Source organism: Alistipes montrealensis (assembly GCF_018362775.1).
Taxonomy (GTDB): Bacteria; Bacteroidota; Bacteroidia; order Bacteroidales; family Rikenellaceae; genus Alistipes; species Alistipes montrealensis.
On sequence record NZ_JAGYXY010000001.1, the window covers coordinates 749,728 to 807,398 of the forward strand.

The window sequence follows — 57,671 nt, forward strand, 5'->3', positions numbered from 1 at the left end:
CCCGCATCGACATCCGCTGGGGCGACTACGGCCAGATATGCTGCATGCGGCGGCTCTACGAAGCGACCCGCAGCGGCGACTACCGCTATATCGTCCTGCTGTCGGGCGACACCCTGCCGCTGTATGATATGACGTATATCCGGGAATTCCTGGCCGCAAGCTACGCCCGAAACACGGAGTTCGTGGCCATGCAACCCGACCTGAACCTCGAAGAGTTCTACGGGAAGGTCCGCACGGCGCACTACGTTCCCGTCCTGCGCTGGGGCGGAAAACGGAGCCTGCGCGAAAAACTCAGGATCAAATACGCCAAGCATTTCCGCCCGGCGCGCAACCCGCTCTTCGGAAAGGTCCCGCCCCTGGAAAAAGGGTGTAACTGGATCACGATCACCGACCGCCTGCGCGACTACGCGCTCGAATACGCCCGGACACATCCCGATTACAACCGGTTCTTCCGCTACACGTCGTGCGGCGACGAAATCTATTTCCATACGATCCTGGGCAGTTCGCCGCTGGCCGGGAACAACACCCGCCAGTCGCTGATGTTCGCCGACTGGAACGTACCCATCGGCCCGAAAGTCCTCGACAATACGGACATCGACCGATTGGCCGCACTGCACATAACACCGGGGGGGGGAAGGACGCAGCCCTACCTCTTCGCGCGCAAAATCGCCGACGACATCGACCTCGTCAGATTCCGGAAAGCAGTCCTCGGCGAATGAGTACCCGCCGGTGAAAACACACCTGCATGACGGCCCGAATCGGGCCGTCATGTTCATTTTGCACAGACGAGGAAGGCCCAGATGTTGTCCGCATCGGAAAAAACACTATCTTTGCCGAACATAAAACCCGCTCAGACAGGCAGCATCCCGGCAAAACAAACTGCGTCCGGTTCTGCACCCGGCCTGCGCTATCTCTGCGGCAACCGGATTCCCAGCCATGAAAAAAACAGTCAAAATCGCAGGCATCGTCCTGTTTTCACTCATCGGATTGCTCGTAATTCTCTTTCTGCTGGCCCGTTTCGCCTTCCGCGAAAAAGCCGTCGATTACCTGACCGGCCTGCAAAAACAACAGCGCACGGAGTTACTGCGCAAAGCCGGTCCCTACGCTGCCGAGCCGGACGCCGACTACCGTTTCACGTATATACAAGATACTGTCCGGGCCCGGGAAATCCGCGACTATTTCCGCCTCGACACACTGGTCGACCCGACGGCCACGACCTGGGACAACACCCTCGCGCTGGCAACCTTCGTCGCCGAAAATATCCCTCACGCCAACCAAGAAATCTACCCCGAGGTATGCAACGCCACCCGTTTGTGGGAGTATACCCGCACGGTGGAACCGGCCTTCAACTGCCGCCTGCACTCGATCCTGCTCCACGAACTCCTGCTCGCTTCAGGTATCACGAACCGCTTCGTCACCTGCCTTCCGGCCGATTCGCTCGACTCGGACTGCCATGTGGTGAACATCGCCTGGCTGCCCGAGCGGCAGAAATGGGCCATGATCGACTCCGACATGCAGTCCTACGTCACCTCGCCCGAGGGTGAAGTGCTCTCGCTCGAAGAGATGCGGCAGCGCACCATCGACGAAAAACCGATGGTCGTCCACCGGCTCCTCGGGACCCGCGACGCTGAAAACTACCTCTCTTACTGGGCCAAGAACCTCTACTGGTTCGTCTGCTGGGAAGAGACCGGATACGATAAGGAGGTCGAATACGAAGGCCGCGCCATCAAACTGCTGCCCGCGGGATTCGACGGATTCAAGAGTGCCGATGCCGTCCGGACCTCCGACGCAGCCCGTTTCTGGGCCGCGCCCGACACCGATACTACATTATAACTCATAACGTCACCATGCAGGAATACACTTCGCAACAACACCAGATTCTACGTCCCGCCGAGCAGATTTACGCCGTCATCAGCCGCTTCGACAACCTCACGCCGGCCGTTGCCGAGCGCGTCGAGGAGTGGCAGGCCACCGAAGACACCTGTTCGTTCAAAGCCAAAGGCTTCACCGTCCGCCTCCGCATGGAGGAACGCGTCGAGCCGCGCCATGTCAAGATCGTGGGCGACGACGGAGGAGTACCCGTGGACTTCGCCTTCTGGATTCAACTCCACAAGGTTTCGGATACCGACACCCGCATGCGGCTGGTGCTGCATATCGAGTTGAACATGATGATGAAAATGATGATCGGCAGCAAATTGCAAGGCGCCATCGACCAGATTGCCGAGGGCATCGCCAAGGCGATGAACGCCGCTCCGCAGGTTTAGAAGGGCAAATATCCCGGACCAGCCTGTTGTATTCATACAAAACAGAGCGACATTTTCGGCTGAGAATCATCCGCCGCAAGGCCCGCGCCGCAGGTTTTTGCACGGCGTAGCGCGCACCTTGAAATTCACCGCGACAGCGGCCTAAAATAACCGATACGGCATGAAACCGACCGACTACATCGCTTCGCTGCTCAAACCGTCCCGCAGCCCGGAAGAGGAATCTGCGGCATACAACTTCGACCAGGTCAGCAGTTACTTCTACAACAGCCCGACCCGGGACGACGCCTTCCAGACCATCGACGCCGAAACGACCGCGGACCTCGACCTGAACGCCGTGTTCGAGAAAATCGACCGCACGACCTCCAAAGTCGGCCAGCAATATCTCTACGCCCGGCTGCGAACGCTCCGGGGCGAGGAAGATGCACGGGATTTCGACCGCCGGACGGAGATTTTCGAGCAGGACGACGCGTTGACGCAGCGGTGCGAGAAACACCTCTCGCGCCTCTCGAACGAAGACGCCTACGATTTCCAGCGGCTGATTTTCGAGACCCCGGCCAAAGTCCGCCGCATCGGGTTGGTCTACACGCTGACCGCCGTCGCCATAGTCTCGCTGCTGCTCGCTCCCTTCTACCCGCTGCTGTTACTGCTTTTCATCGCGGTTTACGCCGTCAACGTGGTGATTCACTACGGCAACAAAATCAACATCACCCGCTACGCCTTTGCGGTCCGGCAACTCGCCGCCGCCCTGAAAACAGCCCGCTATCTCGCGTCGGAGCAGGTTCCCGGCTCGGACGAGGCCACACAGCCGATCCGCCAGGTCGCCGAAGTCGAACAGCGCAGCCGCATCGTCGGCACACAGGGTGATGGAGGCAACGACTTCGCGGCCATCGTCTGGCTGGTGATAGAACTGGTGAAGATCGCCTTTAACATCGAAGTCATCCTTTTCCACCGCTTCATCGGCAGCATCACGGCCCACCGCGACGCCATCCACGACCTGTTCCGGTTTATCGGCGAGACCGATGCGGCCATTTCAGTCATGCGCCTGCGCCGCGAAGCGCCGACCTGCCGCCCGGCATTCGTCGAAGGCAAATACCTCGAAGCCGTACAGGTCGTTCACCCGCTCATCGCCGACTGCGTGCCCAACACCCTGACGCTCGACGGCACGGGGCTGCTGCTCACCGGGTCGAACATGTCAGGCAAAACCACCTTCGTCCGCACGGTGATGCTCAACGCCCTGCTCGGGGAGACGATCTGCACCTGCTTCGCCGAGGGTTTCACAATCCCTTACATGCGGCTCTACTCCTCGATCCGCATCTCCGATGACATTTCGGAAGGCACGAGTTACTACCTGCAGGAGGTGCTCACCGTCAAGCGCCTGCTCGAAGCCGCGGAGCAACCGGCGCCGTGCCTTTTCGTACTCGACGAACTGTTCAAGGGGACGAACAGCACCGAACGCATCGCGGCCGGCAAAGCCGTACTCGCACACCTCAACCGGGGGCCGCACATCGTACTGGCGGCCACGCACGACATCGAACTGGCGGAACTGCTGCGCGGCGACGGCTACGAGCTGCACCATTTCCGCGAGGAGGTGGCCGACGGGCAACTGGTCTTCGACTACCAACTGCACACCGGGCCGCTCACCACACGCAACGCCATCCGCATCCTGGAGTTGTACGACTACCCGCCCGGACTGATCGCCGAGGCCTACGACACACAGGAAAAACTCCTCGGCAGGAGCAATATGCCTATCTGACAGACAAAGGGTTGCCCCCGCCTCATCCAGGACCTAAGGCGCGCAGAACCCGGTTTCGCCCCGGGTCAGATCCGCGGCTTCTGCAACATGCGGATCACCAGCGAGGCGGCGTAGATCAGCAGCGCGTACATCACTGCAATAAACGACACTTTAAACCCGCCTGCCAGCAGCGACGGAGAGATATCCCCGGCTATCTGGATGACCCCGAAAGCCTGGAACATACCGAGAATCTGGTAGAAAATACCGCTCACCAACGCCAGCAGGCCGAGTTCTTTGACCCATGCCGGGGCTTTCCACGCCGCGAAGAGCATGCAGATCAATTCGACGGTCAGGATCGACATCCCCCATGTTCCGCCCTGAAGAAACAAATCGAACATAACACAAAAGTTTTAAGTCATTGCGGGATTATTCCCGTATTGCAAAGATACGCCGCAAAGCCGCCGTACGGCGAAAAAACAGGCCGTCGAATCCCGCTGTCACCCGGTCGAATCCCTCCGATCGGCCCCGGAAGCATTTTTTACGGGGCCGGGCAATGACACCGAGGGCAGAATTTACCTATATTTGTAGAAACGGATTCTTCGGATGAAACAGTTTCTGCCCATCGCCTGGTGGCTCGCGGCCACACTCGTCATCGCCCTCGTACTCACCGGGCTGGGGTATCTTTTCGCCGATGCCCTGCTGCTCGGCGTATTGTTCCTGCCCGGCATGCTCGCGGCCCGCTACTTCGTGCCGCAACTGTCGTTCGAAAAACGCGGACAGGGAATCCTCAACGCCGTCTACCTCGCACTGGCGATCCTCGGCATCGAATACCTCTCGCTCATACTGGGCCATGCGCTGGTGCTCGGGGCCGGCGAGGGCGAAATGCCGGGGCTGCTGCTTAACCCGCCCTTTATCCTGCTGATACTGACAGCATTCATCGCCCCGGAAATGGTTCTCGAAAACTACCTCGAACGCTGTCAGCCTTACGCCCCTTCGATCAGTTTCGTCTCCGACCGCCGGAAAATCACACTCGACCCTGCCGAAATCCTTTACATCGAATCAAACGACGACGAGGTATGGATTCATACCGCCACCGGCGACGCCTACCGGACCAAAACCCGTATTTCGCAATGGGAAGCGCAGCTGGACAGCCGCTTCCTGCGCATCCACCGCTCTTTTATCGTCAACACGGCGCGCCTCGGCAACTGCCGCCCGGCACACGTGGAGATCGGCGGGACGACGATCGAAATCTCGCGCAAATACCGGGAAGCCGTACGCCGCCGGCTCAAAACCGCCGCGGAGGCGTAGCCCGCAGCACGAAATTTGCCATACGGGAAATATAGCCAACACATGCGGCATTCCGGCCATTGCCCGGCAGTCGCAAAACGGCGATCTTTATACCATAAAATATTGCCCCGGGCAACCGGAGCCATCAAATACGGGAAGCTATGAAAAAGTATGATGCCATCATCATCGGCTTCGGCAAAGGAGGCAAGACCCTCGCCGCCGAACTGGCCGGACACGACTGGAGCGTCGCCATGGTCGAACGCTCGGATAAAATGTACGGGGGAACCTGCATCAACGTCGGCTGCATACCGACCAAGGCGCTGATCCACAGCGCCGGGCTCGCAGCCGCAGGTCATCCGCTCACCTTCGAACAGCGCCGGGCCTACTACAAGGAGGCCGTCGCCGCAAAGACCGCGCTCGTCGGCCTGCTCCGCGACAAAAACTTCCACAAACTGGCCGACGATCCCCATATCGACGTTTACACGGGCGAAGGGCGGTTCCTCTCGCCGGAAACCGTAGAGGTGAAGAGCGCCGACGGAAGCGTGCAGATCGGCGCAAAACGAATCGTCATCAACACCGGAGCCGAAACGGTGCTTCCGCCCATTGCCGGAATCACCGGAAGCAAACGCGTCCACACCAGTACGTCGATCCTGGAACTCGACGAACTGCCCCACCGGCTGGTCATCGTCGGCGGCGGGTATATCGGGCTGGAATTCGCGTCGATGTACGCCTCCTTCGGCTCGGAGGTCACGGTGCTCGAAGGGTTCCCGGAGCTGATTCCGCGCGAGGACCGCGACATCGCGCAGGCCGTCCGCGAGGTGCTGGAGAAGAAGGGCGTCTCGTTCCGGATGAACGTCAAGGTGGAGTCCTTCCGCGACACGGCGGAAGGCGTCAGCGTCGCTGTTTCGCAGGACGGCGCAGCGTCCCTGATCGAAGCCGACGCCGTGCTGCTGGCCACGGGCCGCAAACCCGCCACCGCAGGGCTGAACCTCGAAGCGGCCGGAGTCAAAACCAACGACCGCGGAGCGATCGTCGTGGACGAACACCTGCACACCACGGCCCCGAATATCTACGCCATCGGCGACGTGACGGGCGGGCTGCAATTCACCTACGTTTCGCTCGACGACTACCGGATCATCCGGGACGAACTGTTCGGCGACGGAGCGCGCACCACGGCTAACCGCGGCCCGATCCCCTATTCGGTCTTCATCGAACCGCCGCTCTCGCACGTCGGCATGCACGAAGAGGAGGCCCGCAAGGCAGGCCGCAATATCCGGGTCCGGAAAATCGCCGTCGCCGCATTCCCCCGGGCCCGCATCCTGGGCTCGGCCGAAGGGGTCCTCAAAGCGGTGATCGACGCCGACAACGACCTGATCCTGGGCTGCACGCTTTTCGGGGCCGAATCGAGCGAAGTCATCAATACCGTAGCGCTGGCCATGAAACAAGGCGTCACGGCACACGAGTTGAGCAACTCCGTCTACACGCATCCGAGCATGAGCGAATCGCTCAACGACCTGTTCGCCTAAAAGGCCGAAACAGCAAACAAAGCGTTTCAAAAAACGACAGCCGGCGATGCGGTATTACCGCATCGCCGGCCTATTTAAAAAAAGGGGTATCTATTCCGCCGCCCGGAGCTTATCCAGCACTTTCCGCACCGTCGGGTAGCAGTCGGCCGCCCGTTTTGCAGCCTCCTCCGGCGTACACCAGGCCACGGCGTCGATCCCTTCCTCGGTCTGGGGCGTCAGTCCGGCGCACCTCGGCGTATGCAGTTCGTACCAATGGGTCCGCTTCAACTCCCAGCGCCCGGTTTTCGGGAAATAATAGGCGTGCAGCGTTTCGCACAGCGGACGCACGACTTCGGCCGCTACGCCCGTCTCCTCCTCGACTTCACGAGCAGCGCACTCCTCGATGCGTTCGCCGCACTCCAGATGGCCTTTCGGCAGGTCCCAGCGCCCGTTGCGGTGGATCATCAGCCATTCGCCGCAGTCGTTCACCACCACGCCGCCCGCAGCCTCCACCGCCGCAAACTCCCTGGCAAAGGCCGCAAAAGCCGCGTCGGGATCGTCCGTAACGACGGCTACGGAGTTGTTCGATTCGAGAAAATTCAGTATCTTGGCGCGTGATATGCCGCCGCCGGCCGCCGTCGCAACGACGTACCAGGCCCCGCCGGGGGCTTCGGCAGTGAACATCACGGCCTTATCGGCAAAAAAGACGGTACGGTTCATGTTCGAAAGATTTGATGGCAAAGATACAAAAAAAGGCAGATGGGCGCAAACCCAATTTGTGTGCGGTTTGCAAAATCTTCCCGACAAATAAAAGTGTCGTAACGACACCAAATATACATAAGAAACCTCAAAAAATGAAAAAAATTCTCCTGATGATGGCTATTGCAGCTGTGGGACTGGGCGGATGCAACAAACGCCCCGAACCCCTGAAGATCGACAATGCGCTGACGGCCGAAGAGATCGCCGCCGGGCGTCTCACCCCCGAGGTGATGTGGAAGATGAGCCGCGCGGGCGGCTCGTCGATCTCGCCCGACGGCACGACGCTTCTCTACCAGCAGACCGACTACAACATGGCCGAAAACCGCGGCGTGACCACAATCTGGGTCGAGGACCTGGCCTCGAAGGCCGTAACGCGCCTGACGGACAACACGTCGAACAACGTCTCCCCGAAATGGAGCGCCGACGGCAGCCGGATTTACTTCCTCTCGGACCGCTCCGGCTCGATGCAGGTCTGGGAGATGACCGCCGCAGGCGCGAATGCCAAACAGCTCTCCGACCTGGATAAGGATATCGAAGGCTTCGGCGTCAGCCCCAAAGGCGACAAAGCGTGGTACGTGCAGCGCATACAGGTCGCCGACCGCCGGTCGTCGGACGTTTACAAGGACATGGACAAGTCGAAAGCCCGTATCTACGACGACCTGATGGCCCGCCACTGGGACTATTGGGACGAGGGCGAATACATGCACATCTTCGTCGGGGATTTCGGTTCCGAAGGGATAAAGTCCGGCGTGGACATCATCGGCGCTGAAGCTGCATGGGACGCTCCGCTGGCCCCCTATTTCGACATGGCCGAGATCGCCTGGAGCAACGCCGGCGACAAGCTGGCCTACACCTGCAAGCCGCTGACAGGAACCGCCTACGCCGTATCGACCGACTCGGACATCTTCGTCTACGACCTGGCGACGGGCGAAACCAAAAACATCTGTAAACCCCTGACCGGCAATTCCGCTGCGGAAGGAGAGGCCTGCCTCGACCTGGCCGAAATGGTCGGCTACGATAAATACCCCGTCTGGTCGCCCGACGATCGCAAGATCGCCTTCCTCTCGCAGCGCCGTGCGGGCAACGAGTCGGACAAAGCCCGCCTGTTCGTCTACGACTGCACGACTGCCGATATGCAGGATCTGACCGCCGACTTCGACTACAACGCCATGAACGTCGTGTGGAGCGGCAACGACCGCCTCTATTTCATCGCCCCGATCGAGGCTACGCATCAGATCTGCCGCGTCGCACCGTCGGTCGGCGAAGTGGAGGTCCTCACCAAGGGCGACCACGACATCAACGCCTTCACGATGGCCGGGGAGACGATCGCCGCCGAGTTGTGCACGATCTCGATGGCTACGGAATTTTTCGACGTAAATCCCGCCGACGGCACACTGACGCAGATTTCAGCCATCAACAAACCCGTCTACGACCACATCAAAATGGGCGAGGTGCAGAAACGCTGGGTGACGACCACCGACGGCAAACAAATGCTGACGTGGGTGATTCTTCCTCCCGACTTCGACCCTGCGAAGAAATACCCCACCCTGCTCTACTGCCAGGGCGGTCCGCAGAGCGTCGTATCGCAATTCTGGAGCTACCGCTGGAACTTCCAGCTGATGGCCGCGCAAGGTTACATCGTCGTAGCGCCCAACCGCCGCGGCCTGCCCTCGTTCGGACAGGAGTGGCTCGACCAGATTTCGGGCGACTACTCAGGCCAGAACATCCAGGATTACCTCGCAGCCATCGACGACGTAGCCAAAGAGCCCTGGGCCGACGAAACCCGCATGGGCTGCGTGGGCGCTTCCTACGGCGGCTACTCGGTCTACTTCCTCGCCGGATGCCACGAGAAGCGCTTCAAGGCTTTCATCGCCCACTGCGGTATCTTCGATTTCGACTCGATGTACGGTGAAACCGAGGAATTGTTCTTCGTCAACAACGACTACGGAGGCCCCTACTGGGACACGAAAAACGCCACGGCACAACGTTCCTATGCCAACTCGCCGCATAAGTTCGTCTCGAAGTGGGATACGCCGATCCTGATCTTCACCGGCGAAAAGGACTTCCGCATCCCCTACACCCAGTCGCTCGAAGCCTTCACGGCCGCCCGCGTGCTGGGCATCCCGGCGCGGCTCGTAGCGTTTGAAAACGAGGCGCACCAGGTCTTCAAACCCCAGAATGCGCTGGTCTGGAACCGAGAATTCTTCGGCTGGCTCGACAAGTACGTAAAATAGCAGCCGATCCGACCTGAAAAAGGCCGTCTGAGAATTCAGACGGCCCTTTTTCGCTATTTGCATACACAAATACGCTCTTTATTACAGCATTTCAGCCCTGTCGTTGTTTTTTAAATCGGTCTGTTCGTTGAAAAGATCGGCCTGTTCGTTGAATTTATTTTCATCTGACCCATCACCTCCCTACATTTGCTTTCGACGCAATTAACAGATTTTGACTATGAAGAAAGTAACCACCAACCGAGAGGGAGGGGGCCTGCGGTATGTCGCACCCCTGATTGAACAAATCGACGTACGGGTAGAAAAAGGATTTGCCGGAAGCGGCGATCCCGAAAACGGAGGAGGGGGAGTAACGGAACTCTCGTCCTACGACGACTCCTACAACTATTAAACGGCGGAACCATGAAAAAAATCTTCCGCACGTTGCCGGTTATCGCTGTCATGACAGCGGTGGCCGCCTGTTCCGACGGTATCGAGGAACAGAATCCCGACAGCCCCGAAACGGGCGACAAAATCCGCATCGAATTTACCGCCGAGAACCCGGATACCAGCAGCAGTTCGGCCCCCGCAGCCGAAACACGCACCAGCATCCACATCGGCGACGGAACGTTCGTCTCCCGCTGGGACGACGGGAATGAGATGACCCTGCTCTATGGAAATACACCCGCCAAGGCCACTTACAGCAGTGCAACCAAAAAATTCTCAACCGAAATCACACCCGGGTCGCAAAACTTCCATGCCTTCTCGCCCCACATCGAAAGTTCCTACTCGGGCAGTGACTTCAAGATTCCCTTCGGGAACCTACGCACGCAGGACGGCAATAACTTCAACCACCGGTACGATCCGCTGGTCACCACGGCGACCCGGACCATCGACCCGGCGACCGAAGAACTGAATTTCACCCTCAAGCGACTGACCTCGATCCTGAAATTCGAAATCTCCGGAGGAAGCGACCAGGTAAAAGCGCTGCTGCTGACGGCCGATGAGAACCATCCCATCGCTTCGGCCCGGTTCAACAGCTCGACCGACGGCACAGGCAGTCTCGACACGAGCACCCAGGACGAAATTCCGGTAACGTCGAACGTGATTGCCATGACTTTCGACGAAGGTACGGCCCCGGCGCTGAACAACCTGCACGCCTATTTCAACCTGCCGGAAGGCCAATACGAAAGTCTGAAACTGGACATCATCACGGCAAATGACCAAATCGGGAGCATCGACCTCTCCGGCCTGCCCGAATTCGCGGCCGGCGAGCTCTATCGCCTGAAACGAACCACTGTCCCGACTTTCACGGAGATCGAAAAGCCCTCCTTCGACTGGCCCGGACAGGATATGGACATACCGCACGAAATCCTCGACGAAAACGGCGACATGGAACTCGATTACCCCGCGGTAATCACGATCAACGCCCCGGCGGGTATTGCGGAGTTGTACGTGGACGTAGTTTCCCCGGCCCTGAATGCCATGGAAATCGGACGCCTCGACCTGTTCAACGAAACCCAACTGCCCATCGGCATCAATTATTCCAACCTGGGGCTGCATTGCACGACCCAGATCCAGTACAAAAAATCCACGCTGTTCGACATTACCCGGCTCGTTCCCATGATTCCCATGCTGAAGGACGGACTGGGCGACCTGATCTACGGCGATCACGCCTTCAACGTCACGGTCGTCGACCTGGCAGGCAATACGGAGACCCAATCCCTGGTTTTCAGGTGCAACAAGGTGGAGTGTTCGGCAAGCGACCTGTGGGCCAATACGGCGACGCTGTCGATCCATGCCATCGATCCGGAGGCACAGTCGGTCTCGCTGAATTACAAGGTAAAAGGCACATCCGACTGGCATGAATTGACCGCTACGGCCGTCGACGCCGCCAACGGAAAATGGGAAGCCGCTATCACGGCGGACAACGTCTGGAGCCAGGGCACGAACGACAGCGGACACACGATATACATTCCGAATTCCAACGCCGGAGTCTTCGCACAAAAGACCTACGAATACGAACTTTTCGTCGACGGCGCTTTGGAAGAAACGGGAACGTTCAAACCGGAACAATCCGACGGAGACGTGATCGAGGGTTTCACATCGGGCAGTACCTGTTTCACGAAAGACAGTTCGAAAGCTACCTTCTGGGGCAGCGGTAACAATACCTTCGCCGCAACTCTCTGTACTTTTTCCTCTCCGTATGCCTACATGCAGGGACGGAAGAATTCGCTGATCGGAATTCTGGCCCCGGGCAACCTATTTACGGGCAGGTTCCAATTCGCATTGCTTCAACAGACCGGCACGGTCGAATTCGGGCAGAAATACACCTACACCTCCCGTCCGACAGGACTGAAACTGACCTACAAAGCGGCATTCGATGTTACGGGAAGCGGATTCTACAAAAAGTGGGAGGATTCCTACCATTCCTCGATTACCTCGGGGCAGGACCAGGCAAGCATTATCGTATGTATTATCAACTGGAGTGCCCGGCACAATGTAGCCTCCGGGAACAAAGCGGCCCCGACGGGCGTATGGAATCCCGAATCCCTGTATGGATTGAGCGAAGCGGAAAAAAGCGGTCTGATCGCCTACGGTGTGGCCTACCCCGACGCGAATGCCAACTCCGACACGCTGCTGAACATTCCGCTCAATTACTACGACAAGGACGCTGCCGCTCCGGACGGAAACTACACTATCATCATCTCTTGTGCAACCAGCCGCTATGGCGATTACCTGAACGGCACAGAGAATGATTTATATGTCAAGGATATCGAGTGGATATACTAACAGCCCGATAACCGCCCGGAGCAAAGCTCCGGACAATCCTGCAAACCTCCCTGTCTCCGGCAGGGAGGTTTGTCGTTTCCACACGCCGAAACAGGGTGTACGAGAAGATAAAAAGCAACCTGTTCATGATGAAAATCATGGCGTTCGTTGAATTTATTTCCGGGAAACGGAATGCGTGCCTATTTTTGCACACATTCAGATAAAAGACTCTACTCTATGCGAATAAATTTCCGGACAATTCTGCTCGCGCTGCCTCTGGCCTTCGCGTCATGCTCCGATTTTTCGGATGCAGACCCCCGGCCCGCGACCGGAACCATCAGCGTATCGGTAGGCTCCGGCCCGAAGATCGACATCGAATCCGAAGACAAAACCCGCACCGAACTCGGCGAAGACGGCGTATCGGTCAAATGGTCGTCGGACGACCAGATCGCCCTCTGGGCTGTCAACTCCCGGTCAGAGACTACACTCGACAAGCAGGTTTTCAAACTCTACCACTATAACGCCGCCTACAACACGGCCAGGTTCACAGGCAACATCGCACCGATGCCCGAGGACACTTATACGTATTATGCCGTATCGCCCGCTCCGGCCGAAAGTAACGGCACGGAGGCTACCTACCTGATCCCCGCCGTACAGAACGGTGCGTTCAACGGCGACTGGGATGTGATGGTCGCCGAACCTGTCACAGCCCCGGCCCTGGAAAAGGACGACACCGGCAATACGGTGCAATTCCAGTTCCGCCACAAGGTCCACGTGCTGAAAATCCGCATTCCGAAGAACGACCTCGGCGAAAAAGTCTCGGAAATCACCCTGGCCTTCCCGCAGCCCGTCACTGGACGCATGACCGTAGACGCGGCCAAACCCGATGCCGCACCGACCCTTACCAGCGGCAGCAGCACGCTGACGCTGCGTTTCGACGAGCCCAAGGATGCGGGCGACGTGGTCTTCGCCGTCATCGCGCCGACCGAACTCTCCGCCGATCAAGCAGTAACCGTCACCGCCATCTGCGAGGTCGGGGAATCCGAACCGCGCGACATCGCGGGCAAGAACTTCGCTGCGGGCCACACCACCCCGATCGCCTACAACATTCCCGCCATCGGCCTCCTTTATACGCGCCTCACGTTCTCGCTGCCTGCGGACAAAGGCACGGCGACGCTGGGCGAAGAAGTTAAAAAAATCACCCTCACGGCTCCCGAAGGTTCGCTGTTCGACAACGGTTCGAATGTCCGCGAATTTACGCCGGACGCCGACGGCAGTTACACGATGGTCCTCAAACCGTCGTGGACCGACAACCTTTCGGATAAAACCGTTACGGTGCAGTACGAATCTGAAAGCGCTGTCGTATCGGGAACATTACAGATCGGCACGATCAAACCCGAGGAGGCCAACGAGACACCCGCTTTCGCCGTACCCTATCTGCTGGCGGAGAATTTCAGCAAGGCAGCCTCGTTTACGGGCGGCAGTTCCACATCCGGTTCGGCGGCGGGCGACGACTTATCCAATCAAGGCCTTCCCGAATGGGTCGGAGGCCAGCGGCTGAAAATAGAGGCCGGGAAATCCGCAAACCTCAGAATGTACAATAACATCGGCGGTCCCTACCACTCACGCATCGACACACCTCCCTTTGCCTCCATCAAAGAGGGCAAGACGCCCCGGATCAAGGTAACTTTCAACTGCGACTGGAAGAAAAACAAAAGCAAGGAGATGAAAATAACCGTAGGCCTTTCGACCGAAACGAATCTCAACTCCCCGATAAACAACAGTACAAGCATCACACTGACAGACAACAGATCGGCGTCGGCCGACAACATTCCGACTTCACACGAAACGACGATCTCCTCGTTCGGCAGAACAAGCCGTATCGCCTGGAAAACAAACGGGTCGAATACTGCGCTCGGATTCGCTTACGAAGATGTCTACCTCGACAATATCAAAGTATCCATCGTCAACGAATAACCGCCATGAAAAAACTGCTTTATATCCTTGCATCGGCGGCCATCGCAGCCGGAGGATGCTCCCAAGAGAAAGACACGACGCCCCGGGGCGACGGCGGTACGATCCGCATCGCCTGCGAGGCCGACCTCACGATCGATTCGTCGACGGCCTCTGCCCAGGGGATGACCCGTGCGGCGGCAACACCCGCCGGAGAGGACTTTGCCCTGCGCATCACGGGGGCCGATTTCGACCGCTCGTGGGCAACAGTTGCGGCCTACAACGCCGAAGAGACGGCCTACACGTTCGTCGAAGGCAGCTACACGGTTTCGATCACCTACGGCGATCCCGAAGCCGAAGGTCTGGACAAGGCCTATTACGCAGGTTCGGTCGACGTTGTAGTCCAGCCCCGCCGCGTCTGCGACGCAAAGATCACGGCGAAGGTCTGCAATTCACAGGCTTTGGTGCGCGCCACCGAGGCTTTCAAAAAGTACTACAACAACGCCGAGTTCACCCTGACGACCGGATCGGGCGGCGAATTCACATTCCGCCCCTGCGACGGGGAAGAGGAGGAGTCCGTCTGGGTGAAGGCCGGGACGACGCTCACCGTGAAAGGTACGGCCCGGGGCCAGAGCCAGGACGGCACGTCGGACGGTCCGCTCTACACCTTCACGCCCGAACCGCTCGAAGCGACCCGCCCAGCCACGCGCCACATCTTCACCCTCGACGCCAAGAAAGCCGGCAGTGCGACGCTGACCATCACCCTGGGCGAAGGATACACCGAAACGCAGGAGCTCGACCTCGAACTGAACGAGGGGGCCATCGAATAACGCAAATAAAAATACCGAGATATGAAAACTTTTTCCAAGATTCTGACCGCATTCGCAGCGACGGCGCTGCTCGCGACAGGCTGTGTGAACGAAGATCCCGCCTACAAGAAAAACGACCCGGGAACGACACCCCCGGACCCGAACGCAAAAGGCTACCTGGCACTGGCCGACATGAGTATGCGCGTGGTGATCGACTCAGATACCGAGACCAAGCCCGGCGACACGTCGGACGAAACGGCGAAGCCTCAGACACGTGCGGACGAAGTGCAGCCCGATGTCGACGCCTATATCGTCGAGATCCTCGACGCATCCAAGAAGTCGGTGCTTAAGGAGAAATACGGCGACCTGATGGCCTCGATCAACGAGACGGGCCGCCTGGAACTGGCCGTGGGCAGCTACACGATGGAGGTCCGTTCGGAAGAGGCCGCCTCGATGCAGGCCGCCGCCTGGGAGCACCCCGTTTATTTCGGTTCGCAGGAATTTGCGATCGAAAAGAACAAAACCACCCCCATCGACGAGATCGTCTGCACGCTGAACAACATCAAGGTAACGCTGATGTGCTCGAAAGACCTCGCCGACAAACTCACCGACGCCACCAAGTCGACCGTCACGCTGGGCGAGACGGCGATGACCTTCGAAAAGTCCGAGACCCGCGCGGCCTATTTCCTGCCGCAGGCCGAGAGCAACACGCTCAAACTGCACCTCGAAGGCGCTTTCGCCGATGATCCCGACACCCCCGTGCGCATCAACAAAACGATCTCCGATGTCAAAGCCGGGCAATGGCGCAAACTTTCGATCGTGATCACCTACTCGGACAAGGGCGACATCAAGCTGGATATCACGGTCGACGGCTTCGTAGCGGACGACGAAATCCCGGTCGGCGACCCCGACAACGACGAAGAACCCGCCTTCCCCATCGCCCCGACCCTCGAATGCCCCGGATACGACCTCACGAAACCCTTCCGGCTCATGGCTTCGATGTTCGACGCCGAAGGCAACTATACCCAGCCGTTCGTGTTCGACCTCACCTCGTCCAACGGCATCGAATCGTTCGTGCTGACAATCTCCTCGGACAATGCCCAGTTGACCGGGATGGTAGCCTCCATCGGAGGCCCCGCATTCGACCTCTGCGCGATCGGCTCGTCGGATCCCGCCTACACGCTTCTATCGGGCCTCGGTTTCCCGCTGGGCGACGACCTGAAAGGCGCAAAGGCGAAGAGTTTCGACATCGCAGGCGCCATGAAACAACTCTACCCCGGTTTCGAGGGTACGCATACCTTTGCCTTCGCGATGACCGACGCCAAGGGCCTTACCTCCTCGGCATCGCTGACACTTATCGTCGATCCGGAGCATGAAAACAACGCCCCGACAGTCGTTTGGGAGGGATATGACATCGATAAGCGATACACGATAAGCGAGGATACCCCCATCGACATCAACATCGCAGCCGAAGCCGGCATCAAATCGCTCGTAGTCAAGATCGTCTCCGAGAAACTGACGCCCGAAGAGCTGCTCAGCGTTGGTATCCCCGCCGAATTCGACCTATGCGACGTTCCCGGCGCAGGCCATAATTCGCCCGAAGAGGTCGCCAACGCTCTCAAGCAGTTCGGATTCCCCGTCAACGAAGAGGTAAAGGACAAGACCGTGCTTCCCACGATCTCCATCACACCGTTCGTATCGCTGCTGTTCATGGTTGCCAACGAGTGTAACAACGACTTTGTACTTACGATTACGGACAATGCAGGGCAGACGACGGAAAAGACCCTGATGCTTTACGTTCCCTAGCCCTAAAATAAGGTTGACGAATCATGAAAAAACAACTGTCATATATGCTGTTGCTGTTGTGCACCGCGCTGACCGCCGCCTGCTCGAACGAGGGGGCCGGAAGCACCGACGCAGGCGACACGGGAGCACTCGAAATGCGGGTTTCGGCCACGCGCGCCGAAGCCGACGGGGAGTACGACCCGCTGCAACACCTTCTCGTACGCATCTACCGCGGCAGCGACGAACTGCTCCGCCAGTATACCGAAGCGACGCTTCCCACACGGCTGGAACTCACCGCAGGCGAATACCGGGTGGAAGTCGAGGCCGGAGAAACAGTCCCGGCGTCGTTCACCAAGCGCTTCTACAAAGGAGACAAGAACTTTACGGTGGCGGCCGGACAGACGACCGTCGCCGAAGTCGAATGCAAACGGCAGAACGTCGTCGCCGAAGTAAAATTCGACGCTACGGTTCCGACCGCTTTCGGTGAGAATTTCCACGCATGGGTAGTCGCCGCCGAGGCGTTCGACGCAGAAAAAGCCGAGGCAGGAAGTGTCCCGGCACTGAAATACCTGGCCGACGGCACGGGCTACTTCACCATGCCCGAAGGCGTAACGACGCTCACGACGTATTTCGAAGGAACCCACCCCGAACGCGGCGTAATCACCAAAACGAGCAAATTCGAGGGTGTGCAGGCCGGCGGCAAATACAGCGTCTCGTTCAAATTCTCGAAGGACCTGCCGGGCTTCATCGAATGTTTCGTCGTCAAGGTCGACACCTCGACCGACGATCACGACGACACGTTCCCGTTCAGCCCCGAACCGTCCATCGAAAGCGACGGATTCGACATGAGCCAACCCCAGGATTTCATCCCCGGAAAGACCGCCCCGAAACGTTATATGATAACGACGATGGCGGCAGTCCGCGATGTCGAAATCAGCATCGGCAACAATACCTACGACGCGCTCAACGGCACGACCGAAGGTATCGATGTCGTCAAGGAGAACGACCTCAGCCTGACGGTCACGCTTTCCGACGCCTTCTTCGCCGGACGCCCGGGCGGCAATCAGCCGGTAACCATCCGTGTCGCCGACGCCGCCAATTCCGAAGCCTCGGCCATCTCGGAATATCGCCTGCAAGGTATCCTGCCGACCGAAAAGGCGGATTACGACCTCTGGACGAACAGCATCACGCTGCGCGCACTGATCCTCGATCCGGACATCACGACGGCAACCTTCGGGCTGCGTGCCAAAGACGGACAATGGACCGACGCCGAGGGCGTAAGCGCCGGCAACGGCATCTATACAGCCGCGTTCAACGCCGGCTGGACCGAGTCGACCAACGACGCTGGACTGACAGTCTACACTCCGGTTGCCGGCACGGGCGTTTTCGCCAACAACAGCTATGAATCGCGGGCAGTTATCGGCGATACGCTTTATACCACGGACTTCACGACGGAAACAGGACAAATCATTCCCGGCGGAGATATGGAAAACAGTTCAATGAGTTGTTTCACTATCGATAACACGTCAACGGAGACCTGGGGCAGCGGAAACAACTCGATGAAAGCAGGACTTTGTCTTGCAAGCGAATATACAGGAATGGGCGGCAGGCAATGCGCCAAACTCACGGCCAGCGAGACCCTGGGCAACCTGGCCGCCGGAAACCTTTTCTTCGGCACGTTCGTCTTTTCAGGCTTCACGGGCCCCGGCACAGTCGGATTCGGACAGGAATACACCTATACGGCTCGGCCTAAGGCATTAAGTGTCAAATACCACGCCACAGTAGGCAAAGTCAACATCAACAAGCACAATGGTCCGCTTGCAATCGGGGAGGACGATTTCAGCCAGATATTTGTCTGCATCGTGGATTGGTCCGCCCGCCGCGAAGTAGTATCGGGTATGAGCACTCCGAGCGGCATGTGGAACCCCGCTGATCAGTCGAATCTCGAAGGTTCGGGCGCGATTATCGCTTACGGCATTCTGCCCATACACGAATCGACCGAGGGCGACACGCTGGTTCCTGCCGAAATTCCGCTTCTCTACTACGATAAGGAAGCGACAAGGCCACAAGGCAAATACACGTTAGTAATCTCGTGCTCGACAAGCGCTTACGGAGATTATATGGACGGGTGTTCTTCCAACGTCATGTATGTCGATGATTTCGAATGGATATACTAATCACTAAACGCAAGCAGATGCGCAAGCTATTCATCCGCACGCTCGCCCTCGCGCTGTGCCTCACGGGCACGGTGCAGGCGCTGCGCGCACAGGAAACAACGGTCGCCGGAACAACGGCGACCACCGACGAACGCCCGAAAACGATCAACGAAATGCGCCGTGAGCGCGGACTTACCGATACGCACAACCTGTTCGTACCGAAAGGTCAGTGGATTTTCGGCGGTACGGCCTCCTACTCGACCCATACCAACAAAGGTTATCAGTTCCTCATCATCGAAGGCATCAATTCGAAGGGCTACACTTTCCGCGTCAGCCCGATGATCGCCTACGCTTTCCGCGACAACATGGCCCTCGGAGGACGCTTCATCTATTCGCGCACGCTGCTCAAACTGGACGCCGCCGAACTGCACTTCGGCGACGAAGAATCGGGAACGAACATCGTGGCCAAGGATTACTACTCGCTCAGGCAGACCTATTCGGCTGCGGCGATCTGGCGGCAGTACATTCCGCTGGGGCGCAACAAGCGCTTCGCGCTGTTCAACGAGATGCAGCTTTCGGCCGGAGGCACGCAGGCACGTTTTGCCAACGACTCGCCCGTAAAAGGAACTTACGAAACCGGCTATACCCTTTCGCTGGGTATTTCGCCGGGCATCGTGGCTTTCGCTACCAACAACATGGCCGTCGAAGTGAACGTGGGTGTGATGGGTATCACCTACAACCACACCAAGCAGGTTCACAACCAGGTCACTGTGGGCAAGCGCAACTCGAGCATGATGAACTTCAAGGTCAATATCTTCTCGATAGGCCTCGGCATGGCCTTCTATCTCTAAAAACGGCATACTATGACACGAAGCATACTTTATTTCCTGCTGATCCTGACTTTCTCGTGCGGCAATGCGCTGCCTCCGCAAACGGAGGCTCCCAAAGCGCAGCCGGCAACCGAGGCCGCCGTTACGGAGACCCCTGCCCCCTCGGCGGCGAAATCCGAAGTCCGGGCCGAACCGGAGCAACCCGATGCGCCCAAAGCCGCGGCAATGCCTTCCCGCCGCCCCTCACGCAAACCCGCAGTTCCACAGCCGGCAGCCCCCGCTGTAATTGCAGCCGCCCCACAGGCTGAAACCGCCATCGAAGCCGAAACCACGGCTCCGGTTCCTGCCGCAGCAGAACCTGCCGGGCCCGCAGCCGAAACCGAGACCGCAGCGGCCCCCGCAACCGAAGTTTCAACGTCGGAAGCGACTCTTCCATCCAGCGGGGAATCCTCTCCGGGCAAGGAGCATCTGCTCGCCCTCAAAGCCGCGGACGCCGATTCGCCGATCCGCACCAAAAAGCAGTTCCTGCCCACCCGCCAACGCATCGACCGCGAGATCAACAAGCTCAAGTTCGCGTATAAAGGCGAGGTGATGATGGGCCTGACGGCCTCCTACGGTACGATGTCGAGCGACGACACGGACATCATGCTGATCATCGACGGCATCGACGCCAGCGGTACGATGGCCACCGTCAAACCCTTCATCGGCTATTTCTACCGCGACAACAACTGCCTCGGCGTCCGCTTCGGTTACAACCACATGGGCGGCAAACTCAACAACGCCAGCTACGATTTCGGCGAGAGCAACGACACCTCGGGCGATCTTCCGAAGATCGATTTCAACAGCGACAACTACTCGTTCGGCATCTTCCACCGCTCCTATGCGGGACTCGATCCCAAGGGTCGTTTCGGCCTGTTCGCCGAATTCGAACTCTCGCTGTCCACCGGTACGTCGAAGTTCTCCTACCAGCCGAACAGTTCGAGCGACGAGATGAAAACGACCCTCAGTGACAATACGCAAGTAAAACTCGCGTTTAATCCGGGAGCTGCCGTCTATATTTTCCCCAACGTCTGCGCCACGCTTTCGTTCGGACTGGGCGGCATCCAGTATACCTCGGTCACACAGAAGGACGAAGCCGGGAACAAGATCGGTTCGCGTAAAGCCTCGAACATGAAGTTCAAGCTCAACATCGCGGCCATCAACATCGGCATGACGATACACATGTGGGACAAGAAAAAGAAGTAATTTATGATCAGATACCTGAAAACAGCACTCTTTGCAGCCGCAACGCTCCTTTCGGCATCGTGCATCCGCAACGACATCCCCTATCCCGTCGTCGAAATCTCGATTACGGGCATCGAAGGCGAGGGATTCAGCCTTTCGGAGATCGACCTTGCAAACCGGACGATCACCCTGACACTCGACGAGCAGACCGACATCCGCGAGGTCAATATCCAGAAGGTGACCTACGACGTGACGGTGCACAGCGTCCAGCTCGACAAGGAGGCACTCATCGGCCAGATCCGCTCGTCGGAACCGCTCGTCGGAACTTTCGATATGCGCAGTCCGATCTACACCACGCTGTCGATCTACCAGGACTACGCCTGGACAATCCGTGCCGAGCAGGCCATTGCCCGGGAATTCAAGGTCTCGGGGCAGATCGGCTCGACGGTCTTCGACACCAAAAACCGCGTCGCCACGGCCTACGTAGCCAAGACTGCCGACCTGACCAACGTCGCCGTCACGGCGCTTAAACTCGGCCCGGAGGAGATCACTACCTATTCGCCCTCGCTCGACGAACTTACGGGCACGAGCTTCGAATCGGTGCGTTTCGTCGACATCAGCTATCACGGCCAGAGCGAGCGGTGGCTGCTCTACGTGCTGCACACCGACAAAATCGTGGAACTGAAAGCATACGCCTGGTCGCGCGTCATCTGGCTCTACGGCGAAGGCATCGAAGGCACGGACATGGGCTTCCGCTACCGCAAGGAAGGGGATACGGACTGGATCGATGTCACGCCGACCATTTCAGGCGGTAATTTCGAGGCCAGCATCGCCGCCGAAGCCGAAACGAAATACGAAATAAAAGCTTACTGCGAGACCGAGGAGACGCCCGAAGGAGTGTTCTTCGAGACCCAGGCCGTCGTGCAGGTCCCGAACAGCAGTTTCGAGGAGTGGAGCACCGTCAACGACATTGTCTACCCCTATACCGACAAGGCCGACGCCTACTGGGGAACGGGTAATCCGGGCGCCAAGATCGGCGGCGAAACGCTGACCCAGAGCTGTCCCCCGCGACCGGGAGGCACGGGCGTCGGGGCCAACCTCAAGTCGAAATTCGTCAACATCGTCGGATTGGGCAAATTCGCTGCGGGCAACCTTTTCGTAGGCGATTACGTCGCGACGAAGGGAACCAACGGCATCCTGACCTTCGGCCGTCCCTTCAAACAACGGCCCACGGCGCTGAAAGTCTGGGTGAAATACACCTGCGGCAAAATCGACCGGATCGACAAGATACCCGTCGGCAGCGATTTGAAAAAAGACGACCCCGACAACGGCATCGTTTATATCGCGCTGGGAACCTGGACGCCCGAAGAGTACGGCAAAGACAGCCAGGGTGAAATGCGCGGAACGCAGAACTCACCGCTCTGCGTCGATACGCGCAGCGTCACGACTTTCTTCAAACCCAACAGCAAGGACGTGGTGGGCTACGGCGAGTATGTAATGGCTGCGAATGTCGACGAGTGGACCCAGGTGACCATTCCGATCGCCTACCCCGACAAGAGCATCGAACCCACGCACCTGATGATCGTCTGCTCGGCTTCGCGCTGGGGCGATTACTTCACGGGCAGCACCAAGAGCGAGATGTGGGTCGACGACTTCGAACTCATCTACGATCCGTTGCCCGGGCAGTAACGACAGTCCGGACGAATCTGAAAAAGCGGCAGGCCGACGGGGCCTGCCGCTTTTTTTGCCGGATAATCTTTTTTTTGCAAAAAAATATCCGGAGGGGAGGGGTAGGGTTTCCGGGCCTTCGTTCGTGATATAGATAGAATGAAGACACCCGAACATACCATTGAAGAACTGATAGCCCGCCAACTCGACGGTGCGCCCCTTACCGATGCGGAACGCCGGGAACTGCAGGAGTGGCTCGGAGCGTCCGAGGCGAACCGCCGCGCCTTTCTCCGGACTTACGAAGCCTGGGGAGACGCCCGCCTTGCGGAAACCCGGTTCGACACCGGCCAAGCCCTCGAAAACATCATGGCCCGGATCGCCGAAGCGTCCAAACCCCGGCCTCTGCTGCGGCCGCAACTGCGTCGCCTGAGCATCGGTATCGCAGCGGCAGCCTGCATCGTACTGGCCGTCACCGGCTATTACCGACTGCAACCGTCGACCGCCCCGGACATCGAAGCCTTTATCCGGCAGGCCGAAGTTCCCGTATTTACCCAGAAGGAGGTGCAACTGGTGCTTTCCGAACAGAAAACCCTCTTGCTCGAAACCAAAAAATCGACGATCCGCTACGATTCGACCGCCATCCAGATCAACAATGCCGAAAAAACCATTCCCAAAAAGGAGGCTGCGACGTTCAACCAACTGGTCGTTCCCTACGGCAAGCAGACCACGCTGACGCTCGCCGACGGAACCCGCGTCTGGATCAACGCCGGGTCGCGGCTGGTCTACCCCGTCGTATTCGAAAAGCAGAAACGCGAAATATACGTCGAAGGCGAAATATACATGGAAGTAGCGCACGATGCCGAACGGCCCTTCTCGGTACATACGGGTAAGATGGATGTCTGCGTTCTGGGAACCAAATTCTACGTATCGTCCTACGGCCGCGACCGTACGCAGGAGGTCGTCCTGCTCTCCGGCTCGGTCAGCGTGGCCCCCGCCGGACGATCCGACCGCGGAATCCGCATCGTTCCCGGCCAGCAGGCCGTCCTCGGCGCCTCGGAATCGCTGGAGGTCCGCGAGGTGGAACCCGAAAGCTACATCAGTTGGATTTACGGATACCTGCCCTTCGACAACGACCGGTTGTCAAACATCCTCGAACGCCTTTCCCGCTATTACGACTGCCGGATCGAGTGTACGCCCGAAGCGGCGGCGCTGACGCTCTCGGGTAAACTCGAACTGAAGGACGATCCCGCCGAAGTACTGAAGATCCTGAGCGTCACAGCCCCTATCAACCTGCAAATCGACGGATCCGGAAATTTCCGGATCGACTATAACCCGACTGCTAACCACCCAAACTGACCTGCCTATGTAACAGCCCGTCTCCCGCAAAAAAGAGACCGGATGTCGTCCCACAACGACATCCGGCGCGATTGAAAATCTAAAATAGCCTATTTTAAACTTCAAATCTTTACAAATGTACAACAAAAATGGTAAAATCGGTCTTTCTGAGGCCGATAATGGGGGATTATTCCGCCTATTCCGGATAACATTCCTGTTTTTGCTGGCAACAATCGGGTTCATCCGGCCCGTCGGTGCACAAACGGCAGAGACGGCGAAAACCATCACGCTCGACGTACAGAACCGCCCCATCAAGGAGGTATTCACACAGATCGAACGCCAGAGCGACTACATCTTCGTCTACTACGACAACATCCTGGACATCCACCGCAAAGTCACCCTGAAAGTCACGAACCAGCCCATTTCGGCAGTGCTGAAACAGTTGTTCGCCGGAACCGTCAACACCTGGAAACTCTCGGGAAGGCAGATCGTCATCGGGCGCTCCGCGGCTGCGGCCACAGGTGCACCGCGGAAGATCGCGCGCATCACGGGTGTCGTCAAGGACCAGAACAACGATCCGCTCATCGGCGTCACGATCCGCGTCAAAGCCCGCCCGAGCATCGGTACGGCCACCGACATCAACGGTAAATACCTGCTCGACGTTTATCCCGACGAAGTGCTGGAATTCAGCTATGTGGGCTATAAACCGCAGGACGTTTCGGTCGCAGGGCAGGAAATCGTCGACGTAGTGATGCAGCAGAACGACGCCATCCTCGACGCCGTGGAGGTAGTGGGTTACGGCGTACAGAAAAAGATCAGCGTCATCGGTTCGCAGCAGACCATAGCGACCAAGGAACTGAAAGTCCCCGTCGCCAACCTCACGCAGGGCCTCGCAGGCCGCGTATCGGGCCTGGTCTCGGTGCAGCGGACCAGTGAACCGGGCTTCGACGACGCGAATATCTACATCCGCGGCATCTCGACGCTGACGGCCAGCATGAGCGCCCCGCTGACGCTCGTCGACGGCGTTCCCCGTTCGTTCGCCAACGTCGACCCCGAAGACATCGAGAGTTTCTCGATCCTCAAGGATGCATCGGCAACGGCCGTTTACGGCGTTCGCGGCGCCAACGGCGTCATTATCATCAACACAAAAAACGGTCTGAAAGGACGCCCCAAATTCAGCGTACGCTATACCGAAGGCCTCACCAAGCCGACCAAGATCACCGATTTCGCCGACGGCGCGACCTACATGGAGATGTCGAACGAAGCCTCGCTCACCCGCGGCGGCGGCAGGCTTTACAGCCAGGACATCATCGACAAGACCCGCCGCGGAGAGGACCCTTACCTCTATCCCGACGTAGACTGGATGAAACAGATTCTGCGTGACTTCAGCCACAACCGCTCGGCCAACGTCAACGTGCAGGGCGGTTCGGACAAAGCCGTCTACTACATCGGCCTGGCCTACTACGACGAAAACGGCATGTACAAGGACACGAAACTGGCCGATTACAATTCGAACACGTTCTACCGCCGTTACAACGTCACCTCGAACCTCACGCTCAATCCGTTCCGCACCACCGAGATCAAACTGGGCATCCAGGGCTATTTGGCCAACGCCAACTACCCGGCATCTTCGCAGGCGAGCATTTTCGAATCGGCCTACTTCACGCCGCCGACCTACATCGCACCGCTCTATCCCGACGGCAAACTCGGCGCCTTTTCGGGCGGCAACCTCAATCCCGTAGCGCAGCTCGGCGCAACGGGCTATGCCAACCAGTGGCGCAGCCAGGTCTACTCGAACCTGCGCGTCACGCAGCAGCTTTACAAAGGGCTTTCGGTCTCGGGCATGTTCTCGTTCGACACCTACAACTACACGAGCAACCGTTTCACCAAAACTCCGAACACCTTCCACGCCACGGGGCGCGACGCCAACGGCAACCTGCTCTACGAACAGACCCGCCAAGGAACCGAAAACCTGGCCTACAACCTCAGCGCAAAGGGTAACCGCGCCATCTACCTCGAAGCCGCGATCAACTACCGCAACACCTTCGGCCGCCACACCGTATCGGGCATGATGCTCTTCAACCAGAGCGACGAGATCAACACCAAAGCCTCGAACGTCGAAGAGGCGCTGCCCTACCGCTTCCGCGGCCTCGCGGGACGTTTCACCTACTCGTTCGACGACCGCTATTTCGGGGAGTTCAATTTCGGATACAACGGTTCGGAGAACTTCGCCCCGAAAAACCGTTACGGATTCTTCCCGTCGGTCGGACTGGGCTGGGTAATCAGCAACGAACCCTTCTTCAAAGGAGCCACGGAGGTGGTCCAGTACCTCAAACTGCGCGGCACATGGGGCCGTGTCGGCAACAGCCAGATCAGCGGACGCCGCTTCGCCTACCTGGCCACCGTCAAGGACAACAACGACACGAGTTACCAGTTCGGCAAGAACATGGACCAAACCTACGGGACTACGGCCATCGACGAATACGCCGTCGACGTGACGTGGGAGATCGCCGACAAGACCAACCTCGGACTGGACATGCGCCTGCTGAACAACAAATTCAACCTGCAATTCGACGCCTTCAAGGAGTCGCGCAAGGGCATCTACCTGCGCCGTACGAGCATCCCGTCCTATTTCGGCATGATCAACAACCCCTACGGCAACATCGGCAAGGTCGAGAACAAGGGTATCGAACTGTCGGTCAGCTATGCCAATTCGTGGCGGGACTGGTCGCTGAGCATCATGGGCAACTACTCCTTCAACCGGAACAAGGTCCTCGAAGACGACAGCACCGTGGCTTATCCCTGGCAGAAAACCATCGGCAACAAGGTCGACCAACGGTTCGGGCTCATCGCACTGGGACTCTTCGAAAGTCCGGAGGAGATCGCCGCAGCACCCGTACAGGTCGGCGACACGCGCCCGGGCGACATCCGCTACAAGGACATCAACGGCGACGGCAAGATCGACGAATACGACAAAGTGCCCATCGGCTGGGGAAGCGTTCCCGAGATCATCTACGGCTTCGGATTCTCCGTAGGCTGGAAGGGCCTCTCGCTGTCGGCCATGTTCCAGGGCGCCGCACACGTCGATGCGATACTCAGCGGCGAAGGCGTACTGCCTTTCGCACAGGGATCGAGCCGCGGCAACCTGCTGAGCAACATCACCGACCGTTGGACCGAAGCCGATCCCCGCCAGGATGTCTTCTATCCGCGTCTCTCGATCGGCAACATGAACATGAACTACGAGGCCAGCACGTGGTGGCTCAAGAATACCAGCTACCTGCGTCTGAAAAACATCGAACTCTCCTATACGCTCCCCGACCGCTGGATGAAACGCATCCACATCAACAATGCGCGCATTTTCATCCAGGGCGTCAACCTTCTAACGTTCAGCAAGTTCAAACTATGGGACGTGGAACTGGGCGACGGCCGCGGCGCAAAATACCCCAACATCGGTTCCGTCAGCCTGGGTATCAACTTCAACTTCTAAAATCCCCGACAAGCTATGAAACTTAAAACAATACTCACTTTACTGGCCGCCCTCGGCATCCTGACCGCCTGTAACGACGACTTCTTCGACCAGGTTCCCGACGACCGGATCACCATCGAGCAGGTATTCCAGCGCACCTCTTACTCCGAGAAATACCTGGCTACCGTTTACAGCTACATCCGCGACGAATCGCACCGCACCAACGGCGTGCCCTGGGACCCGTGCTCGGACGATCTGGACGTTACCTACGACCGCGAGGATTACAACTCCTTCAAGATGAACCTCGGCAACTGGAGCGCATCGTCGAACTACTACGAGTACTGGTCGCACTACTACCGGGGCATCCGCTCGGCGACCTATTTCATCCAGCACATCGGCTCGAACCAGGAGATGCTCAGCGATCCTACGCGCGGCCCTATCGTCGTCGAACAATACAAGAACGAAGCCCGCTTCCTGCGCGCCTGGTTCTACTACTGCCTGCTGCGCCAGTACGGCCCCTGCGTACTGCTGGGCGACGAAGTACTGCCGGGCGACCTCGACCGCGACGACGTGAAGATGAACCTGCCACGCAGTTCCTACGACGAGTGCGTGGATTACATCATCGGCGAACTGGACGACATGATCGACAACAACCGCCTGCCGCTGCACTTCACCGTGCAGGCCGACAAGGACTACGGCCGTGCGACACTGGCCATGTGCATGGGTCTCAAGAGCCGCGTACTGCTGCTGGCCGCCAGCGACCAGTTCAACGGCAACCCGGCCTACGCCAATGTGGTCAACACGGACGGAAAACACCTCTTTTCGACCCGGAAAGACCCCGAAAAGTGGAACAAGGCCGCCCAAGCTGCAAAAGATATCATCGACCTGGGAATTTTCGACCTCTACAAGGAGTACCACACCGACGGAACGATCGACCCTTACCTGTCGTGCCGCAACGTCTTCCTGGAAAACTGGAACAGCGAGGTGATGATGGTCCGCATCAGCAACTCCCTCAAGCACTGGGAACGTTCGGCTTCACCCCGACAGTTCAGCGGCTATGAAAGCATGGGTGCGACCCAGCAACTGGTCGACGCTTTCCGCATGAAAGACGGCACGGCCATTACCCCGGACAAGGAGAGCGGTTATTCAACGGCGAACTACAAGGACGACAAGTCGGGCTGGGTATTCGCCCCCGCCGGCACGCGCAACATGTTCGTCAACCGCGAACCGCGTTTCTACGTCAACATCTGCTTCAACGGCGCCTACTGGATCGGCGACCAGAAAACCCGCATCCAGCTCTACTACACCGGAGGATCGGGTAAAAAAGGCACGTGGGACTTTCCGCGTTCGGGCTACATCGCCATCAAAAACGTTTCGCCCTCGTCCAATCCCAAGAACGACAACTACATCAAGCGTCCCTTCGTCATCATGCGCTACGCCGAGATACTGCTCAACTACGTCGAAGCGCTCAACGAATACGACTCCGGGAATGCGGACATCGAGACCTACCTGAACAAAATCCGCGAGCGCGGCGGTCTGGGTCCCGTCCAAAGCGACCTCAGCCAAGGCCAGATGCGCGAACAGATTCGCCTGGAACGCCGCATCGAACTCTGCTTCGAGCAACTGCGCTATTTCGACACCCGCCGCTGGCTGATCGCCGACCAGACCGACTCAGGGCCCTTCTACGGCATGAACGTCGACGCGGGCAACAGCTTCACCGACGACGCGTTCTACGAGAAAACCGTGTTCGAGACCCGCGTGTTCCGGCCCGAGTTCTACCTTTTCCCCATTCCCCAGTCCGAAATCAACCGCGATCCGCAGATCGTACAAAATCCCGGATGGTAACCGTAAAAAACGAATAACGACTATGAAACTTACGAAATACCTGGCTGTCCTCTGCTGCGGAACGCTCTTCGCAGCCTGCGAAAACCCGATTCAGGACGACCTGAACATAGACAATCCCGAGAACTATACGCGTATCTACACGGTCAACGCCGCCGACGACACCTCCAAGAACACCCTCTCGTTCCCGCTCGAACGCGACACCTCATTCATGGTCTACGCCAACCTGAGCGGCATCCGCAACCCGGGATGCGACGTGATGGTCAAATTCCGCGTCGCACCCGAACTGGTGGAGACCTACAATCAAAAGAACCAGAGCGCCTACCCGATGATGCTCGACGGAAGCTACACGATCGAGAACCTCGAAACCGTGATTCCCAACGGGAAATACATCTCCTCGCCCATCCGGATCGCCATCAACAGCAAGGCGTTCGACGGCGTGGGCGTCTTCCTGATGCCTGTCCGGATCGAGAGCGTAACGCCCGACCTGACCATCAACGAAGCGTTGCAGACGGCTTACCTGCGCATCAACGGCTACTACACCGAAAACCCGTTCCCGAGATACGACAGGACCGGCTGGTCGATCGCCGGTTTCTCGACGCAGGAGGCCGAGGCGACATCGACCTACCCCAACCGCGGATTGGCCGTTTCGATCATCGACGGCGAAAACAACACCTATTGGGGCACGCAGTGGCGCAACGCCAAACCCGGCCCGCCGCACTGGATCGCCGTCGACATGGGCGCCCCCAAGGAACTGCACGGACTCACGATCCGCGGACGGGCCGACAAGGAAGGCTCCGACGTTCCCAAGAGCAGCGGCAACCCGCGTATCTTCAACATCGACGTGAGCGACGATAACCTGAACTGGACCCATGCAGGGACCTTTACCGTCGAAAACCGGATCGAGAACACGGTATACCTCGACCACAAGGCGACGGGACGCTATTTCCGCATCTTCGTCACCGCCACGCAGGCCGACCTCTACCAGACCTGCATCGCCGAAGTATGGGCTTTCTGATCCGACTAACGAAATTTTAAAACAAAACGAGAGACTATGAAAAAGACTATATGTCTGTGGGCGCTGCTCCTGATTGCCGTTTCATGCACCAACGACGACAATTACAACGACGAGCACGGAGACAAGGCCGTCATTGAGCCCAAAGGCAGGATCATCCGCATAATGACCTACAACATCTACGGCGCACGCGCCACGAGCCCCGCCGATGCGGCCGACCTGGACGCACTGGCCGAGGTAATCCGCCGGCAGAATCCCGACTTCGTGACCCTCAACGAAGTGGATGTCTTCACCAACCGCACGGGAAAAGACGTACACCAGGCCCGCGACCTGGCGGCCAAACTCGGCATGGAGTGGCACTTCTCGAAGGCCATCGACCGCGACGGGGGCGAATACGGCGACGCCGTGCTGTCGAAGCACCCGATCCTCGAAACCCGCAGCTACCGGCTCCCCTGCGCCGCTTCGCAACCGGGCGAGGACCGTTCGCTGTGCGTCATCCGCGTCGAAATCGACGGCAAGGACCTCTACGTCGCCTCGACGCATCTCGACCATCTTTCGGGCGATGCGAGCCGCCTGGTGCAGGCCAATGAAATCCGCCGTATCCGCGACACGGAACTGGGCGGGGACCTCATCCTCGCGGGCGACCTCAACGCCATTCCCAGCTCGAACGTCATCGCCACGATGACCGCGTTCCTGACCAACGTCGGAACGATCGACCAGTACACCTTCCCCTCGGACAACCCCACCCGCAAGATCGACTACATCCTGTATGCCCCGATCGAACACTTCGGCGTGCAGAACTGCACCGTGGTTCCGCGCGGCGACCAGCAGGTCGGGGGCGTCGACGCCTCGGACCACCGCCCCGTCGTGGCCGACATCCGGTTCCAGACCGAAGAGGACCTCCCCGAGACCCAGGAATAAAACACCCGGACGATGAAAAAACTACTGTTCACACTCCTCGGGCTGGCAGCGGCGCTGACGCTGCCGGCCCAGGATTTCAAGATCACCCACGGCCCGTGGCTGTGCGACATGACCGCGGAGGGCGTAACCGTCCTGTGGACTACCGACAAACCCGCATTGTCGTGGGTCGAGGTGGCCGAGGACGACGGACGCAGTTTCTACGCCGCCGAACACACCCGCCATTACGAGAGCGTCGCAGGCCGCAAGCAGGCGAACAAGACCCTGCACGCCGTGCGGCTGAAAGGCCTGCGTCCCGGAACGAAATACTGCTACCGCATCTTCTCACAGGAGGTCCTCGAATGGAAACACGGAGACAACGTCCTCTACGGCAGGACCGTCGCCAGCAATGTTTACAAACGCGCTCCGTTCCGGTTCCGGACATTCCCGGCAACGGGAACCGACGTCTCGTTCATCATCCTGAACGACATCCACGGACGCGCCGATGACATGACCCAACTGTGCCGGGAGGTCGATTTCGGCAAACACGCCTTCGTAATGTTCAACGGCGACATGGCAAACAGTATTGAAAGTGAGGAGCAGTTGTTCCGGGATTTCATCGACGCATCGGTAAGCCTTTACGCCTCGGAGACCCCGACACTCTACAACCGCGGCAACCACGAGACACGCGGCGTCTTCGCCGACCGCCTGCACGACTATTTCCCGACGCGCGACGGCCGCTACTACCAACTCCGCAAGGTCGGATCGGTCTGTTTTCTGCTGCTCGACTGCGGCGAAGACAAACCCGACACGGACATCGAATACGGAGGGCTTGCCGACTACGACGCCTATCGCCGCGAAGAGTGCGAATGGCTCCGCGAGGCGGTGGCCTCCGAGACCTTCCGCAACGCCTCGGCGCGCGTCGTCTTCCTGCACATCCCGCTCGACGGCGGGACGTGGCACGGCAACAACCACCTCAGGGAATTGTTCCTGCCGATCCTCAACGAGGCCGGCATCGATGTCATGTTCTCGGGCCACACGCACCGGTACGGCTTCCACCCGGCGGACAGCGACATCCGTTTCCCGGTCGTAGTCAACGACAACCAGAGCTACGTACAATGCGACATGACGGCCGACCGGATTGCGGTCCGGATCGTCGGTCCCGGCGGACGCGTCGCACATACGCACGAATTCCCGCTCCGCTAACCGAAAGGGAGAAAGCAATGCCCTGCACCTTCGGGTACAGGGCATTTTCTGTTTTTCAGAGGAAAAGCCGCAAAAATCCGCTGCGGCTGAGCCGGAGCCGGAGTTTGGAAAGCGCCGCCCCGATATGCTTTTCGACGGTCTTGACGCTAATGTTGAGCTGCTCGGCGATCTCCCGGTTTTTCAGGCCTGTCGTGCGGCTCAGCAAAAATACCCGGCGGCACTGTTCGGAAAGTTCGGAAATGCAGAAATCGATCTCCTCGCTCAACTGCGACAACTGGAACTCCTCCTCGATATGGTCGGCGACAAGTGTACGGATGCAAACATCCAGTTCGTCCTGCCCGGACTCCCCGCCCCGCCATTTTTTAGAGCGCAGCAAATCGATGGCGCGGTTTTTCACGGCGACAAACAGCAGCGGCAGCAGCGGCCGGTCGAAGTCCACCTCCTCCCGCCGTTCCCACAAGGCGAGAAAAACATCCTGTACGATGTCTTCCGACGCCTTGCGGTCATGGACCATCTGAAAAGCCCGTGCACACAAAGGTTCATAGTGATCGCGGAATAGCTGTTGAAAATGCGCCGAATGGTTTTCCACTGTTTTCTTAAAATACGCCGGAATACTCCGAATCATCCAAATATAGCGATAATTCGGGAAACCGCAAAATTCGAATTGTCAGTATCTTCTAAAGTGCGGTTTTCGAGCCGGTTCCACGCCGCAGGACATTCCGCAGCACTCACACTGCGCGGGACACGGACACAAAAAAGCAGGACCTTTCGGGGTCCTGCTTTAATTATCCTGCCCGGCGTTACCTCCCGGTAATGCGGCAGTACTTGTCGTAGCGTCCTATCACGTCGTCCACGTAAGCCAGCGTCTGCCGGCTGCCGGTGAATCGTCCGCACCTGACCACTTCGTTCTCGTAGAATTCCGGCTCGGCCTTCAGACTGAGGTAACGGGCCACCACCTCCCACGAGTTGGGGTTTTCGCCGTTCAGGCGGGCCAGGCGGCGGGCATCGTTCACATGGCCTATACCGCTGTTATACGAGGCCAGGATAATGCTCATGCGGTCCTTCTCGGGAGTTCCTTCCGGAAACCTAAGCGACGACATAATCTTCGACATCAGTTTGTTGGCCAGCCGGACATTGGTCTCCGGATCGGAGATCTTCGCCGTGGAAACATCGAACTGGCGCGCCACCGAAGGCATGATCTGCATCAGGCCGCGGGCCCCGCTGCGCGAGGTGATATCGGGCGTGAAGCGCGATTCGTGGTAAGCGATGGCGCTCATCAGGCGCCAGTCGTGGCCCTCTTCTTCGCTGATGTTGCGAATCAGGTTGTCGTAGGCCGAAATGACATAACTGCCCTCGGGGAGCAGCGAGTAGTGCATTCCGGCCAGGTCGTTCAGTGCGTCGTCCGTCGCGGGTGCGCTGAACTTAGCGTTGAAGCCGTAAAATGTCGTAAGAATGGTTAAGAACGCAAACGTTAATACGGTCTTTTTTAACATAAAAGGTTGTTTTGCGGGCAGCTTACACCGCGCAGAACAGCACGTCAATCATAGAATCCCCACGAGATACCGATTTTGAACATGCCCGGATTCAGCGGATAACGAGCCGCCGAGAAATATTCTCCGTTACCGAACAGTCCTTTATTCACATGCTGATATTTCAAGAATATCCGCATTCTCTTCCACTTTCCCATAACGAAAGCGTCCATGTAGGGATAATTCCCCACTTCGACCTCCCGTTGGTTGTAATACACCGACAGAGCCGGATTGTAACTGGGCGCATAATACCTGGTATTATAGCGTCCGTCCAGACCGATCTGCAAGCGCAGCACATCGCGCACGACCCAAAATTCGTAGTAATACGAAAGGAATGCGCTCAAAAGCGGAACGGGTACAACATCTTGATCCGTACTCCACTGCAACAATACCCTGTTGTCCAAATGAAGTCCGCCTAAGCGGAAATCTTTGCGAGCATACACACTCGTGAGGCTTACGTTTCCGCTGTGCTGGGCGACGTTACTGTCCGACGCGTAGTAAATCTTGTCGGAGATGACTCCCTGCCACGCCCCCGCTTCGAATGCGAAATCGGGAACCAAAAACTTGACCTCGAACCGAGTTTCATTCTCCTTACTTAAAGGAGTGTTCCATATATAATGGTTCGAGAATAGATTCTCCTGCCAGTAGTTCGGCGAACGGCGGTCCATCGAGAACCGGCCTTCGAGAATCAGGGGGTGTCCGCGGAGCGATCCTTTCAGCGCGAGGTGCGCGCCGATCGAAAGGTCTCCGCCTCTGTATCCCGACGGGTAGAATTTGAGATTTCCGTCCCAGTCGACATATTTCTTTATCTTTCCGCTGACGGAGCCGTAAAAGAAGTAACTCGTTTTGTTGACCTTCGTATACTTTCCCGTCAGGAAATCTTTCAGTTCGAATTGCGAATAGGTATGCATGTCGATCCCGACGCCGGCGTCGAGTGTTCCCACGATCCCGTTCCGGTCCCAGGGCTGCGCCTGGACGAAGAACCGGTTCGAGATGTTACGCTCGTAGATCGAGTCGCGCGTCTCCAGCGGATTGATGTACCAGTTCTCGTAGTAATTGCCCTCCGCAGAGACGAAGTCGCCGTTTTCGTCCCGGTGGTCGCGTTCGTTCGTATAGGGTGCGTTCTTGTCGGTGTAGATTTTGCTCCACGAACTGTATTCGAACGAATGGCCGACGTACACCGCCGAAAGGTTCGCCATCGAAAAATCGCTCTCCGTAAGCCGCTGCAACGGGATACCGTAAGACTGCGTGACGAAGAAGGCGTTGTTGCGGTAAAGGTTCGTAGCCTCGGCGTCAGCCAGACGCATCGGCACGCCCGAAGGCATTTCGAACGTCGTGTCCGCAATGGCCCATTCACCGACCACGCCACCGTTTTCCTGCTGCTCGATATGGTTGTTGTAGTACCCCGCATGGACCGAATAGCGCTTGCCCGTGTGGCTGACCGCCACGGCGAGGTTGTGGTTCTTGGTTCGCGACCAGACATACTGGCCGCGCGTACCTCGCGATTTGTAATCGACGTTGAAACCCGTCGTCGGGGAGATGTTCTGCGCATGCATGATCCCGAAATTCTCCTCGCGGAAACGCTTCTGCCCCGACTCTGCGTAGTTCATGCGGATTATCGGCTTCTTCGTATTGTAGAAGGGCACGTTTTCCATATCGTAGGTATACGCATAATAGGGACTCGCAAAACTGAAGTCAAAGAACTGCGGACGCCGGAAATAGTTCAGCGGCAGCGACGTTTGGCCCAAAGCGCCCTGGGCGATGTCGCCCACGTCTTCCCGGTAGAACGGATAGTCGATCCGGTAATCGGTCAGCGTGGTGTCCAGCGGCCCGATCTCGACGCGGTTGAAATCGCGGCTCACGTGCCATTTGAAGTTGTTCAGCGCGCGGATCGAATCGCTGAAAAAATAAGATTCGAGCGGCTTGCGGATTTTACGCTCCTTTTTGGTGGTATCCTGCGGCGGCTGGTCCTCCCCCTCCTCGCCTTCCGGGGTTTCGTAGGGGTTGTTACCGTAGAGATTGCCCGTCTGGCCGTTGCGCTGGGCACGCTGGAGGGTCTTCGCATCAAAGCCCTGGGAACGCACCCCCTGAGGTACTGCAAAAAACAGACCGAACAGGAGCGTCAGCAATATGCGGTTCGATAATCTCGACATGTCAGCCAAAGAGCGGAAATCCGCGGCAAATATAATTAAAAAAATTTAAATATACAACTATTCGGCTTTCCCACAGCCTTTTGTCCGGCAGGCAAGCCCCCGCACGAGCGAAACGAGAATATACAGCACGATGACCGCCGGCACGGCGTAACCGCGCAGGAGGACAGCCATCACGACGGCTGCGACAATAAATCCGTAACGCAGTTCGTTTCCTTTCCAACCGAAGCCGTGAAACTTGAGGGCGAACATCCTCACGTTCGAAATCATCAGCAGCCCCACGACCACCGCAATGGCCAGAATCGCCTCACGCGGAAGTTCCAACCCATTGGTTTCGAACAATAGCCCCAGCGAACCGCAGAGCATCGCCGCCGCCGGGCTGGGCAATCCGCAGAATTCCGTGCGCTGCGTATCGTCGATATTGAACTTCGCCAGCCGCAGCGCGGCGCAGGCCGTAAAAACAAAAACGATCAGCCCCGGATACCCCTCCGGCAGCCAGACGCCCGGCATCCGCTGATAAAGCGAATACATGATCGCCGCGGGAGCCAGTCCGAACGAAATATCGTCGGCCAGCGAATCGAGCTGCAACCCGATAGGCGAACTCTGGTTGAGCAGGCGCGCCACGAAGCCGTCGAAAAAGTCGAACACGGCGGCCAGAACCATCAGGCCGAAGGCCAGCTTCAGGTCGCCCCAAACCAGCGCCGAAACCACTGCGACCGAACCGCAGAGCAGGTTCGAAAGAGTCAGCAGATTGGGTATCGTGAATAATTTGATTTTCATTCCCAGGGCGAAAATTAATTTTCCAATAGGCGGCAAAGTTACTAAAATATTTTTATCTTTGTCGAAGTTAACTCCATATAATAACTCATGGCTAACAATAAATATTGTGTCATCATGGCGGGCGGCATCGGATCACGCTTCTGGCCCAAAAGCCGGCAGTCGATGCCCAAGCAGTTTCTCGACATCCTCGGAACAGGCAAATCCTTTATCCGCCACACCTACGAACGCTTTGCAAAGATGGTTCCGGCGGAGAATTTCCTCGTGGTGACCAACGACAAATACAAGGGCCTGGTACTGGAACACATTCCGGAAATCGGCGAAAAACAGATACTCTGCGAACCGGTAGGGCGCAACACGGCCCCGTGCGTCGCCTATGCGGCCTATACACTGATGAAGCAGAACCCCGACGCCGAAATGATCGTCACCCCAGCCGACCACCTGATCCTCAACGAGGACGACTTCCGGGAGATCATCGCCGAATGCCTCGCCTTTGCATCGGAACACGATGCACTGATGACCGTGGGCATCAAGCCCACGCGTCCCGACACGGGCTACGGCTATATCCAGGTCTCGGACAACAATCCGATCAGCAAGGTCAAATGCTTCACCGAAAAGCCCGACCTCGAACTGGCCCAGGTTTTCCTGCAATCCGGGGAGTTCTATTGGAACTCGGGCATCTTCATCTGGAAGGTGCGCTCGATCGTCGAAGCCTTCGAAAAGTATCTCCCCGAACACCACGCACTGTTCAGCGGCGTGATGCGCGCCATCGGGACCGACGCCGAACGCAACGTCGTGGAGATCGCCTTCTCGGAGTGCCGCGCCATCTCGATCGATTACGGCATCATGGAGAAGGCCGACAACGTCTATGTCCGCTGCGGCGAGTTCGGCTGGAGCGACGTAGGAACGTGGGGATCGGTCTACCAGCACTCGCGCAAGGACCGTTACGCCAATGCCATTCCCGAGAACGGCTGCTACCTCTACGAAACACGCAGTTCGATCGTCTCGCTCCCGAAGGACAAGATCGCCGTGATCAGCGGCCTGAAGGAGTATATCGTCGTCGACACGGACGACGTGCTGCTGATCTGTCCCCGCTCCGAAGAGCAGAACATCAAAAAATTCATCGACGAAGTCAAGTTCCACAACGGAGACAAACACATCTGATTCAATGAATCAGATGTGTTTGGACTCTATACGACATTCCTTCCGAATCCCCCTTCCGCAGGGGGACTTTTAACAAAACCTTCCATGTCCGAACTATACGACCTTTTCAGCAAATACCCCCGTATCTCGACCGACACGCGCCGGATCGAACCGGATTCGATCTTTTTCGCCCTGCGGGGCGCCACGTTCGACGGCAACCGCTTCGTTCTGGAAGCGTTGGAAAAAGGCGCGGCATATGCCGTCTCCGACAGTCCGGAGGTCGCGGCTTCCGATGAACACCAGCGCATCCTGCTCGTCGACGACACGCTGAAAGCCTTGCAGGACCTCGCCCGCGAGCACCGCCGGGCACTCGGGATTCCGATCCTCGCCATCTCGGGCAGCAACGGCAAAACCACCACGAAGGAACTCGTCAGCCGCGTGCTGGCCGAGCGGTTCGAAGTCTACGCCACCCACGGCAACCTCAACAACCACATCGGCGTTCCGCTGACGCTGCTCTCGATGACCCGCGACACGGAGTTCGGCGTGGTGGAGATGGGCGCGAGCGCCTGCGGCGAACTGGCCCTGCTGGCGTCGATCGCCGAACCGAACTACGGGACCCTGACCAACATCGGCATGGCCCACCTGCTGGGCTTCGGGGGACCAGAGGGCGTGCGCCGCGGCAAAGGCGAGTTGTTCGACTTCCTCGCGGCAAACGGAGGCCACGCCTTCGTTCCGGCCGACGACGAAATCCTGACGAGCATGGCCTCCGAGCGCGACTCGCTGGCTACCGAATATTACTCCGTATCGCTGGCCGACGGCGTCGAGAACCACCTGGACGGCAGCTACAACCGGTTCAACATCGCGGCGGCTGTCGCCATAGGACGCTATTTCGACGTTCCCGACGAACGCATCCGCCACGCCATTGCCGGCTACGTCCCCGACAACAACCGCTCGCAGCGGGTCGAAACGGCCCGCAACACGCTCGTTGCCGACTGTTACAACGCCAATCCGTCGAGCATGCGGGCTTCGGTCGGGAATTTTTTGGCCGAACCGCTCGGAGAACGCTGTCGCCGGGTGCTGATCCTGGGCGACATGCTCGAACTGGGCGAGTGGTCCGAACACGAACACGCCGCGATCATCTCGCTGGCGGCGCAGAATCCCGCGGCGGAACTGCTGCTCGTCGGCTCCGAATTTGCCAAAGCCTACGACAACCTCGCGGAAAAGCCGGCCAACGTCACGCTCTGCCCCACACGCGACGACCTGCTTTCGCTGCTGAAAGTCTCCCCCGTGGAGAATGCCCTCGTGCTGATCAAAGGCTCGCACGGCATAGGGCTAGACCGGGTACTGGAAGCTCTCTGACCGTATCCGGAAAAACGAATCGGAAAGCGAACCCCCAATAAACCGTTCTTATCTTATGAAAACACACCTGCTTGCTCTGCCCCTGCTGGCATTGCTCTCCTGCACCGGGACCCCGTCGCAGACGGCCGTCTCGCATTTCGACTGGACGGAACCGGCCGATCCGCAGGGTGAGAATCCCGAAGCGTGGACCGGGATCGAAACTCCCGTCGTCTCGTTCGGCTCGACAGACCTCCGCTATCCCCGCACGACGCCCTACGAAGACGCCGTTACGAACGAAGCGACCCTCACAGGCTGGCGCGGCGAGAAAGTCTCGGCCCAGGCGGTCGTCTCCGCTCCCGCGGCTGTCGACGGTTTGACCTGCACAGCAAGTGATTTTCGTGCGGCCGACGGCGCTAAACTCGCCGGCATCACCCGTGTGCGCTTCGTGAAATACGTCGTCAGCGACCGTTTCCTGCCCGATCAGGCGTGCGGCGCCCGGCCGGCAAACAATCCGGCGCACCTCGAAGCGGACCTGCTCGACGAGGCCGCCTCATTCGACATGCCCGCCCGGTCGACCCGTCCCCTCTGGATTACGGTCGACATCCCGCGCGACGCCGCCCCCGGACACTATACCTCCCAGATCAACGTGAAGGGCAAAGGCGTCGACGAAACGCTGACCCTGCACCTGAACGTTACGGAACGTACCCTACCCGCTCCCTCCGAGTGGGCCTACCACCTCGACCTGTGGCAGCATCCGGCTGCCGTGGCGCGCGTCGAAGGGGTTCCCGTCTGGAGCGACGAACATTTCGAACGGATGCGGCCGACGATGCAACAACTCGCCGACGCCGGGCAGAAGGTCATCACGGCGACGCTCAACAAGGAGCCTTGGAACAACCAGTGCTATGACGCCTATGCCGATATGATCGTCTGGACACGTCTTGCGGACGGTACGTGGGAGTACGACTTCACGGTTTTCGACCGCTGGGTAGAGTTTATGCTCGAACTGGGTATCGGCAAGTATATCAACTGCTACTCGATGCTGCCGTGGAACAACATGCTCCACTACAAGGACGCCGTAACGGGCGAATTCGTCGATGTCAAGGCCGATCCGGGCACGCCTGCTTTCCGCGAGATGTGGAGCCCGTTCCTGCCCGCCTTCGCCGATCACCTCCGCCGGAAAGGATGGCTCGACATCACCAACATCGCCATGGACGAACGCTCCCCCGAAGTAATGGCCGAAGCGACCGCCCTGCTCAAAGAGGTCGCCCCTGAACTGGGCATTGCGCTGGCCGACAACCACAAGATCTTCAAGCAGTATCCCTATATCAAGGACATGTGCGCCAGCATCTTCGGCCCGATCGAACAGGCCGACATCGCCCAACGCCGCAGCGAAGGCCTCACGACCACGTTCTACGTCTGCTGCTCGTCGGGATTCCCCAATACCTATACGTCATCGGCCCCGGCCGAGGCGACCTACCTGAGCTGGTACGCCGCAGCCGAAGATTACGACGGATTCCTGCGCTGGGCCTACAACTCGTGGGTCGAGGACCCGATCCGCGACTCGCGGTTCCGCACCTGGGCCGCCGGGGATACCTACCTCGTCTATCCCGAAGGCCGCTCGTCGATCCGTTTCGAACGTCTCGTCGAAGGCATCCAGGACTGGGAGAAAATCCGGTTGCTGAAAACGGAATTCAGCGGCGACGAAGCGAAACTGCAAACCCTCCATAACCTGCTGGAGCCGTTCCGCTCGTCCGTCGCCTTCGACGGTTGGGAACAAACCCTCCGCAATGCCCGGGCGACGCTGAACACGCTCTGATCCGCCCCACGAAACTAAACAGGCTGTGCAATTGCACAGCCTGTTTAGTTATCAATGTTTCAGCACCCTTCCGGGCGGCAGGTCCCAACCGCCGCATCTAGCACCCGACCGCCTCTATTTACGACCCGCCGCCCCGTTTTCCGCAGGAACCGGGGCTTTTTACTGCGTATTCTTAAATTATTTTGCTATTTTTGTCTCTTGTAAACTTTCAAATCAAAGCCATGACACTCAACGAATACCAGCAGCACGCCCTCGAAACGGCAATTTACCCCGACGACCGCCGCATCATCTACCCCACGCTCGGACTTACGGGCGAAGCGGGCGAAGTGGCCGACAAGGTCAAAAAAGTGATTCGCGACGCCCACGAGGAGTTCACCCCCGAGAAGAAACTCGAAATCGTCAAGGAAATCGGCGACGTGCTGTGGTACTGCGCCACCCTTTCGCGCGACCTTGGCTACGAACTGGACGAGGTGGCGCAGATGAATGTCGACAAACTCCGCTCGCGCATGCAGCGCAACCACATCACCGGCAGCGGCGACAACCGGTAATCAAAATCAAAAACGAACATACATGGAACCGAACAAAATCCAGACTTCGCTGCCCGAAAACGCCTACCGCGAACTCAAGCCGGGCGAAGAGTACGTTCCCGTGATGCCCGCCTCGTCGAATCCGAAGGAGGTGACGCCTTATTCCGTCATCATGGGCATCGTCATGGCCATCGTCTTCTCGGCCGCCGCCGCATTCCTCGGCCTCAAGGTCGGCCAGGTCTTCGAGGCCGCCATCCCGATCGCCATCATCGCCGTGGGCATGGGATCGGTACTGGGCAAGAAAAACATGCTGGGGCAGAACGTCATCATCCAGTCGATCGGCGCCTCGTCGGGCGTGATCGTCGCCGGAGCGATTTTCACCCTCCCGGCGCTCTACATCCTGGGGCTCGACGCCGCCTTCTGGCAGGTGTTCCTCTCGTCGTTGTTCGGCGGCCTGCTGGGCATCGTGCTGTTGATCCCCTTCCGCAAATACTTCGTCAAGGAGATGCACGGCAAATACCCCTTCCCCGAAGCCACGGCGACCACCGAAGTCCTCGTCTCGGGCGAGAAGGGCGGTAACCAGGCCAAACTGCTGGCCGTCGCGGGACTCGTGGGCGGATTGTACGACTTCGTGGTCGGCACGTTCGGACTGTGGACCGAGTCGGTCTCGACACGCATCTGCGAATGGGGCAACGTCGCCGCCGACAAGTTCAAAGTAGTCTTCGGACTCAACACCTCGGCCGCCGTGCTGGGCCTGGGATACATCATCGGCCTGAAATACGCCATGATCATCACCGCAGGCTCGTGTCTCGTGTGGTTCATACTCGTGCCGATGGTCGGCTCGCTGGCCGACGCCGTCGACCCCGCCGCAATGGTCTCGCTGCTGGGCGTCACGCGTGCCGACATCCTCGCCAACCCGCAGTCGATCTTCACGGCAGAAAATCTCTTCGCCTTCATCGGCAAACCCATCGGCATCGGCGGCATCGCCATGGCCGGTATCATCGGCATCATCCGCCAGTCGAAAATCATCCGCCAGGCCGTAGGCCTCGCAGTCTCGGAGTTCGGCGGCGGCAAAAGCGTGGTCGCGGCTCCCGAGCGTACACAGCGCGACATTTCGATGAAACGCATCCTCACCATTCTGATCGCCACACTCATCTCGATCTTCGTCTTTTTCCACGTCGGGCTTCTCGACGGCTGGGCACAATCCGTCACGGCCATCCTGATCGTCTTCGTCATCGCATTCCTCTTTACGACCGTTGCGGCCAACGCCATCGCCATCGTGGGTACAAACCCCGTTTCGGGCATGACGCTGATGACGCTGATTCTCTCGTCGCTGGTGCTGGTGAGCGTCGGCCTGAGCGGCACGACGGGCATGACCGCAGCGCTCGTGATCGGCGGCGTGGTCTGCACGGCCCTTTCGATGGCGGGCGGCTTCATCACCGACCTCAAGATCGGCTACTGGCTCGGCACGACGCCCAAGAAGCAGGAAGCGTGGAAATTCCTCGGCACGTTCGTTGCTGCAGCAACCGTGGCCGGCGTAATGATCATCCTCAACAAATCCTACGGCTTCGTAGGCGAAGGGGCGTTGGTCGCCCCGCAGGCCAACGCCATGGCGGCTGTGATCCAGCCCCTGATGACCGGCGGCCAGACCCCGTGGATGCTCTACTTCTGCGGTGCGGCGCTGGCGCTGGTACTGACCTCGATCGGCGTTCCGGCCCTGGCCTTCGCGCTGGGCATGTTCATCCCGATGGAGCTGAATGCCCCGCTGGTCGTGGGCGGACTGGTGGCCTGGTTCGTCTCGAACCGTTCGAAGGACGAAGGGCTGAACAAGGCCCGCTTCGACCGCGGCACGCTGATCGCCTCGGGCTTCATCGCCGGCGGCGCGCTGATGGGTGTGGTAAGCGCCATCCTGAAATTTGTCGGCGTCGACTGGTTCCTCTCCGGCTGGGCTTCGTCGAACGCTGCCGAGTGGACCGGCCTTGCGATGTACCTCGTACTGATCGGCTACTTCGCATGGCACACCCTGCGGGCAAAAAAGGAAGAGTAACATTTAATCTGCAACGACAATGGACTTGAAAGAACGTTTTCTGAAATACGTATCGTTCGACACGCAGTCGGACGAAAACAGCACGACATTCCCCTCGACCGAAAAACAGAAGGTCCTGCTCGCGGCCCTGCGCGACGAAATGGAGACCCTCGGCATGACCGAGGTCACGATGGATCAATACGGCTATGTGATGGGCACGATCCCCGCCTCGAAAGGGTGTGAGAACGCCCCCGTCATCGGCTTCATCGCCCACGTGGACACCTCGCCCGACATGAGCGGCAAGGAGATCAAACCCCGTGTGATCGAAGAGTACGACGGCAGCGACATCCCGCTCAACGGACAACTCACGATGAAGGTTTCGGACTTCCCCGAACTGACCTTCTTCAAGGGCCACACGCTGATCCATACCGACGGCACGACGCTGCTCGGCGCCGACGACAAGGCGGGCGTCGCAGAGATCATGACTGCCGCGGAATACCTGCTCTCGCACCCCGAGATCAAACACGGCAAAATCCGCATCGGCTTCACCCCCGACGAGGAGGTGGGCCGCGGCGTCGATTTCTTCGACGTGAAGGCCTTCGGCGCCGACTTCGCCTACACGGTCGACGGCGGCATGGAGGGCGAACTGGAGTATGAAAACTTCAACGCCGCGAGCGCGAAGATCGAGATCCAGGGCCGCAACGTCCACCCGGGTTACGCCAAGGCGAAGATGATCAACGCCATCGACGTGGCATGCGAGTTGCAAAGTTTGCTGCCCGCCTCGGAACGCCCGCAGTTCACCGAAGGATACGAAGGATTCTACCACTGCGTCGGGCTCAACGGCACGGTCGAAAATGCCTCGGTAAGCTACATCATCCGCGACCACGACGCCGACAAGTTCGAGCAGAAGAAGGTCTTCATGTGGGCGTGCGTCGACCTGCTGAAAAAGAAATACGGCGACGACGTGCTGAAACTCACGCTCAAGGACCAGTATTTCAACATGCGCAAGATGGTCGAGCCGCACCCGCAGGTGATCGACAAAGCCCTGAAAGCGATGGAGACGGCCGGCGTGAAACCGCTCGTAAGGCCCATCCGCGGCGGAACCGACGGCGCACGTCTCTCGTTCATGGGACTGCCCTGCCCCAATCTTTTCACCGGCGGCATGAACTTCCACGGCAAATTCGAATACTGCTCGCTCACGACGATGCACAAGGCCCAGCAGGTGATCCTGAACCTGGCGCAGCTGTGGTGCGAATAAAAAGATAACCTATGGACAATTTCGGTTTTCTGAAGGTAGCGGCGGCTATTCCGCACGTACGGGTCGCCGACTGCGACTACAACACCGAGCGGATGGTCGCGATGGCCGAGGAGGCCGCCCGGCGGGGCGTCGAGATCGTAGCATTCCCCGAACTGAGCGTCACGGCCTACACCTGCGGCGACCTCCTGTTACAGCCGACGCTGCTCGACGCAGCCGACACGGCGCTGGAACGCCTCGTGCGCGCCACGCGTAAACTGCCCCTCACGCTGATCGCAGGCGTCCCCTTGCGCCACGGCTCGACACTCTACAACTGCGCCGTGGTCTTTACGCAGGGGCGTGTGCTGGGGGTAGTCCCCAAGACCCATATCCCCGACTACGGGGAATTCTACGAAAACCGCTGGTTCGCATCGGGCGCCGGAATTTCCGAAGAACACATCGTCGTCGCAGGCCACGAGGCCGACTTCGGCGCCGACCTCACGTTCGAAATCAACGGCACGGAATTCGGCATCGAAATCTGCGAGGACCTCTGGACTGCCATGCCTCCGTCGTCGCAACTAGCGCTCAACGGCGCAAAAGTAATCTTCAACCTCTCGGCCTCGCCCGAAGCGGTCGGCAAGCACGCCTACCTGCGGCAACTCGTGGCCCAGCAGTCGGCCCGCGCAATCGCGGCCTACGTCTACTGCTCGGCTGGCTTCGGCGAATCCTCCACCGACCTCGTGTTCGCCGGCAACGGCATCATCGCCGAAAACGGCGCAGTGCTGCGCGAGTCCGCACGCTTCTCGCCCGACGAACAACTCGTCGTCGCCGACGTGGACATCGAGCGGCTGGAATTCGAACGCCGCCGCAACACCTCGTTCCGCGCGAACGAAGGAGCTACGGAGAACACCGTCATCGAAATGGAGATTCCCGAAGGACTCCGCGGCGTGGTGCTCGACCGCGACATCGACCCGATGCCCTTCGTTCCCAAGGACGAGACGGACCGGAGCGAACGCTGCGAGGAAATCTTCCAGATCCAGTCGCACGGACTGGCCCAGCGGCTGACCCACACCCGTGCCGAAAAAGCCGTCGTCGGCATTTCGGGCGGACTCGATTCGACCCTCGCACTGCTCGTCACGGTCCGGACTTTCGACAAACTGCGGCTCGACCGCTCGGGCATCATCGGAATCACAATGCCCGGATTCGGAACCACCGACCGCACCTATAACAATGCGCTCTGCCTGATGCGCGGGCTGGGCGTCACCATCCGCGAAATCCCCATCCGCGACGCCTGCCTCCAGCACTTCAGGGATATCGGCCTCGACCCTGCGGACCGCTCGGCAGCCTACGAAAACGCCCAGGCGCGCGAACGCACGCAAATCCTGATGGACGTAGCCAACATGGAATGCGGACTCGTGGTCGGCACGGGCGACCTCTCGGAACTGGCGCTGGGCTGGGCCACCTACAACGGCGACCAGATGTCGATGTACGGCGTCAACGCCTCGGTTCCCAAGACCCTGGTGCGCCATCTGGTGAAATGGGCCGCCCACACGGAGAAAGACGCCGCCACGCGCGCCGCGCTGCTCGACATCATCGACACCCCCGTCAGCCCCGAGTTGCTCCCGGCCGACGCCGAAGGGAAAATCGCGCAGAAAACCGAGGACCTCGTGGGTCCCTACGAACTTCACGATTTCTTCCTCTACAATTTCCTGCGCGCGGGATACGGCCCGGCGAAAATCCTGCTGCTGGCCGAACAGGCCTTCGACGGGAGCTACGACCGCGCTACGATCCTCCGGTGGCTCACCGTCTTCTTCCGCCGCTTCTTCACCCAGCAATTCAAACGTTCGGCCATGCCCGACGGCCCGAAGGTGGGTTCGGTAGCCCTTTCGCCCCGCGGCGACTGGCGCATGCCCTCCGACGCCTCGGCGGCGGCGTGGCTGCGCGAACTCGACGAACTATAACGGAACGCCCTATAGATGATGAAAAAACTGCTATTACCCCTGCTCTCCCTGCTCCTGCTCGGCGGACCGACCGCAGCTCAGGATTGGAAAGACGCCCTGAAAAAAGCCGCCACAGCGGCCGCTGACAAAGCCACCGACGGCAAACTGACGCAATATGCCCTTGCCGGAACATGGAACTATACGGGTCCGGGCGTCAAGTTCGAAGGAGGCGACATCGCCTCGGAAGTCGGCGGTGCGGCCCTCGAAACCGCCGTCGTCAAACAACTCGAAAAAGCCTACGCGAAGGCGGGAATCCGGCCCGGCGCCGGTACGTTCACCTTCTCGAAGGACGACGACACCTTTACCGCAACGCTCGGGACCCACACACTCTCGGGGACCTACGAATACGACGCTCCGACGCACGTCGTAACGCTCCACTTCGCCAAGGGAAAATTCAACTTGGGATCGGTTCCCGGCCACGCCTACATCAGCGGCACGGAGCTGGTACTGGTCTTCCCGGTCACCAAACTCGTCGAAGTCGTAACGGCACTCGGCAGCAAGGTTTCTTACTTTTCAACGGCTACCGCATTGCTGTCGAAATACAAGAACGTCTACGTCGGTTTTGCCTTTTCAAAATAACACGGACTTTCCGGCGAAAAAAACAGAAAAAAAAATAAAAAAAATTTCAATGACGGATTTACTGCAAATCCGTCATTTTTCATTACGGATTTTTATCCCTATAACCCAACTCTTTCGCAGACAGTAAGCAAATGGAGAATCTTCGTAAATAAAATATTTTACGAATTTCTTAAAGAAGTTGCAAAACTCCGATAAATGTTCTATTTTTAGGGGCGAGAAATAACACAAACCCCTCAAAATCGAATCGCTTATGAACGAACAAGCCCAACAGTACGTCGAAGATTTCATGGCCCGGTTGATTACACGTAATCCCGGAGAGCCGGAATTTCACCAGGCCGTCCGCGAGGTGGCCGAATCGCTGGCGCCCCACATCGTAACCAGCCCCATCCTGCAGAAAATGAAGGTGCTGGAACGCATTGCCGAACCCGAGCGCGTGATCATATTCCGCGTACCCTGGCTCAACGACAAAGGCGAAATCGAAATCAACCGCGGTTACCGCATCCAGATGAACAGCGCCATCGGTCCCTACAAGGGAGGTATCCGTTTCCACCCCTCGGTGAACCTCTCAATCCTCAAATTCCTGGCTTTCGAGCAGACCTTCAAGAACAGCCTCACGACGCTCCCGATGGGCGGCGGCAAAGGCGGTTCTGATTTCAACCCGAAGGGGAAGTCAGACAACGAAGTGATGAAATTCTGCCAGTCGTTCATGACCGAACTGCAACGCCACATCGGCCAGGACACCGACGTTCCGGCAGGCGACATCGGCGTCGGCGGCCGTGAAATCGGCTTCATGTTCGGCCAGTACAAGCGCCTGCGCGACGAATTCACCGGCACGCTCACCGGCAAGGGCCGCGACTGGGGCGGCAGCCCGCTGCGCCCCGAAGCCACGGGCTACGGAACCTGCTATTTCGCCCAGGAAATGCTCGCCACGCGCAACGACTCGTTCAAGGGCAAGACGGTCTGCATCTCCGGCTCGGGCAACGTCGCCCAGTATGCCTGCCAGAAGGCTACGGAACTGGGCGCCAAGGTCGTGACGCTCTCCGACTCGTCGGGTTACATCCACGATCCCGAAGGCATCAGCCCCGAGAAACTGGAATACGTCATGGAACTGAAAAATATCTTCCGCGGCCGTATCAAGGAGTACGCCGACAAGTATCCGTCGGCAACCTACTACCCCGGCGAACGTCCGTGGAGCGTAAAGTGCGACATCGCCATGCCGTGCGCCACGCAGAACGAACTGAACGGCGACGAAGCGCAGGCATTGGTTTCCAACGGCTGCATGTGCGTAGCCGAAGGCGCCAACATGCCCTCGACGCCCGACGCCATCCGCATCTTCCAGCAGAACAAACTGCTCTATGCCCCGGGCAAGGCAGCTAATGCCGGCGGTGTGGCCACCTCGGGACTCGAAATGACCCAGAACTCGATGCGCCTCACCTGGTCGCCCGAGGAGGTCGACGCCAAGTTGAAATCCATCATGCAGAATATCCACTCAGTCTGTGTCCAGTACGGAACCCAGGCCGACGGTTACATCAACTACGTCGTGGGCGCCAACATCGGCGGTTTCATGAAGGTTGCCAACGCCATGCTCGCCCAGGGCTGCGTTTAGATCACGGCAACAACACAAAAAAACCGGTCGGGATACCCCGACCGGTTTTTTGTTTATATACGGAACCTTACAGAAAAAGTACCGCAAGGAGGGCTACGGCAAAACCGCCGCAGAACCCGGCCAGCACCTGCCGGCCGTTATGGCATCCGAGGTAGAGGCGCGCCGATGCGAGCGCCCCCGCGCAGAGGATCGTGACCATGAGGGGAACAAGCATGTTGCCCACGCCGACGACGTTCATCACCACGAGCAGCGCCACGACGGCCCCCATACCCGTAAGGTGGAGGCTGATTTTCCAGTAGAACGACACCACGAGGCACAGCACTTCGCAGCAGGCTGCGGCAATCATAAATTTACGCAGGAAAATCGCCGAAGGGATTTTTGCAATGGTAATGGCGCACAGCACATAGCAGACAGCCCCGACGAGCAGCGGCAGGAACCGCTCCCTCCGGTCGTCGACCCGGTAATCGGAGATGCGGCCCAGCGAGCGCAGCACGCCGAGCGACAGGATCGGAATAACAATCGCATAGAGCGCCACCACCCACAGCAGGTAGAACTTCACATTGGGAGGATAGTGCGCGAAAGTGGTCATCGTCAGCAGCACCGCCATCAGGTAGACAGGCAGCAGAAACGGGTGCAGGACCCAGGATATGCCGGTCGAAAGTTTCGTGTAATTCATGCGTTCCATTTATTTACATAATCCGGCGCGATCTTCACGGCGAAATTCCGGGTGCGTCGCGACAAAGCCCCGCCTGAGGCGTTTTTTGGGAGTAGGTCCGATTTGCAAACGACGCCAAAGGCGGCGGCAACAACGGCGGACAGCGATCCGACCGCCCACTTTTATATCTGCTTCCGCAAGCGTGCTACGGGTATTCCAAGCATCTCGCGGTATTTGGCTACGGTACGCCGCGCGATGCGGTAACCCTTCGAATTGAGGATATCCATCAGCGTCTCGTCGGTCAGCGGGCGGCGTTTGTCCTCCTCGTCGATGCACTGCTGGAGGATGTTCTTGATCTCGTAGCTCGATACCTCCTCGCCCGAATCGGTCTGCATGGCCTCCGAGAAGAGCGATTTGAGGAGGATGATCCCGAACTGCGTCTGCACATACTTGCTGTTCACCACACGCGAAATGGTCGACACGTCGAGCCCCGTGCGATCGGCGATGTCCTTGAGGATCATCGGGCGCAGTTTCGACTTGTCGCCGTCCTTGAAATACTCCTGCTGGTAGTCCAAGATGGTCTGCATCGTGCGCATCAGCGTATCGTGCCGCTGCTTGATGGCCGAAATAAACCACTTCGCGGAGTCGATCTTGTTCTTCACGAACTGGATAGCCTCCTTGTCCTTCTCCTTGACCAGTCCGTCGGCCCCCACCATCTCGCGGATCATCTCCATATAGCGGCGGTTGACGCGCACCTCGGGAACGTTGTAGGAATTCAGCGAGAGGCTGAACCGCCCGTCCTGATAGTCGAGGATAAAATCGGGAATGATATAAGGCGTGGTATCCATGCCGCCCCCGGTGTAGAGGTTCCCGGGCTTGGGCGACAGGTGCTTGATCTCGGCGATCGCATCGCGGAAATCGTCCTCGGAAATTTGCAGCCGCGCCATCAACTTCTCGTAGTGCTTCTTGACGAATTCGTCGAAGTAGTTGGTGAGAATCTTTTTGGCCAGCCGCCGCGAACGGGTGTTGATCGGCATCTGGGCCATTTGCAACAGCAGGCATTCGCGCAGATCACGGGCCCCGATGCCCGCCGGTTCGAGTTCGTGGATGATTCCGAGCAGGTGCTCCAACTCTTCGGCCGTCGTTTCGAGGCCCATCGTGAAGGCGATGTCGTCGGCCACGGACTCCAGGTCGCGGCGCAGGTAACCGTCCTCGTCGATGCTGCCGATCAGGTAGACCGCCAGCCGCATGTCGCGCTCCGGAAGGTTGCGGTAGCCCAGTTGTTCGACGAGATATTCCTGCATCGAACGCCCTTCGGTCAGGTAGACCGGGCGCTGCTTGTCGTCCTTCGAAAAATTGTTGATGCGACTCTTGTACGACGGCGTGTCGTCTTCACGGAGGTATTCGTCGACGGAAATCTGCTGGGGCTGCTGCTCCTCGTCTTCCGTCGAACGCTCCTCTTCTTCCAGCACGATATTGTCTTCGATTTCCTGTTTGATACGCTGTTCGAGCTGCACGGTGGGCAGTTCCAACAGCTTGATCATCTGGATTTGCTGCGGAGAGAGCTTCTGCTGAAGCGAAAGTACCTGTTTCTGATTAATAGCCATATTGGGTCCAAATTAAGAATTACAGCATTCTAATTTGGTCTCTTCATCATTCGGGTTTGGTTTCTTCTTAAAAATCAGCGTGCTGCGGCGTACGCGGGAACGGCTGCACGTCACGGATATTGGTCATGCCCGTCACGAAAAGCAACAGCCGGTCGAAGCCCAGGCCGAAGCCCGAGTGGGGAGCGGAACCCCAGCGGCGGGTATCGAGATACCACCAGAGCTCCTTCTCGCTCATGCCTAATTCGGTAACTCTTGCATGAAGTTTGCCATAGTCGGCCTCACGCTCCGAACCGCCGATAATTTCGCCGATTCCGGGGAACAATACGTCCATAGCGCGTACCGTCTTGCCGTCGTCGTTCTGCTTCATGTAGAACGCTTTGATATCCTTCGGGTAGTTGATCAGGATAACCGGACGCTTGAAGTGCTCCTCGACGAGGTAACGCTCGTGCTCGGACTGCAAGTCGCAGCCCCAGTCGCAGGGAAATTCGAACTTGCGGCCCGAAGCCTTCAGGATTTCGATACCCTCGGTATAGTCGAGGCGCTTGAAATCGTTGTGCAGCACGAAGTTCAAACGTTCCAGCAGTCCCTGGTCCCACATCTTGTTCATAAATTCGAGGTCCTCCCGGCAGTTGTCCAGTGCATACTGAATGAGGTATTTGAGGAAATCCTCGGCCAGTTCCATGTTGTCCTCCAACTCGTAGAAGGCCGCTTCGGGCTCGATCATCCAGAATTCCGACGCATGACGCGGGGTATTCGAGTTTTCGGCACGGAACGTGGGGCCGAAAGTGTAGATGCGGCCCAGCGACAGCGCCCCCAACTCGCCTTCGAGCTGGCCCGACACGGTCAGGTTGCACGACTTGCCGAAGAAGTCCTGTGCATAGTCGATCTTGCCCTCCTCGGTCCGGGGAAGGTTGTTCAGGTCGAGCGTGGTCACCTGGAACATCGCACCGGCGCCTTCGCAGTCCGAAGCGGTAATGATCGGGGTATGGAAGTAATAAAAACCGTTTTTGTTGAAATATTCATGAATGGCGTAGGCCATGGCATGACGGATGCGGAGCACCGCCCCGAAGGTGTTGGTGCGCGGACGCAGGTAAGCGATATCGCGCAGGAACTCCAGCGAGTGGCCCTTCTTTTGCAAAGGATAGGTATCGGGATCGGCCGTGCCGTAAACCTCGATCTTTTCGGCCTGGACTTCGACGCCCTGGCCCGAACCCGGAGATGCGACCAGACGACCGTCGACACGCAGACATGCGCCCGTAGTCACCGGCTTGAGCTGCTCCTCGGCGATCTTCGCCAGATCGACCACTACCTGTATATTACCTACGCACGACCCGTCGTTCAGGGCGATGAACGCCACGTTCTTGTTACCGCGCTTGGTGCGCACCCAACCTTTGACGACGACATCGGTATCGACAGCGCCCGACTTCAGAATTTCTACGATTCTCTGCGTTTTCATATCTTGATTATATCTGTATTTTCAGTGGTTTTTCCTGAATTGACAAAGTTAGCGATTATTTGTGATTTGTCAAAAAAAAAGTACCTTTGTCCGAGTCATACACCCCTGTAAACGATGAAACGAACGATATTGACGGCTGCACTGGCAGCCTGCACACTCTCTGCGGCAGCGCAGATGGAGGAGAGGAACCCGGTCCCGATGGCAGCCGCAGGGGGCCGCGTCTACCGCACGGAAGTCGTCCCTTACGATGCACGCCACGACGCCGAAGCCCGCAACCGCGAGGCCGGAGGCTACTGGATGGCCTTTAATCCCGAAATAGCAGCGGCAGCAGACGCCGTGTCGATCGTGGGACAGGAGATCGAAATCCCCTACGTCTGGACCGACGGCGACGTTTACCTGCACCTCGAAAACACCCGTTCGGCCTATACGCTGTTGGTCAACGACCAGGTCGTGGCCGAGGTCGAGGACTCTGCGACACCCGCTGAATTCGAACTTACGCCCTACATCCGCCAGGGCAAAAACTCGCTGAAACTGATCCTGCGCAACGCCGCAGCCGAGCAGCTCAACGCCATTCCCGCCAAACGCAAACCCTTCGAAAACAGCTACCTATACTACCAGAACAAACGTTCGATCGGCGACTTCGAAATCGCACTCGTCCCTGACTCGACCCGTAAGTTCGGCATCCTGGACCTGGCGATCGTGGCCCGCAACTCGTACAACTACGAGGAACCCGTCACCGTCGGCTACGACATCTACTCGCCGCAGGGCAAACTGCTCGAATTCAACATGACCGAGATCACGATCCCGGGCCGTTCGACCGACACGGTGCGTTTCAGTCCCTTTATTTACCACACCTACGAAAACAAATGGGAGGCCGGGAGTAAAACGCCGCCGCTCTACAAAGTGATGCTTTTCACGCGCCGCAACGGGGTTTACAAGGAGTACATGCCGATGAAGATCGGCTTCGGCAAGACCGAACTCATCGACGGACGCATCATGCGGCTGGGCAAGGAACTTAAACTGGTCAAGGCCGAATACAACGCCGCCTCCGACCGCAAGACGACGCTCGCAGAACTCAAAGCGCTGAAAGCCGGCGGCAAAAACACCATTTGCCCGGATTATCCCCAGCCGGCATGGTTCTACGAACTGTGCGACGAACTGGGACTTTACGTCATCGACCGGGCCAATATCAACGCCCCGCAGCGGAGCGGCGACCGCACGGTCGGAGGCACACCCTCGAACGACCCGAAACTCGTCGGCGACTACCTCGAACGCGTGAAGGCGATGTACTACCGTTCGCGTAATTTTACCTGCGTCATCGCCTATGAACTGGGCGGTCCTTCGGGCAACGGCTACAACATGTACAAAGCCTACGAATGGCTCAAATCGGTCGAAAAGTCGCGGCCGGTGATCTACGCCGACGCCGACGGCGAGTGGAATTCGGACTTGTAGGGAACAGCTATCAAGCAATTAACAGACAACGCTTTAAGCTACATTGACCGACAGTTTTTGAACTGTCGGTCAATTTTTTTTATCATTTTGTAACCCGATTGTGTTCCATCTTTGAAAAAATCTTTCATATCTTTGATCACGGCCATCGACGGCTAAAACAGTACCGCAAACGACACAAACAGCGTACCATGAAGTTCATTTTCGGCAGGCAGCAAAACGACAGCGAGTTGATCTCGGCGATCATCCGGGGCGACGTGAACGCTTACGAACAACTCTTCGTGCGCTACTACCCCACGCTGCTGCACTTCATCCGCGGAATGCTCAAGGACGACCACATGTCGGAAGACATCGCCCAGAACATCTTCATGAAACTCTGGATTCACCGCGAGAAACTCGACAGCACCCAGTCGGTGAAGAACTACCTGTTCGTACTGGCCAAACACGAAATCTACAACATCTTCAAAGCCAAGCGGACCACCATGCTCTCGCTGCTGCCCCAACTGAGCGACCGCGACATCGCGGACCGCGCCGGTTCCGCAGAGGAGCAGTACAACTACACGGAACTGAATGCGCTGCTGATGCAGGGCATCTCGAAAATGCCGCCCCAGCGGCAACTGATTTTCCGCATGAGCCGTTACGAGCACCTCTCCAACCGCGAAATCGCCGAGCGCCTGGGACTCTCGGTACGCACCGTCGACAAGCACATCGAACTGGCATTAAAGGACCTCCACAGCACGCTCTGTTGATTTTTCCGATTTTTTTCACTTTTTTTGTAGTTCCGGTTACGTAACAGGGGCCGCTTCGTTGTTCTTTATACAGCAGGATGACCGGAGGAAGGCTCCGCATCCGGCGGCGAACAGAGAAAAGGACCTATGACCAAGTTAAACGAATATTTCGACAACGAACTCTCCGCACAGGAGCAGCTCGAAGTGCAGATGTGGCTCGCAGAGCACGGCGAAAACCCGGACCCGGAGACACAGTTGGCCGAACTTTTCGACAGCCTGCACGTCGATGACGATACGGCAGCCCGTGCGGCTTTCGGACGCGTCGCCCACCGGCTGGGGATCGCCGGAGGGCAGAAGCCCGCAGCATCGCACCGCGCACGCATCGTTACATGGAGCCAGCGTATCGCCGCGGTGCTCGTCATTCCGCTGCTGTGCGCCGTTTGGCTGCTCTACACCGACCGCCAGCCCGGAGTCGAATGGCTCGAACAGCAGGTTCCCTGCGGCGAAACCGCCGAACTGGCGCTTCCCGACGGTACGCTCCTGCACCTGAACTCCGGCAGCCGCATCACCTACCCGTCGGCATTTACAGGCAAAGAGCGCCGCATCTTCGTCGAAGGCGAAATATTCGCCGACGTGGCGAAAAATCCCCGCAAGCCCTTCATCATCCAATCGGGCGAAGTCGGCATCCGCGTCCTGGGGACCAAATTCAACTTCAAATCCTATGCGAACACCGATTGCGTCGAGGTGTTGCTGGTAGAAGGGTCCGTCCAGTTCGACATCAACACCAAAGCGCGCAAGCAGCAGTTGGTGATGAAACCGGGCGACATGGTGCAGTACGACCGCACCTCGGGCGACATCGACCTTACATCGTTCCGCCCCGGCTACTTCAAGTCCTTCGCCGAAAACAGGGCCATCCACTTCTTCAACCTGCGCATGCGCGACATTGCGGCCGACCTCGAACGCCTGTTCGGCACGCAGATCGTCATTCTCGATGAAACACTTGCCCAGGCGCGCTATTTCGCCTATTTCACCAACAACGAAAATCTGGACCAGATACTATCCGCTATCAATTCCAATCATAAGATGCAAGTCCTGCGTCGCGACGGAGTCATCTACCTCTCGTCAAACTGATCCCGCTGAATTCTTCCCAAAACCAACCGAACGCAAAAACCGAAACGCCTATGAATAATTAACGACAATTCCCTTCATCAGCTTCCTTTTCTGTTTCTTTTCTGTGACCCGCCCGGATGCCACCGACCCCGGCATGCCCGCACCTAAACTAGAACCTTAAATAAACCTATCATGGGAAACGACTACAATCGTCGGGGAACTCGCTTTGCGAGACTCCTCTACCTGGTTATTCTCTGTATGTTACTCAGCCCTGCGGCAGCCCTTGCGCAGGAAAAGGGAATCAACCTCGAGTTGAAGAACGTGACCGTTCAGGAGGCCGTAGCCACGCTGAACCGTACGGAAAACTACTCCATCATCATCAGTTCGGACGAAGTGGACCTCGGCAAACGCATCTCCGTTTCGGCCAAAAACGCAACCATCCGCGAAGTCCTCGACCAGGTATTCGCCGGGCAGAACGTAACCTGCACCATCGACGGACGCCGCATCTCCGTCACCAAGAAACAACCCGCGGCTCCCGCTAAAACGGCTGCGGCCGCAAACACCCTGCACGGACGGGTGACCGATGTCAAAGGACAGCCGATCATCGCCGCGACAGTCGCTGTCGAAGGGACTTCGAAAGGCACGCTGACGGGTATAGACGGCGATTTTGAACTGAAGGATGTAAAATTCCCGGCCAAAATCAACGTCTCCTACCTGGGTTATATCTCCCAGACCATAGAGATCAAGGCGGGAGGTGGAAACGCCCCGCTCGAAATCGTCCTGAAAGAGTCGGACAACCTGATGGACGAAGTGGTGGTCGTGGGCTACGGTACGCAGCGCAGGGCCAACCTCTCGGGCGCCGTAGCTACCATCAGCGGCAAAGACCTCAACGCCCGCCCGGTGGTTTCGGCCGCCAACGCCCTGCAGGGCGCCGACCCCTCGGTCAACATCACCTTCGGCACGGGTTCGCCCGAATCGGCTTACAGCATCAACATCCGCGGTTCGGTGTCGCTCAACACCGGGTCGCCGCTCGTGCTGGCCGACGGTGTGGAGGTGAGCCTCAGCCAGATCAATCCCAACGACATCGAATCGGTATCGGTCCTCAAGGACGCCTCGTCGTGCGCCATCTACGGCGCCAAGGCTTCGGCCGGCGTAGTACTCATCACCACCAAGGCGGGTAAGAAAGGCGAACGTGCGCGCGTCTCCTACAACGGACGCTTCGGATG

44 protein-coding genes (2 of these 44 only partly in view) are annotated in these 57,671 nt (G+C 58.4%); 35 read left to right on the forward strand and 9 right to left on the reverse strand.

Annotated elements, in window-relative coordinates; all coding sequences use genetic code 11:
* The 4 genes from KG007_RS02925 to KG007_RS02940 form a co-directional block, all read left to right on the forward strand.
* Positions 1-719: the 3' portion of a beta-1,6-N-acetylglucosaminyltransferase gene (locus KG007_RS02925; RefSeq protein ID WP_213347290.1), read on the forward strand. Its footprint begins 172 nt before the window's first position; only the last 719 of its 891 coding nucleotides appear in the window; its start codon lies off the left edge, out of view; its stop codon occupies positions 717-719.
* Positions 720-936: 217 nt separating this feature from the next.
* Positions 937-1,833, forward strand: coding sequence for a transglutaminase domain-containing protein (locus KG007_RS02930; protein WP_213347291.1), 897 nt, complete (start codon positions 937-939; stop codon positions 1,831-1,833).
* Between the two features lie 14 nt (positions 1,834-1,847).
* Positions 1,848-2,264 carry an SRPBCC domain-containing protein gene (locus KG007_RS02935; RefSeq protein ID WP_213347292.1) on the forward strand — a complete coding sequence of 139 codons (417 nt, stop codon included), beginning with the start codon at positions 1,848-1,850 and terminating at the stop codon, positions 2,262-2,264.
* A 160-nt stretch (positions 2,265-2,424) separates the two neighbouring features.
* Entirely contained in the window at positions 2,425-4,017 is a 1,593-nt protein-coding gene (locus KG007_RS02940) for a MutS-related protein (protein WP_213347293.1), read from the forward strand.
* A 65-nt stretch (positions 4,018-4,082) separates the two neighbouring features.
* Here the strand turns inward: KG007_RS02940 and KG007_RS02945 are convergent, their stop codons facing one another.
* Positions 4,083-4,394 carry a hypothetical protein gene (locus KG007_RS02945; protein ID WP_213347294.1) on the reverse strand — a complete coding sequence of 104 codons (312 nt, stop codon included), beginning with the start codon at positions 4,392-4,394 and terminating at the stop codon, positions 4,083-4,085.
* 205 nt (positions 4,395-4,599) lie between these two features.
* Here KG007_RS02945 and KG007_RS02950 point away from each other — a divergent pair, with 205 nt between their 5' ends.
* Positions 4,600-5,304 carry a LytTR family DNA-binding domain-containing protein gene (locus KG007_RS02950; RefSeq protein ID WP_195458521.1) on the forward strand — a complete coding sequence of 235 codons (705 nt, stop codon included), beginning with the start codon at positions 4,600-4,602 and terminating at the stop codon, positions 5,302-5,304.
* A gap of 140 nt (positions 5,305-5,444) precedes the next feature.
* A complete protein-coding gene (locus KG007_RS02955; protein WP_195458522.1) occupies positions 5,445-6,809 on the forward strand; it encodes an FAD-dependent oxidoreductase in 1,365 nt (454 codons plus the stop codon).
* Between the two features lie 90 nt (positions 6,810-6,899).
* Here KG007_RS02955 and KG007_RS02960 read toward each other — a convergent pair whose 3' ends face one another.
* Entirely contained in the window at positions 6,900-7,508 is a 609-nt protein-coding gene (locus KG007_RS02960; RefSeq protein ID WP_213347295.1) for an NUDIX hydrolase, read from the reverse strand.
* A gap of 134 nt (positions 7,509-7,642) precedes the next feature.
* Here KG007_RS02960 and KG007_RS02965 point away from each other — a divergent pair, with 134 nt between their 5' ends.
* The 16 genes from KG007_RS02965 (at position 7,643) to KG007_RS03040 (ending at position 32,715) form a co-directional block, all read left to right on the forward strand.
* Positions 7,643-9,781: a S9 family peptidase gene (locus tag KG007_RS02965; protein ID WP_213347296.1), complete on the forward strand. Its 2,139-nt coding sequence runs from the start codon at positions 7,643-7,645 to the stop codon at positions 9,779-9,781.
* Positions 9,782-9,998: 217 nt separating this feature from the next.
* Positions 9,999-10,169, forward strand: coding sequence for a hypothetical protein (locus KG007_RS02970; protein WP_195458525.1), 171 nt, complete (start codon positions 9,999-10,001; stop codon positions 10,167-10,169).
* 11 nt (positions 10,170-10,180) lie between these two features.
* A complete protein-coding gene (locus KG007_RS02975) occupies positions 10,181-12,550 on the forward strand; it encodes a PCMD domain-containing protein (RefSeq protein ID WP_213347297.1) in 2,370 nt (789 codons plus the stop codon).
* A 216-nt stretch (positions 12,551-12,766) separates the two neighbouring features.
* Positions 12,767-14,506, forward strand: a complete 1,740-nt coding sequence (locus tag KG007_RS02980) for a fimbrillin family protein (RefSeq protein ID WP_213347298.1) — start codon at positions 12,767-12,769, stop codon at positions 14,504-14,506.
* Positions 14,507-14,511: 5 nt separating this feature from the next.
* A complete protein-coding gene (locus KG007_RS02985; protein WP_213347299.1) occupies positions 14,512-15,312 on the forward strand; it encodes a DUF4493 domain-containing protein in 801 nt (266 codons plus the stop codon).
* 21 nt (positions 15,313-15,333) lie between these two features.
* On the forward strand, positions 15,334-17,097 hold the full coding sequence (locus KG007_RS02990; protein ID WP_213347300.1) for a DUF4493 domain-containing protein: 1,764 nt from the start codon (positions 15,334-15,336) through the stop codon (positions 17,095-17,097).
* Positions 17,098-17,120: 23 nt separating this feature from the next.
* Positions 17,121-19,253, forward strand: coding sequence for a DUF4493 domain-containing protein (locus KG007_RS02995; RefSeq protein ID WP_213347301.1), 2,133 nt, complete (start codon positions 17,121-17,123; stop codon positions 19,251-19,253).
* A 17-nt stretch (positions 19,254-19,270) separates the two neighbouring features.
* Positions 19,271-20,083 carry a hypothetical protein gene (locus KG007_RS03000; RefSeq protein ID WP_213347302.1) on the forward strand — a complete coding sequence of 271 codons (813 nt, stop codon included), beginning with the start codon at positions 19,271-19,273 and terminating at the stop codon, positions 20,081-20,083.
* A 12-nt stretch (positions 20,084-20,095) separates the two neighbouring features.
* The gene (locus KG007_RS13930) at positions 20,096-21,307 is read left to right on the forward strand and encodes a hypothetical protein (protein WP_249413226.1); all 1,212 of its coding nucleotides are present in this window, start codon (positions 20,096-20,098) and stop codon (positions 21,305-21,307) included.
* Between the two features lie 3 nt (positions 21,308-21,310).
* Complete coding sequence (locus KG007_RS03010) at positions 21,311-22,975, forward strand: PCMD domain-containing protein (protein WP_213347303.1); 1,665 nt, start codon at positions 21,311-21,313, stop codon at positions 22,973-22,975.
* A 138-nt stretch (positions 22,976-23,113) separates the two neighbouring features.
* On the forward strand, positions 23,114-24,310 hold the full coding sequence (locus tag KG007_RS03015; RefSeq protein WP_213347304.1) for a FecR family protein: 1,197 nt from the start codon (positions 23,114-23,116) through the stop codon (positions 24,308-24,310).
* A gap of 199 nt (positions 24,311-24,509) precedes the next feature.
* Positions 24,510-27,776, forward strand: coding sequence for a TonB-dependent receptor (locus KG007_RS03020; RefSeq protein WP_195458534.1), 3,267 nt, complete (start codon positions 24,510-24,512; stop codon positions 27,774-27,776).
* 15 nt (positions 27,777-27,791) lie between these two features.
* A complete protein-coding gene (locus KG007_RS03025) occupies positions 27,792-29,600 on the forward strand; it encodes a RagB/SusD family nutrient uptake outer membrane protein (protein WP_213347305.1) in 1,809 nt (602 codons plus the stop codon).
* Between the two features lie 22 nt (positions 29,601-29,622).
* On the forward strand, positions 29,623-30,615 hold the full coding sequence (locus tag KG007_RS03030; protein WP_213347306.1) for a BT_3987 domain-containing protein: 993 nt from the start codon (positions 29,623-29,625) through the stop codon (positions 30,613-30,615).
* A 36-nt stretch (positions 30,616-30,651) separates the two neighbouring features.
* Positions 30,652-31,533, forward strand: a complete 882-nt coding sequence (locus KG007_RS03035) for an endonuclease/exonuclease/phosphatase family protein (RefSeq protein WP_195458537.1) — start codon at positions 30,652-30,654, stop codon at positions 31,531-31,533.
* A 12-nt stretch (positions 31,534-31,545) separates the two neighbouring features.
* A complete protein-coding gene (locus KG007_RS03040) occupies positions 31,546-32,715 on the forward strand; it encodes an FN3 domain-containing metallophosphoesterase family protein (RefSeq protein ID WP_213347307.1) in 1,170 nt (389 codons plus the stop codon).
* Between the two features lie 55 nt (positions 32,716-32,770).
* On the opposite strand, the gene KG007_RS03045 is transcribed toward KG007_RS03040, so the two are convergent.
* The 4 genes from KG007_RS03045 to pssA all read right to left on the reverse strand — a co-directional run bounded on the left by KG007_RS03045 (position 32,771) and on the right by pssA (position 37,174).
* Positions 32,771-33,304, reverse strand: coding sequence for an RNA polymerase sigma-70 factor (locus KG007_RS03045; RefSeq protein ID WP_195458539.1), 534 nt, complete (start codon positions 33,302-33,304; stop codon positions 32,771-32,773).
* 211 nt (positions 33,305-33,515) lie between these two features.
* Positions 33,516-34,208, reverse strand: coding sequence for a transglycosylase SLT domain-containing protein (locus tag KG007_RS03050; protein ID WP_195458540.1), 693 nt, complete (start codon positions 34,206-34,208; stop codon positions 33,516-33,518).
* Positions 34,209-34,252: 44 nt separating this feature from the next.
* Positions 34,253-36,397 (reverse strand): putative porin, encoded by a 2,145-nt coding sequence (locus KG007_RS03055; RefSeq protein WP_213347308.1) that lies wholly within the window; start codon positions 36,395-36,397, stop codon positions 34,253-34,255.
* A 57-nt stretch (positions 36,398-36,454) separates the two neighbouring features.
* Positions 36,455-37,174, reverse strand: coding sequence for a CDP-diacylglycerol--serine O-phosphatidyltransferase (gene pssA / locus KG007_RS03060; RefSeq protein ID WP_195458542.1), 720 nt, complete (start codon positions 37,172-37,174; stop codon positions 36,455-36,457).
* 87 nt (positions 37,175-37,261) lie between these two features.
* On the opposite strand from pssA, the gene KG007_RS03065 reads away from it, so the two are divergent.
* From KG007_RS03065 to gdhA, 9 genes are all read left to right on the forward strand, one after another.
* Positions 37,262-38,335, forward strand: coding sequence for a mannose-1-phosphate guanylyltransferase (locus tag KG007_RS03065; RefSeq protein ID WP_195458543.1), 1,074 nt, complete (start codon positions 37,262-37,264; stop codon positions 38,333-38,335).
* An 84-nt stretch (positions 38,336-38,419) separates the two neighbouring features.
* The gene (locus tag KG007_RS03070; protein WP_213347309.1) at positions 38,420-39,673 is read left to right on the forward strand and encodes a UDP-N-acetylmuramoyl-tripeptide--D-alanyl-D-alanine ligase; all 1,254 of its coding nucleotides are present in this window, start codon (positions 38,420-38,422) and stop codon (positions 39,671-39,673) included.
* A 55-nt stretch (positions 39,674-39,728) separates the two neighbouring features.
* Positions 39,729-41,468, forward strand: coding sequence for a DUF4091 domain-containing protein (locus KG007_RS03075; protein WP_213347310.1), 1,740 nt, complete (start codon positions 39,729-39,731; stop codon positions 41,466-41,468).
* A 221-nt stretch (positions 41,469-41,689) separates the two neighbouring features.
* Positions 41,690-42,016, forward strand: a complete 327-nt coding sequence (locus tag KG007_RS03080) for a nucleoside triphosphate pyrophosphohydrolase family protein (RefSeq protein WP_195458546.1) — start codon at positions 41,690-41,692, stop codon at positions 42,014-42,016.
* Positions 42,017-42,038: 22 nt separating this feature from the next.
* Positions 42,039-44,042 (forward strand): OPT family oligopeptide transporter, encoded by a 2,004-nt coding sequence (locus KG007_RS03085; protein ID WP_195458547.1) that lies wholly within the window; start codon positions 42,039-42,041, stop codon positions 44,040-44,042.
* Between the two features lie 19 nt (positions 44,043-44,061).
* Positions 44,062-45,279 carry a peptidase T gene (pepT, locus tag KG007_RS03090; protein WP_213347311.1) on the forward strand — a complete coding sequence of 406 codons (1,218 nt, stop codon included), beginning with the start codon at positions 44,062-44,064 and terminating at the stop codon, positions 45,277-45,279.
* A gap of 11 nt (positions 45,280-45,290) precedes the next feature.
* Positions 45,291-47,216 carry an NAD(+) synthase gene (locus tag KG007_RS03095; RefSeq protein WP_213347312.1) on the forward strand — a complete coding sequence of 642 codons (1,926 nt, stop codon included), beginning with the start codon at positions 45,291-45,293 and terminating at the stop codon, positions 47,214-47,216.
* 15 nt (positions 47,217-47,231) lie between these two features.
* Positions 47,232-47,834, forward strand: coding sequence for a DUF4923 family protein (locus KG007_RS03100; protein WP_249413227.1), 603 nt, complete (start codon positions 47,232-47,234; stop codon positions 47,832-47,834).
* A gap of 250 nt (positions 47,835-48,084) precedes the next feature.
* Positions 48,085-49,440 (forward strand): NADP-specific glutamate dehydrogenase, encoded by a 1,356-nt coding sequence (gdhA, locus tag KG007_RS03105; protein ID WP_195458550.1) that lies wholly within the window; start codon positions 48,085-48,087, stop codon positions 49,438-49,440.
* Positions 49,441-49,507: 67 nt separating this feature from the next.
* Here gdhA and KG007_RS03110 read toward each other — a convergent pair whose 3' ends face one another.
* The 3 genes from KG007_RS03110 to asnS all read right to left on the reverse strand — a co-directional run bounded on the left by KG007_RS03110 (position 49,508) and on the right by asnS (position 53,158).
* On the reverse strand, positions 49,508-50,116 hold the full coding sequence (locus tag KG007_RS03110) for a hypothetical protein (RefSeq protein ID WP_213347313.1): 609 nt from the start codon (positions 50,114-50,116) through the stop codon (positions 49,508-49,510).
* A 161-nt stretch (positions 50,117-50,277) separates the two neighbouring features.
* The gene (rpoN, locus tag KG007_RS03115; RefSeq protein ID WP_195458552.1) at positions 50,278-51,702 is read right to left on the reverse strand and encodes an RNA polymerase factor sigma-54; all 1,425 of its coding nucleotides are present in this window, start codon (positions 51,700-51,702) and stop codon (positions 50,278-50,280) included.
* 67 nt (positions 51,703-51,769) lie between these two features.
* Entirely contained in the window at positions 51,770-53,158 is a 1,389-nt protein-coding gene (asnS, locus tag KG007_RS03120) for an asparagine--tRNA ligase (RefSeq protein ID WP_195458553.1), read from the reverse strand.
* Between the two features lie 114 nt (positions 53,159-53,272).
* Here asnS and KG007_RS03125 point away from each other — a divergent pair, with 114 nt between their 5' ends.
* From KG007_RS03125 to KG007_RS03140, 4 genes are all read left to right on the forward strand, one after another.
* Positions 53,273-54,610 carry a glycoside hydrolase family 2 TIM barrel-domain containing protein gene (locus KG007_RS03125; protein ID WP_213347314.1) on the forward strand — a complete coding sequence of 446 codons (1,338 nt, stop codon included), beginning with the start codon at positions 53,273-53,275 and terminating at the stop codon, positions 54,608-54,610.
* 188 nt (positions 54,611-54,798) lie between these two features.
* The gene (locus tag KG007_RS03130; RefSeq protein ID WP_195458555.1) at positions 54,799-55,356 is read left to right on the forward strand and encodes an RNA polymerase sigma-70 factor; all 558 of its coding nucleotides are present in this window, start codon (positions 54,799-54,801) and stop codon (positions 55,354-55,356) included.
* Between the two features lie 126 nt (positions 55,357-55,482).
* A complete protein-coding gene (locus KG007_RS03135; RefSeq protein WP_213347315.1) occupies positions 55,483-56,466 on the forward strand; it encodes a FecR family protein in 984 nt (327 codons plus the stop codon).
* Positions 56,467-56,703: 237 nt separating this feature from the next.
* On the forward strand, positions 56,704-57,671 hold the 5' end (the start) of the coding sequence (locus KG007_RS03140) for a TonB-dependent receptor (protein ID WP_249413236.1). Its footprint extends 2,536 nt past the window's final position; only the first 968 of its 3,504 coding nucleotides appear in the window; it begins with the start codon at positions 56,704-56,706; its stop codon lies beyond the right edge, outside the window.

What these genes read in the sequence shown, in the direction of transcription:
- KG007_RS03000 (WP_213347302.1), top strand. Translation starts at nt 19,271, where the DNA reads ATGCGCAAGCTATTCATCCGCACGCTCGCCCTCGCGCTGTGCCTCACG.
- KG007_RS03065 (WP_195458543.1), top strand. Translation starts at nt 37,262, where the DNA reads ATGGCTAACAATAAATATTGTGTCATCATGGCGGGCGGCATCGGATCA.
- KG007_RS03110 (WP_213347313.1), bottom strand. Translation starts at nt 50,116, where the DNA reads ATGAATTACACGAAACTTTCGACCGGCATATCCTGGGTCCTGCACCCG.
- KG007_RS02985 (WP_213347299.1), top strand. Translation starts at nt 14,512, where the DNA reads ATGAAAAAACTGCTTTATATCCTTGCATCGGCGGCCATCGCAGCCGGA.
- KG007_RS03095 (WP_213347312.1), top strand. Translation starts at nt 45,291, where the DNA reads ATGGACAATTTCGGTTTTCTGAAGGTAGCGGCGGCTATTCCGCACGTA.
- KG007_RS03050 (WP_195458540.1), bottom strand. Translation starts at nt 34,208, where the DNA reads ATGTTAAAAAAGACCGTATTAACGTTTGCGTTCTTAACCATTCTTACG.
- KG007_RS02970 (WP_195458525.1), top strand. Translation starts at nt 9,999, where the DNA reads ATGAAGAAAGTAACCACCAACCGAGAGGGAGGGGGCCTGCGGTATGTC.
- KG007_RS02955 (WP_195458522.1), top strand. Translation starts at nt 5,445, where the DNA reads ATGAAAAAGTATGATGCCATCATCATCGGCTTCGGCAAAGGAGGCAAG.
- KG007_RS03010 (WP_213347303.1), top strand. Translation starts at nt 21,311, where the DNA reads ATGATCAGATACCTGAAAACAGCACTCTTTGCAGCCGCAACGCTCCTT.
- KG007_RS03125 (WP_213347314.1), top strand. Translation starts at nt 53,273, where the DNA reads ATGAAACGAACGATATTGACGGCTGCACTGGCAGCCTGCACACTCTCT.
- KG007_RS02965 (WP_213347296.1), top strand. Translation starts at nt 7,643, where the DNA reads ATGAAAAAAATTCTCCTGATGATGGCTATTGCAGCTGTGGGACTGGGC.
- gdhA (WP_195458550.1), top strand. Translation starts at nt 48,085, where the DNA reads ATGAACGAACAAGCCCAACAGTACGTCGAAGATTTCATGGCCCGGTTG.
- KG007_RS03035 (WP_195458537.1), top strand. Translation starts at nt 30,652, where the DNA reads ATGAAAAAGACTATATGTCTGTGGGCGCTGCTCCTGATTGCCGTTTCA.
- KG007_RS03070 (WP_213347309.1), top strand. Translation starts at nt 38,420, where the DNA reads ATGTCCGAACTATACGACCTTTTCAGCAAATACCCCCGTATCTCGACC.
- KG007_RS03085 (WP_195458547.1), top strand. Translation starts at nt 42,039, where the DNA reads ATGGAACCGAACAAAATCCAGACTTCGCTGCCCGAAAACGCCTACCGC.
- KG007_RS03080 (WP_195458546.1), top strand. Translation starts at nt 41,690, where the DNA reads ATGACACTCAACGAATACCAGCAGCACGCCCTCGAAACGGCAATTTAC.
- KG007_RS02930 (WP_213347291.1), top strand. Translation starts at nt 937, where the DNA reads ATGAAAAAAACAGTCAAAATCGCAGGCATCGTCCTGTTTTCACTCATC.
- KG007_RS03040 (WP_213347307.1), top strand. Translation starts at nt 31,546, where the DNA reads ATGAAAAAACTACTGTTCACACTCCTCGGGCTGGCAGCGGCGCTGACG.
- KG007_RS03075 (WP_213347310.1), top strand. Translation starts at nt 39,729, where the DNA reads ATGAAAACACACCTGCTTGCTCTGCCCCTGCTGGCATTGCTCTCCTGC.
- rpoN (WP_195458552.1), bottom strand. Translation starts at nt 51,702, where the DNA reads ATGGCTATTAATCAGAAACAGGTACTTTCGCTTCAGCAGAAGCTCTCT.
- KG007_RS02940 (WP_213347293.1), top strand. Translation starts at nt 2,425, where the DNA reads ATGAAACCGACCGACTACATCGCTTCGCTGCTCAAACCGTCCCGCAGC.
- asnS (WP_195458553.1), bottom strand. Translation starts at nt 53,158, where the DNA reads ATGAAAACGCAGAGAATCGTAGAAATTCTGAAGTCGGGCGCTGTCGAT.
- KG007_RS03030 (WP_213347306.1), top strand. Translation starts at nt 29,623, where the DNA reads ATGAAACTTACGAAATACCTGGCTGTCCTCTGCTGCGGAACGCTCTTC.
- KG007_RS03025 (WP_213347305.1), top strand. Translation starts at nt 27,792, where the DNA reads ATGAAACTTAAAACAATACTCACTTTACTGGCCGCCCTCGGCATCCTG.
- KG007_RS02995 (WP_213347301.1), top strand. Translation starts at nt 17,121, where the DNA reads ATGAAAAAACAACTGTCATATATGCTGTTGCTGTTGTGCACCGCGCTG.
- KG007_RS03100 (WP_249413227.1), top strand. Translation starts at nt 47,232, where the DNA reads ATGATGAAAAAACTGCTATTACCCCTGCTCTCCCTGCTCCTGCTCGGC.
- KG007_RS13930 (WP_249413226.1), top strand. Translation starts at nt 20,096, where the DNA reads ATGACACGAAGCATACTTTATTTCCTGCTGATCCTGACTTTCTCGTGC.
- KG007_RS03130 (WP_195458555.1), top strand. Translation starts at nt 54,799, where the DNA reads ATGAAGTTCATTTTCGGCAGGCAGCAAAACGACAGCGAGTTGATCTCG.
- KG007_RS02950 (WP_195458521.1), top strand. Translation starts at nt 4,600, where the DNA reads ATGAAACAGTTTCTGCCCATCGCCTGGTGGCTCGCGGCCACACTCGTC.
- KG007_RS02945 (WP_213347294.1), bottom strand. Translation starts at nt 4,394, where the DNA reads ATGTTCGATTTGTTTCTTCAGGGCGGAACATGGGGGATGTCGATCCTG.
- KG007_RS02990 (WP_213347300.1), top strand. Translation starts at nt 15,334, where the DNA reads ATGAAAACTTTTTCCAAGATTCTGACCGCATTCGCAGCGACGGCGCTG.
- KG007_RS03135 (WP_213347315.1), top strand. Translation starts at nt 55,483, where the DNA reads ATGACCAAGTTAAACGAATATTTCGACAACGAACTCTCCGCACAGGAG.
- KG007_RS03055 (WP_213347308.1), bottom strand. Translation starts at nt 36,397, where the DNA reads ATGTCGAGATTATCGAACCGCATATTGCTGACGCTCCTGTTCGGTCTG.
- pepT (WP_213347311.1), top strand. Translation starts at nt 44,062, where the DNA reads ATGGACTTGAAAGAACGTTTTCTGAAATACGTATCGTTCGACACGCAG.
- KG007_RS02980 (WP_213347298.1), top strand. Translation starts at nt 12,767, where the DNA reads ATGCGAATAAATTTCCGGACAATTCTGCTCGCGCTGCCTCTGGCCTTC.
- KG007_RS02975 (WP_213347297.1), top strand. Translation starts at nt 10,181, where the DNA reads ATGAAAAAAATCTTCCGCACGTTGCCGGTTATCGCTGTCATGACAGCG.
- KG007_RS02960 (WP_213347295.1), bottom strand. Translation starts at nt 7,508, where the DNA reads ATGAACCGTACCGTCTTTTTTGCCGATAAGGCCGTGATGTTCACTGCC.
- KG007_RS03015 (WP_213347304.1), top strand. Translation starts at nt 23,114, where the DNA reads ATGAAGACACCCGAACATACCATTGAAGAACTGATAGCCCGCCAACTC.
- KG007_RS02935 (WP_213347292.1), top strand. Translation starts at nt 1,848, where the DNA reads ATGCAGGAATACACTTCGCAACAACACCAGATTCTACGTCCCGCCGAG.
- pssA (WP_195458542.1), bottom strand. Translation starts at nt 37,174, where the DNA reads ATGAAAATCAAATTATTCACGATACCCAATCTGCTGACTCTTTCGAAC.